The organism is Leeuwenhoekiella sp. W20_SRS_FM14 (assembly GCF_052119605.1).
Taxonomy (GTDB): Bacteria; Bacteroidota; Bacteroidia; order Flavobacteriales; family Flavobacteriaceae; genus Leeuwenhoekiella.
Window position 1 is genome coordinate 807,398 of the sequence record NZ_JBGQOK010000001.1, and the last position, 55,415, is coordinate 862,812.

Below are 55,415 nucleotides of genomic sequence, written 5' to 3' on the forward strand. Positions count from 1 at the left end.
GTGATTTTGTACTACAGCCCACAAAGTGGGTCAACCATAAATTAAAAAACGGTTATAAATCAAAATATCTAATTGCACATATTGCTGTACACCTTGCGGCACTTCTTGTTGTATTACAATTTAACCCTACTTATTTTGCGGGTATTCTAGGCATTATCATAACACATTATGGTATAGACATTCTAAAAATTAAATACACGACAAAAAAGAATGGCAGCAAACTATTTATTGCAGATCAACTCGCTCATCTTATTGTAATCAGTTTTGTAGTGTATTGCTACGCTCCATTTAACATTGACATCGATTTAATTTATCAGCCTAAACTCTTATTACTACTTACACTGGGCTTTTTCGTGACTTTTGTAACGGGTATTTTAATGCGCTTATTTTTACAGCCGTGGCAAGACGCCATAGAGCCGAATGCAAAATCAAAAACCGGCAAAACAAAAAGTACATCTCTTGCAGGAGCCGGTAAAATAATAGGAATGTTAGAACGCTTATTTGTTTTTGGTTTTATACTCCTTAATGCCTGGTCTGCGATAGGCTTTCTAATTGCAGCAAAATCAGTGTTTCGTTTTGGTGATCTCACAGAAGGTAAAAACAGACAGCTCACCGAATATGTTTTAATAGGCACACTCCTGAGCTTTGGTATTGCAATAGGTGCAGGCCTAATTTTTAACTATTTAGAGGCTAATATTATTAAGCCTGCGTAAGAAATTCGATAAAATACCGACAGAATAAACTGTAAAACACATAATCCCTAACGTGAATAAGTACCTTAAAATAATAGAAGATTCTTTTGTAGGTTACTTTGATTATCTCATCCAAGAGATAACAAACCCAGGATGGACCAATTATTTCTATTGGCTAATAGGTTTATCTCTTCTCGTCTTTGCATTAGAGATTAGTATACCCTGGCGTAAAAAGCAACCCATTATTAGAAAAGGATTTTGGCTCGATGCGTTTTATATTCTTTTCAATTTTTTTCTGTTTTCCTTAATAGGCTACAATGCGCTATCTAATGTAGGTGTTGAACTCTTTAATGATTTTCTGGGCATTTTTAATATTGAAAATTTAGTGGCTGTTGAGGTAGATAATCTTCCCGTATGGGCACAATTGCTCATTATGTTTATACTAGCAGATTTTATACAGTGGAATGTGCATCGTATGCTACACCGTGTACCCTGGCTCTGGAAGTTTCATCAAATACATCATAGTGTAAAAGAGATGGGTTTTGCAGCACAGTTTCGCTTTCATTTTATGGAAACATTAGTTTACAAAAGCGTACAATACATTCCGCTGGCGATGATAGGTTTTGGTATTGAACAGTTTTTTATTGTGCACATGTTTTCAGTATTTGTAGGTCACCTCAACCATGCAAATTTAGACTGGAGTTATGGCAAGCTTGGATATATCTTCAATAATCCGCGTATGCACATCTGGCATCACGCAAAACAACTACCACCTCAGCACCGGTACGGGATGAACTTTGGTTTAACACTAAGCATCTGGGATTATCTTTTTGGTACTGCATATGTTCCGCAAAGCGGAAAAAATCTGGAAATAGGTTTTAAAGGAGATGAGCATTTTCCTTCTAACTTTAAAGATCAAACCCTCTATCCTTTTAAGAATTAGCAGGCATCATTCTCAATTATTTACAATAGTTGAATATTACCAATTTTAGATTCTATATTATCATAATTAATAACTTTAACTAGCAAAAAACGTATAATCGTTATGTTTTTAAGAAATTAGTAGTAACTAACTCTATTTCTTATGAAACATATTTTACTTGGAATAGTCTCGCTATTCCTCTTCTCTCCATTGATGGCCCAGACCATTACGGGCACAGTTACAGACAGCTACGGTAATCCTTTTCCCGGAGTTTCTGTACTAATTTCTAATACAAATAAAGGAACTACAACAGACTTTGATGGTAATTATAAAATAGATGCCCCAGCAGGCACGATTTTAAAGTTTACCTACTTAGGTATGCAGACGCAGAATATACCAGTAGCAAGCAATCTGGTTATTAATGTACAAATGCAAGAAGATACAGAACAGCTTAATGAAGTTGTCGTAACTGCATTAGGTATTAAAAAAGAAAAACGTGCAATTGGCTATGCCATGCAAGAATTGAATAATGAAGAACTTACGCGTAACAGCAATAATGACGTATTAGGAAGTATGCAGGGCAAAGTGGCCGGTGTAAACATCTCAAATACCAGTGGCGGAGCCGGTGCAGGATCGAGCATTATTATACGAGGTATCACTTCTTTAAGTCCCAATAGTAATAACCAGCCTCTCTTTATAGTAGATGGTATTCCTATAAGTAATGATGCTCCTACCGGTAACATCTTGCCAAGCACGGGTTCTAATGCACCTGCAAGTTCAGAACAATTTTCATTTACAAACCGGGGCGCAGATTTAAACCCTCAGAATATTGAAAGTGTAAGTATTCTTAAAGGTCCCGCTGCTACAGCATTGTACGGGCTTAGGGGAGCAAATGGTGTCGTTGTAATTACAACTAAACGCGGATCTCAAAACGGACTTAAATTTAGTGCTAAATCTACGGTAGGTTTTAATGAAGTAGGTAAAACCCCTTCTGTGCAAACAAAATACCGTGAAGGTTCAAATCAGATTGCAATTTCTACCGTTAACAATAACGTACCCGGTGGGTTTACGTATGCCGATGGATTTAATAGTGGTTTCCGCACATTTGGTCCTGAGTATGGCCCTGGCGATAAAAACTATGACAATTTTAGAAACCTGTTCAGAAAAGGATTTGTTTCAAACAATACCTTTGGAATTAATGCCGGTGGCAAAAACGCTTCGCTTTACGCTTCAGTAGGCTATTCTAAAGAAACAGGAATTGTACCCAACACAGATTTTGAACGAAAAACAATCAAACTTAATGGAAATATCAACGTAACAGATAAATTTACCATTCAGCCTTCAATCACCTATATAAATTCTGGCGGAAAGCTTGCTAATGGTGGTGATAAGTCTATTATGAGTTCTTTATCTTACTGGTCTCCTACAATAGATGTAAATGATTACCTCAACGCAGATGGCAGTGAACGTGATTTTACAAAAGGAGTTGTTGATAATCCCAGATATTTTGCAGAAACCAGTTTTCTAGACAGTGAAGTAAACAGAATCCTCGCAAACACTAAACTTGCTTATGAATTTGCAGACTGGTTTAATCTTTCCTATCAATTAGGTATAGATAATTATTACGACAAAAGATACCGCTATGTGGCATCAGATTTAGATCCCGGCACTGCTGTTAACGGTTTTATTGTAAAGGAAGGCATCAATTATAATGAGATTACTTCAAATTTATATGCAAATTTTACTAAGCAAATAAGTGAAGACTTTAATACCAGCTTATTAATAGGTAATCAAATTTCAATAATAGAATCTAATCGAAATACGCAACGTGCAGAAGGTCTTTTAAATGGAAAACTCAATGATTTTGATCAAGCAACAAATTACTATAGTGATTTAGGAGGTTCTGAGCGTCGCATTGTGGGCCTTTTTGGAGATTTAAGATTGGATTATAAGAACAGTATATTTTTAAACGTAACTGCTCGTAATGACTGGTCTTCTACCCTACCTAAATCTAACCGAAGCTTTTTCTACCCTTCGGTGAGTCTAAGTTATTTACTATCACAAACACTTAAGGATGCAGATGCTCTACCGGGCTTTTTAAGCTATGCCAAATTTAGAGCTTCGTATGCCGAAGTAGGTAAAGATGCGCCTCCCTATATAGGCGTATATTACGATCAACCTTCAGACTTTCCGTTTGGAACCATAGATGGTTTTTCAAGAGAAACAACCGGAGCCTCAAATAATCTCGAACCTGAACGTACTAAAGGCTTAGAAATAGGTACCGAACTTAAATTCTTTAAGAATAGATTTGGTATAGATCTTACACTTTATAAACAAAATAGTGAAAACCAAATTCTTGCAGTTCCTGTAGCGCAAACATCAGGATTTAGTTCATTTTATCTGAATGCAGGAGAAATAGAAACAAAAGGTATAGAAGCACTTATAACCGCTACAGCCGTAAAGTCAGAAAATTTCAATTGGGATTTTACACTTAACTTTTCAACCGTTGAATCTAAAGTTTTATCACTACCTACAGGTATAGACGAGATTGTATTTGCAGACAGTGGTTTTGCAGGTGTTATTTCAAAATTAGAAGTAGGCGGCGCGGTAGGTGACCTTTACGGCTATGTATGGGAGCGTGATGCAAATGGTAACCGCATAATAGACAGTAGAGGACTTCCTAATATTCTTACAGGACCGTCTGACCGTGTAAAAGTAGGTAATGCAATGCCAGACTGGTTAGCGAGTTTAGGCACAAGTATAACCTATAAAGGCCTTTCCCTGTCTATGCTTGTAGAACGCAAGCAAGGAGGTGATTTATATGACAGCGGTCAGCGTAATGGGCTGCGTAATGGTATTCTTAAAATAACTGAAGAACGCTATGGTGGTCTTGTTTTAGACGGAGTTCTTGCAGATGGTTCACCTAACACTATCCCCATTGCAGATGGTCTTATTGAGAATACCTATTACAGAGGTTCTAATGTATACAACCGTGCTTCAGAAATCCTGGTTGAAGATGGTTCCTGGTGGAGGTTGCGTAACGTGACGTTATCCTACGAATTGGGATCTAAAATTGTAGATCAACTTCCGTTTGACCAGGTAAGCTTTAGCCTAACCGGAACAAACCTTTGGGTAGATACTCCTTTTAGAGGTTATGATCCTGAAGGATCTCAATTTAGCGCAGGAACTAATGCGTATGGGTTTACAGGACTTAATATACCTAACTCCCGCTCTTATTTATTTTCAGTAAATCTAAACTTCTAAAATGATGAAAAATTTAAACCTATATATACTTGCATTAAGCAGCATAACATTATTTAGCTGTGATGATTTTTTAGGAGACAATGTAGATCCTAATAAACAGTTACTAGAAAATTTAGGCCCCGCAGATTTGTTACCTACCTCTATAGAATATACCTCATCTGCTTTTTATGGTATTGCAACAGGTATGTGTCTCTATTCACAACAATTGGCAGCTTACACACCCGTGGGAGCAAATATTCAGCAAGAAATACAGCTAGAAGGTGGCTGGTCTAATATTTATTTACAAGCCTTACCAGATATCGAAACTCTAAATCAGCTTGCTCTAGATGCAAACTCTACCGGTTATCAAGGTATTGCTAAGGTTCTAAAAGCAACAAATCTGGGGCTTGCAACAGACCAATGGGGAGATGTTCCCGGTTCTACAGCTACCCAGGGAGAACAAGACTTTACACCGGCATTTGAAGCACAGGAAGACATTTATATACAAATAAATATTTTACTTGATGATGCAATTGCATTGCTAAGTCAGGCAGATACCACTGTGGGTTCGCAGGATTTGATTTATGGTGGAGACTTGACAAAATGGATAAAAACTGCCTACTTTTTAAAAGCAAAATATGCCATACACACTACCGAAGTTGATCAGGCTGCGGCTGTTGCTGAAGCCTTAAGTAATGTTTCTAATTCGTACACTTCAAATGCAGATGATTATCAATTAATGTACACCACGCGTAATTTTAATCCCTGGAATGCCGGCGTTGTTTTACCTCGTAATACCGGAAATCTTACTCTTTTACTTTCAGATCAATTGGTAAGTTTAATGGATGGGTCGCAACTCCCTTATGATGTAATTACTCAAGATCCAAGATTGCCATTAATTGCAAGTTTAAGTCCAGGCGAAACCGAATATCTGGGAGCTATTAACGGTACTAACGGTCAAAATCAACTTTCACCTTCTATTTCAGCAACAGCAGATTTGGGAGCAGAAAATTTCTATTCGTCACAAACTGCACCCATAGTAATGGGAAGTTATAGTGAATTAATGTTCATACAGGCTGAAGCGTTATTTCTTCAAAATGGAGGTACTGCGACTTCTACAGGAAGCACCGCAGAAGCATATACAGCCTATTTAACGGGTATTGAAGCTAATCTTGACAAAGTGGGCGTATCAACTGCAAATAAAGCGGCATATCTTAGTGATACCTCTATTGCAGTGGGCGCAGCAAACCTTACTTTAGAATTAATTATGCGCGAAAAATTTATAGCCACCTTTTTAAACCCGGAATCCTTTGTTGATTTACGACGCTATAATTTTAATCCCGCTGTTTTCACAGGACTGGCATTACCCGAAAATTTAAATCCAGATCTTAATGGTAAATGGGCCCGTCGTGCACAGTATCCTGCAAGTGAACAAACCCGCAATGGTGCTGAGATTGAAAAAGTTACAAAGTCTATAGATACCGGTGTCTGGTGGGATAAAGATTAAGAACTGTAAAACTGATTTATAGCTTGTGTGAGTTTGTCGATATCTTTTAAAGTATGATGTGCACTTAATACAATACGAGTAAGTCTATTTGCGCCACCACCGGCATATTCAAAATCAGTTACACAAATGTTATATGCTTGCAGATATTTAACCAGTTCAAGATCTGTAAAGTTAAAACCTGCGTGACCTTTATTAAATTGAAAATGGGTAATTGTATCCAATTGATTTAAAAAATAAGAAATAGTAGCCTTTAGCTTATTTTGCTGAAGGCTTACTTGTTTCAAAACACTTCCTAAAGTAGCTAGTGCAGCAGGTGCAGCCGGGCTTGCCCCTGCAAAAAATGAACGAGACCTAATATCGTCTAGCCTGCTTGATTCTCCTAAGATAAAACCTGCCGGTGTTGCTAGTGCTTTTGCTAAAGAGCTACAAACTAATATCTCTTTTGCGCCCAAGGCTTTTAGTGCAGAAAAGGAGCCACTACCACCATTTCCTACCACACCTATGCCGTGAGAATCATCTGCGATCACAATAATCTTAGATAATGGAAAGGTTTTGAGATATTCAAAATCAGGATAATGATCTGTATTAAATGAAATACTATCAAAAAAAACAACTGGTATTACATCTTTACTATTCTTAAGCACATCTAAAATTGCGGATTTAAATTTGTCTTTAGTCGAATATTTTAAATCGGTATGATGTCTTAAGGCTGCATGTGAACCGGGAAAATGAAATAATTGATAACGGCTGTTATCAAAATAATCTCGTAGTACCTGTCCCGCCATAAACCCGGAGGATAGTGTAAGACAAGAAGGCGCTTTAGTAAAATTAGCAAGTTTAGCTTCGGTTTTCTCATAAATACTGAGTTGTATATTACTATTTCGGGAAGCACCATGGCTGCTTCCGTATTGCATAATATGCTCAGCATACACTTTGAGAAATTCAGGATTTGTTTGTAATCCTAAATACGAAGTTCCGCCAAAATAGAGATATTCTGAACCTTTATATAAAAATGACCTTCCGGGATTATGATCTAAAACAAAATTCATAAAAGCTCAATTCCACTACCACCCATTACCGGAAAGATAACCTTTCCTCCTTCTTCGATTTTTACTCCCGTAGCAATGTCTTCTTTAAGTAACATAGCACCATCCATATCTACATAATCTAATTGTGGTAACAATTGTGCAATTGCTGAAATTCCCACAGTAGATTCGGTCATACAGCCTACCATAACTTTTAAATTAAGCTGTTTTGCTTCTTCTATCATACGTAACGCAGGTGTTAGACCACCACATTTAGTAAGCTTTATATTGATTCCGTCAAAATTCCCTGCACATTTTACTACATCACTTTCAACGATACAGCTTTCATCTGCTATAATAGGTAGAACCGCGTGTTGTTTTACATTTTTGAGACCTTCCCAATCATTTGCTTTTAATGGTTGTTCTAAAAATTCTACTCCAAGATCTTTTAATGCAACTGCATTTTTGATAGTGGTTTCTGCATCCCAGGCACAGTTTGCATCTACTCTAAAAATAGCATTGGTATGTTTACGTAATTCTTTAACTATAGCAACATCATCTGCAGTGCCTAATTTAATTTTATAGATAGGCCAGGGCTGCTCCTGCATTTTAGAAACCATCTTATCTATAGTATCCAGACCTATTGTGTAATTACTTATGGGATATTTTTCTACAGTGGTATTCCAGAGTGCAAATAAGGGTTTACCTTTTAATTTCCCGAAAAGATCGTGGGCTGCGAGGTCGAGGGCGCAAATCGCAAAATTACTCAACCCTTCCTCTACTAAAAACTGATGAAAATGAATCGGATTAGTTAATTCAAACGCTTCAATCTTCTCCTGAATTGCTTCAATTTCGGCCTGCATACTTTCAAAGGTAATCTTGTAATATGGGTTTGAAGTAGATTCTCCGTAGCCTGTCTTTCCATTAAGAGTAAGACATGCAATTAAGCTATCTTGAAAGTCGTGCGATTCTCTTGATATGGTGAAAGTATGTTTTAATGGTAAAGTGTATTTTTTTAAAGTAAGTTTCATAATAAATACAGCGGTTGTTTAAAATTTAAAAGTAAGTATTTGTAAACAGCTGCAACCAGATCGAGATATCTTTTAGAAGCTTTTAACGCTATGTATCCTAGGTTACAGCCTCCTAATAACTTCTAAATTATTTTTACCAAAAATTAATGACTCATGACTATTAAACAATTTGAATATAAGCCCCTTTCTCACTTTTCTTATGCGATACTATGCGGTAATAAAATTACCTTAGTTGACCCTGAGCGTGATCCTGCTCAGTATTACAAATTTGCGGAAGAACATAATGCAACTATTGTTGCCGTTTTTGAAACACATCCTCACGCAGATTTTGTGAGTTCACATTTACAAATACATAAAGAAACCGGCGCAATACTTTATGCAAGTAAACTCGTTGGCGCAGATTATACCCATAAAACCTTTGATGACGGCGATGTTGTTAAAATAGGAAACATAACCTTTACAGCCTTGAATACACCGGGTCACTCGCCAGATGGTATTACAATAGTAGCTACGGAAGATGAAAATACCGCACTATTTACAGGTGACACCTTATTTATAGGAGATGTTGGCAGACCCGATTTACGGGAAAAAGCCGGAAACACAAAAGCAAAACGCCTTGATCTTGCAAAATCAATGTTCAAGACTATTACTCACGTATTTAATTCCTTACCTAATGATGCTATCGTGTATCCTGCTCATGGAGCGGGCTCTTTATGCGGAAAAAACATGAGTAGTGAAGGGAGTAGTACCTTAGGAGAACAACGTGAGACGAATTGGGCATTTAATACACATACCGAAAGCGCGTTTGTAGACCACTTACTCGACTCACAGCCATTTATTCCGCATTACTTTGGTTATAATGTAGACATCAATAAAAACGGCGCAGCTAATCTTAAAGGCAGCATCGCTGATATTCCGCTAAAACTTAAGGATGAACATTTAAATGGTGATGATTTAGTAATAGATACACGCGATGAACAGTATTTTAAAAAGGGTCATAAACGCAATAGTTTTAATATCATGGCACTAGAAGAAAACCACAAATTTGAGACGTGGTTGGGCTCTATTGTAAAACCTGAAGAAGAATTTAGTATGGTTGCTAAAGATTACAGTCATGCTGAAGAATTACTAAGTCGGGTTGCTAAAATTGGGTACGAAAGTCAGGTCAAACAAATTTATACACTTGGAGAGCAGAGTTGGATAAAATCTTCAGTATTAGATTTGAAAAAATTCAAAGAAAATTTAGAAGCATATACAATTATTGATATTAGAAATCAAAGCGAAACGGAGGCTGGTAAATTTTTTGATAAAGCACTTACCATACCGCTACACGAGTTAAGAGAGCGTATTGCTGAAATACCTAGAGATAAATCTATTGTAGTACATTGTGCAGGCGGTTATCGCAGCGCTGCCGGTAGTAGTATTGTCGCTCATCATATTAAAGAAGTTCCAGTTTATGATCTGGGTGAAGCGGTTAACGAGTTTAAATAATAACAAATACAGGAAGTGCCAAGTTACCCACGGTTAACGGTTGAATGCCAGAGGAGTTTGTGATTTTTTCCTGTTTGATTTAAAATTTTATTTGCTTTATAATTGTTTTTTTTCAAATAAATTAACCAGTCTAAATGAATATTCATCTAAAATAAAAATGGCACACAGTTAAATCTTCAGTATCTAAACTGAGGATCTCACGGCAACGAAAAAAATTTGAATATTTTTTTTCGTTGCTTTTTTTTTGGATTTAGGAGAATTAAAATAAATAACCATAGCATTTGTATAACTCCATAAATTTTAAAATTTACAGAATTCAGTAATTATTAAATTATAATTAATTCTATTTTCGTAATTATTATTTCTAATAATCAACTGTAAATTAACAGCACATGTCAAAAATTACTTTTCTCGTATTTATTTTAATGACTATGGGAGTCCAATGTTTTGCTCAAACGTCGTTTGAAAAAGGATACTTTATAAATAATTCTGGAAATAGGATTGACTGTTTAATCAAAAACTATGATTGGAATAATAATCCTACCGAAATTGAATATATGCTTACCGATAATGGTGATATTCAAAAGGCTGTAATTGCTAATATCCAAGAATTTTCAGTTATTCATAAATCTAAATATGTCAAAGCCACTGTAGATATTGATAAAACAAGTAATAAAATTAAAGATCTTGATGAAAACCGCGAACCTGAATTTATTAAAGAGACCGTATTATTAAAAATACTGGTTGAAGGTGATGCGAATCTTTACTTATATCATGAGGGTCAACTAACTCGTTATTTTTTCAGTACCAAAAATTCAGAAACTAAGCAGTTAATTTATAAGCAATACCTAACCACAAATAGTAAATTACGATCAAACAACTATTATTTACAACAACTCTTTAACGAGGTAAATTGTGATAACAAAAAAAGTTCAGATTTAGAAAGTATAGAGTACGATAAGCGAGATCTAGTAAATTACTTTGTTGATTACAATAAATGTATAAATCCAGATTTTCAAATTGCGGAACTAGAACCTGAGCGCGATATATTTAATTTAACTATTAGACCGGGATTAAAATCGAGCGCATTTTCTATTGAAAATTCTTCTAGAAATGACAGAGATACCGAGTTTGAAAGTGAACTCTCATTAAGATTAGGTATTGAAGCCGAATTTATTCTTCCATTCAATAATAATAAATGGGCATTAACGCTAGAGCCTACCTATCAATCTTATAAAACTAAATATTTTGATCCCAATGAAGGTTTCAATACAGAGTTAACAAGTACTGTTGATTATCAAAGTATTGAAATACCTTTAGGTTTAAGACATTATTTATTTCTAAATAATAATTCTAAATTATTTGTAAACGTACTGTATCAGTTCAGTATAGATTTTGGTTCTTCAGTAGATTTTGAGCGAAGTGAAGGTAGAAATAAAACGTCGTTAGATATTAGAAGTAATCCCAATTTAGCTTTGGGATTAGGTTATAAATTTAAAGATAGATACAGTATAGAATTAAGACACGATTTAAAACGAAATTTATTAGGTACGTATCCTAATTGGAATTCCAACTTTAAAAGTACTTCTCTAATAGTTGGATATTCTATATTTAATAAATAACATTGATGATTTTTAGACCAAAAAATTAATGCAGATCAGTGTATGCTCAAGCTATCTGTTAAGTAAAATTATCTCATTAAAATTCAGCAATACGCTCAACTTTTACAAGCTGTTCATAGGGAAATACCGATGGTCCAAATTGGTTAAAAACAGCCACATCTGCTGCATCGCGCCCTAAACCCAAAATAACGTAACCTCCTTGTGATCCTAGCTGCGTAGCATCAAAGGTGTACCATCTATTCCCTATATAGGCTTCAAACCATGCGTGCATATCCATAGGTTGTAAATTGTATAAGTATCCTACTACAATACGTGCAGGAATGCTTAAACTGCGACACAATGCAATTCCTAAATGTGCAAAGTCTCTACATACCCCATAGCGTTTATGGTTAACCTGTACCGCAGATAAGGGTTCATTATTACTGCCGGGTAAATAACTTATAGTAGCACGCATCCATTCTGTAATTGCTGACACTTGATTATAACCTGGTAATTGACCCTGAGTAATTGTAACTGCAAGATCATTAAAGCAATCAGACTCGCAATACCTACTGGGTAATAAATAACTCAATATAGAATCTGGTAAATTTTGAATTTCAACAAAATGAGCTCCAAAATTTTGGTCACTATATTCAGTAGTGACTACCTCTGAGGTTGTAGCTATAGAAAACAAACCCTCTTGAGCTGTTATTCGCTGACACAAATTGCCATAATTATCTGTAAACTCGCTTACAGCAGTGCTGGGCGTTAATTCATACTCCTGACGTTCTATCCATTGCTGACTACCGCTGCGTGGTCTGAGCATGAGAATAAATGGGGTAGGCACTACAATTTCAAACTTCAAATTACAGGTAATACGTAGTCGCATAGGTTTAATTATAAATGCATTATTATTAACAACTGTCTACTTAAGTATTTGCTTAGTCCAATTTCGATTAATTTAATAGGTTAATACCTAAAAATCAGATTTGTTTAACACAATTAGCGCATTAGCGATTAAAAGTATTTTAATTGAACTTTTTGCAAAATAGAGTACTATAATTCTTCATTTTAATCAATCTGTGTAACTCAGGTTACGTACATCTCTTGCAAGTTTGTAGTTCTTTGCTCGACTTATAGACAGTTATATAATAAACCCTATTAAACCCTAAATATGAATTGGATTTCTAATCCCTGGCCCTGGTATGTTGCCGGCCCTTTAATTGCCCTTACAATGTTTATACTTCTTTATGCAGGTAAACAATTTGGAATGTCTTCAAATCTTAGAACCTTATGTTCTGCTACAGGTGCAGGTAAAGCATCAGACTTTTTTAAATTTAATTGGAAAAATGAAAAATGGAATCTTACCGTAATGGTAGGTGCTGTTCTAGGAGGCTTTCTTGCTTCACAATTTATGTCTAACAACACGGTTGAACTTGCTCCAGATGTTATCACTAAATTAAAGGGATACGAGATCAACAGCGCAGGGGAAGCCTACCTCCCTACCGAAATTTTTAGTCTAGAAGCATTAAGCAATCCTATGAACTGGTTTATTTTAATTATCGGTGGGTTTCTTGTGGGGTTTGGAGCCCGCTATGCAGGAGGCTGTACCAGTGGTCATGCCATTTCAGGATTGAGTAATTTACAATTACCCTCACTTATTGCAGTTATAGGTTTTTTTACAGGCGGCCTTATCATGATTCATTTTATTTATCCCCTAATTTTTGCGTAATGAAAACAATTGTTTATTTAATAATAGGTACCTTTTTTGGTATCATAATGTATAAATCTGAAGCGGCGTCCTGGTTTCGCATTTTTGAAATGTTTGAATTTGGTTCTTTCCATATGTATGGTATTATAGGATCTGCATTAGTTCTGGGCGTAATAGGAGTACAAATCATAAAACGCTTTGACATAAAAGCAATTAAAGGCCAGGATATGCACCTGAAGCCCAAAAATAAAAGTGTAGCTCGCTATGCTATTGGCGGAATATTATTTGGTTTAGGATGGGCATTGGCAGGTGCCTGTCCCGGACCAATGTATGTACTTGCCGGCGCAGGTTATCTATCGATTTTAATTGTGATTTTAGGAGCCCTTCTGGGCACCTTTATCTACGGAATTGTAAAACATAAACTTCCACATTAATATTTATAATAGATCCTCAAGCGATATTAATCTAAATATAAAGTATTAAGCATCTTCTAATCCCTATTTGAAGGTGCTTTTTTATTTTGTGAATAAGCGGCAAATACTATGATGCACTTAGTGCGTTAAGTTTCCTATTTTTGCGCTAAATTATTTTTTATGCTTATTATAGGAATAGCCGGCGGTACCGGTAGTGGTAAAACAACCGTGGTAAATCAAATTGTTCAGGAACTACCGGAAGGTGAGGTAACCGTAATCTCTCAGGATTCGTATTATAGAGATACGTCTCATTTAAGCTATGATGAGCGTGTAAAAATAAATTTTGACCACCCTAAGTCTATTGATTTTGAATTGCTATGTCAGCATCTTGAACAGTTGAAACAAGGTGAAACAATAGAACAACCTGTTTACTCATTTGTAAAACACAATCGTACCAGTGATAAGGTTATCACACACCCGCGTAAAGTAGTTATCGTAGAAGGTATTCTTATACTTACCCACCCCGAGATACGCGATCTTTTTGATATAAAAATATATGTTCACGCAGACTCAGATGAGCGTTTAATACGTCGTTTAAAGCGAGATATTGCTGAGCGTGGCAGAGATTTAGAAGAAGTGCTTACCCGATATCAGACTACATTAAAACCCATGCATCAGCAGTTTATAGAACCTACTAAAGAGTATGCAGATATTATCATACCTTATAACCGATACAACAACGTGGCGATCGATATCGTTCGCAGTATTATAAATCAACGATTGGTTTAATTAAATTAGCTGTACGTGTCTTTATTAAAAAAACTCCGTCAACAAAAGTGGTTCCGTATTTTGGGAAACAAATACGTGCTTATCTTATTGATTTTTACAATCTGGATGGTGTTTTTTGACACCAATTCATGGTTTATTCATAAAGAATTAAATGATGAGATAGATAAGCTTGAGGGCAACCGTGCCTATTTTAAACAAGAAATAAAAAATGATCGCGAGCAAATTAACAAACTCAAAGACAGCGAAGAACTTGAGCGATTTGCGCGGGAAGAATATTATATGAAAAAAGATAAGGAAGAGATTTTTATCATTGAATATGAAGACAGCCTAAAAACAGAAGAGAACGATGGATAACGCTTTATTTGCAGAATTTAATCCGGTTACGGCTAAAGCCTTTAAACAGAAAATACAATATGATCTGGCAGGTGCAGATTATAATGAAACGCTGTTGTGGTCAAGTCCTGAAGGGATACATATTAAACCCTTTTACCACCGTGAAGATTTGAATTCCTTATCGATTCCCGGTCATCCTACAAGCTGGTCTATTGCAGAAGAAATTTACATTAAGAAGCCAGAAACTGCAGCTCTTAAGGTACTAGAACTGCTTTCAAAAGGAGTTGAAGCGTTTCAGTTTAAGGCAGATGATAAGTTCAACATTGATCAATTACTAGAAAATCTTCCGCGGCAAAATCTGAACCTCTATTTTATTTTTTCTTTTTTAGATGTTGCTTTTTTTACAGCACTTTCAGAAAAAACCCAGGATAAAGGATTTACGTGTTTTCTAAATATTGATATTATAGGAAATCTCGCTGCTAATGGCAATTGGTTTTCAGATTTAAAACAAGATCGCTACCAGCTTAAAGAACTTTTTTTAAACGCAAAAAACGATAACGTTGTAGGTATAGATTCTTCTGTATACCATAACGCCGGGGCTACTATCGTTCAGGAATTGGCTTATATTCTTGCTCAAACAAATGAGTACTTTAATCATTATGGAGATTTATTACAAAGTCAACGCTTCACATTTAGGGTTGCAATAGGTTCTAATTATTTCTTTGAAATTGCAAAAATAAGAGCGCTACGCTTGCTTTATGCAACACTGGCAAACGAGTATGATTTACCCGAAACCTGTCACATTATTGCTAAACCGGCATTACGCAATAAGGTTTTGTATGATTATAATACCAATATGTTACGCACAACCACCGAATGTATGAGTGCCGTTCTAGGCGGTGCAGACAGCATTTGCAATCTCGCTTACGATGCGATTTACCATAAAACTAATGATTTTGGGCAGCGTATTGCACGCAATCAATTGTTGCTCCTAAAGCACGAGAGTTATTTTGACCTGGTCTCAAATCCTGCAGACGGAACTTATTATATAGAAAATCTAACGCAGCAATTTGCCGAACAAGCTTTAAGTCTATTTAAAGATATTGAAGCCGGTGGTGGTTTTGTTACCCAGTTAATAGAAGGAAAAATTCAGAAAAAGATAAAAACTTCTGCAGCTAAAGAGCAAGAAGCTTTTGATAAAAGCGAAAAACGTTTAGTAGGTACAAATACCTACCAAAACCCTGATGATCGCATGAAGCACGATCTTGATCTTTATCCTTTTCTAAAAATGAACCCGCGTAAAACATTAATTGAACCGGTTATTACAAAACGTCTTGCAGAAGAAGTTGAGCAAAAACGATTAAAGGATGAGTAGAAAAAACCTTCAACATCTTAAACTAAAAACAGACCATAAAAATATATCTGTTACTGCAGAATCAAATGTTACTGCAGAAGAAATACACATTAAAAAGCACTATACTTCTAACGACATCAGTGATTTAAAGCATCTTGATTTTGCTGCAGGAATACCTCCTTTTTTACGGGGCCCTTACAGCACCATGTATGTACGCAAACCGTGGACAATTAGACAATATGCAGGATTCTCTACTGCCGAAGAAAGCAATGCCTTTTACAGACGTAATTTAAAAGCCGGTCAAAAAGGACTTTCGGTAGCTTTTGACCTTGCTACACATCGTGGTTATGATAGTGATCACGAGCGTGTAGAAGGTGATGTAGGTAAGGCCGGTGTAGCTATTGATACGGTTGAAGATATGAAGATTCTCTTCGATCAGATTCCGTTAGATAAAATGAGCGTATCGATGACGATGAACGGTGCGGTGCTACCTATAATGGCGTTTTACATTGTTGCCGCAGAAGAGCAGGGCGTTAAACCAGAACAACTGCAAGGCACCATACAAAATGATATTTTAAAGGAGTTTATGGTTAGAAATACCTACATCTACCCACCTACTCCTTCGATGCGTATCATTTCAGATATTTTTGAATATGCTTCGGCAAAAATGCCCAAATTTAATACGATTTCTATTTCGGGTTACCACATGCAGGAAGCCGGTGCTACCGCAGATATTGAACTGGCCTATACGCTTGCAGACGGTCTCGAATATTTAAAAACTGGCTTAGCTGCGGGAATGACTATAGACAGTTTTGCACCTCGCTTATCCTTCTTTTGGGGTATTGGGATGAATCACTTTATGGAAATTGCAAAAATGCGTGCTGCCCGAATGCTTTGGGCAAAAATCGTGAAGCAATTCAATCCTAAAAATGAAAAATCTCTTTCGCTACGTACCCACTGCCAAACCAGTGGATGGAGTTTAACAGAACAGGACCCATTTAATAATGTTGCGCGCACGACTATTGAAGCTGCTGCCGCTGTTTTTGGCGGTACTCAAAGCTTACATACAAATGCACTAGATGAGGCGATCGCATTACCTACAGATTTTTCTGCACGTATTGCACGTAATACACAAATCTATCTACAAAAAGAAACCGAAATCACCCGCACCGTAGACCCTTGGGCCGGAAGTTATTATGTAGAATCGCTAACACATGAAATAGCAGAAAAAGCCTGGAAACTTATTGAAGAGGTTGAAGCACTGGGCGGAATGACTAAAGCAATAGAAAAAGGAATACCAAAATTACGGATTGAAGAAGCTGCAGCACGCAAACAGGCTCGAATTGATAGTGGTCGTGACGTGATTGTGGGGGTCAACAAATACAAACTAGAGACTGAAGATGATATTGTCACCCTTGAGGTAGATAACGACGCCGTGCGTAAATCACAACTAGACCGCCTGGCTCAGGTAAAAGAAAATCGAGATACACAATTAGTTACTCAGGCTTTAGCAGCTTTAACTGAATCTGCAGAAAAAGGAAGCGGTAATTTATTAAATTTAGCAGTAGAGGCTGCTCGTAACAGAGCGACTTTAGGTGAAATTTCGACAGCCTTAGAATTAGTTTTTGGGAGGTATAAAGCAGAAATAAAATCATTTACAGGCGTGTATAGTAAAGAAGTTAAAAAGGACCCTGCTTTTGCAAAAGCCCGTGAACTCGCAGATCGTTTTGCCGAATTAGAGGGAAGACGCCCGCGTATTATGATTGCAAAAATGGGTCAGGATGGTCACGATCGTGGTGCTAAAGTGGTTGCAACCGGTTATGCAGATGTAGGTTTTGACGTAGATATAGGTCCCTTATTCCAAACACCAAAAGAAGCAGCAAAACAAGCTGTAGAAAATGATGTACATATTTTAGGCATAAGTTCGCTCGCGGCAGGTCATAAAACATTAGTGCCGCAAGTAATTCAGGAATTAAAGCGATTAGATCGTGAAGATATTATGGTCATTGTAGGTGGTGTTATTCCGCGGAAAGATTATCAATTCTTATTTGATGCCGGTGCTGTTGCTATTTTTGGTCCCGGCTCAAAAATAAGTGAAGCCGCCATTTCTATCTTAGAAGTTTTGATGCAAAGTTTTGAAGACTAAGTTATAGATATAGGGTTTCTGTGCGAGAACTAAAATTAATTGAACGTAACTTTTCAATCTAAGCCTTTTTAAATAGGCATAAAGAATTAAATACTTTAAAATGAGCTATACCGATAAAATGTTGCGCGACGATGCGCTAAAAGGAAAAACAATTGTAGTCACCGGAGGCGGTAGCGGTTTGGGTAAATCGATGACTAAATACTTTTTGGAATTAGGCGCCAATGTAGCTATTAGTTCGCGTGACCTTGATAAATTAAAAACTACAGCTTCAGCACTAGAACAAGAAACCGGCGGAAACTGCTTTGCAGTGCAATGTGATGTACGTGATTATGAGCAGGTAGAAGCAATGCGCGATGCTGTTGTTGAGAAATTTGGTAGTGTAGATGTTTTACTCAATAATGCTGCAGGAAATTTTATATCCCCTACAGAGCGGCTTTCGGCAAATGCTTTTGATGTTGTAATTGATATTGTTTTAAAAGGAAGTAAAAACTGCACGCTTGCCTTCGGAAAACATTGGATTGATGCTGGCGAAAAAAACAAAACTATTTTAAACATAGTAACAACCTACGCTTGGACGGGTTCTGCATACGTTGTACCCAGTGCAACAGCAAAAGCGGGAGTTCTGGCAATGACGCGATCTCTGGCTGTAGAATGGGCTAAATACGGCATACGTTCTAATGCCATTGCACCGGGACCATTTCCTACTAAAGGTGCCTGGGAACGTTTATTGCCCGGTGATCTAGCCGAAAAATTTGATCTTTCTAAAAAAGTACCCTTGCGCCGCGTAGGTGATCATCAGGAATTGGCAAATCTGGCAGCTTACTTAGTTTCAGACTTTTCTGCTTATGTAAATGGTGAAGTAGTAACTATTGATGGTGGTGAGTGGCTTGAAGGCGCAGGACAATTCAATTTATTACAAGACATTCCTGAAGAACTTTGGGACCAACTTGAAGCTGCTGTAAGAGCTAAGCGCAAGTCTTAATTACTTTTAATAGAAACTAAAAAATCCCTTTAAGACTGCTTAAAGGGATTTTTTAATTAATTAAGTTTCGGTTTAAAAATAGCTGTATATCCTCGTTTTAAATAATTGAACAGAATAACATAAAATAGAATCACGATGATAAATTCCGCTTCAAAATCTGGGATTTGTAATTGTAGTATTTGTTTGAGCATATCCCATAGGTGTAAGGGAAAATGAATAATCTCTTCCCAATTATAAAACAATTGATATCCTACAAAATAGATTACTATAAGGGTATTAAAACTTCCGTAAAGAATAAGACCTGTATTTTTTAAACGTTCTTGTTTTACAAATAAGGTTTGTGGCTTTGTAAATAAATCTTTAATTGCCTGAGAAGATTTGCTGAGTAAATTAGGTGTGTCTGTAAGATCTGATAGTAACCAATACCCATCAGAACGAATAAAAGGAACCAATTGAATTAGGCTATAAATACCCACCATAAAAGCGATTTCTGCAAATATTCCCTGATCTGGAAACAGAGAAAATAGCACTAAGCTTATGAGTAAACACCACAATTGCATATATACCCCGGCAAGATTACCTATTACACGCTCGCCTTTAGTAGCATGCCACATCGAAGAGATACTAGAGTATAATACCGGGAAAATAACGTAAAACCCGCCTCCTATTTCACCGTTACGTCCCGTAAATCTTGAGCAGGCAGCGATGTGCCCTAACTCGTGAAAAATTATGGTCACAAAATATAGTACAGCTACTGCCAGAGCAGAAACTTCTGTTTCTTCAAAACTCCTAAAAAACACGGTATATAATGCCAGTACGAATAATGAGGTAAATGCTATCCAAAAAAATACAGGTTGAAATAAAGGTTTTAAAGGTGTCGCCAGCTTCTTTGCTGTCGCTTCTTTAAAAATGGTAAATTCAAGTTTTATAAAACTCTTTTCTTTTTTATTTTCTTCCTGTCCCACATCACCTAAGAGACCTGTTGAAGCGAGCTGGGAATTAATAAAAGCATCAAAATTTTCTTTAGTGAGCTCTATATCAAATTCTGATATAAACCTGTTGTGCGCATCTTCAAAAGACTGGGAGCGCGATAAAAGATCTATTAATTGTTTAGACTGTTGATTTATATTAAAATGTCCTTCAGGAGTTTCCAGAACCCAGGTATTAGCATTATAACTCGAGAGTTCATATGGTTTTACAATAACAGCCATTTTATTTTGTAAGCTCGTTTATAATATTTCTGTTGTGCTCAAGCATTTGAAGCATAGTATCAATCCAAATTACAAGTTCGTTTAAATTAAGTTTCCGTGCAGTATCCTGAGCTATTTTAAATTGACGTGTCGCATAAGTATTGCATTTTTCAGCTAGACCAGAAACGTAGAAAACTCGTTCTTTAAAACGATCTAAACCAGGCATTTCTTCAATTTTATGTTCTAATATAAATTCATTAACAGCACTTATACAGTAAGTATGTTGATTTTTAAGAACATCTTCATTAAAATCTTCAATATCGTCTAGCATTTGCATACCATAAAATAATTGATTGAACAGTTCTATCACTTTTTTAGAATCTACATCACTTTTAAAAAGAATAAAAAGACCTTCAACCGGTATAAAAGCAGGTGCATGCTTGCTAAAACTATAAGCTTCAAAAGATTCTATAGTATGGTTAATTTGCAGGGCAGAATTTTTCTTTTCGAGCACCAGGCCTTCATAATAGCTATTCATATAACTATTAAAGTGCTTCCAGAAATTATTCTCAGTTTCAAAGAGCTGTCCCAGACCTAAAATAGCAGTTGTGCTATAGTCTTGTGCACGTTTCAGTGTTTCTGTCGCTGTGTCAAAATCTTCAACCCAATTAATTTCTTGATCTATAATACGATCTAATGTAAAGACATAATAGATGTATTTATTCACATATTTTTGAAAAGAACTAAATTTTTCCTCATTATCAATGCTAAAAAGCGGACTTAAATAAGGTACTAATTGCTCAAAGAATAGAGCAGATACAGAAGGTTTTGACATACTTTAAAAATAAAAAAAAGCTCAAACCATAAAATTTGAGCTTTTTTATTATTAAAAACTTAGAAAATTCTAAGTTAAAAAATTAAACTGGAGTACCTCCTGTGTTAGGACAAGATTTTGGTGCACAAGGGTCACATGGGTTACAGCTGTGTGTGTTATGACCACAACCTTTGTAATGACTGTGGAAATAAAATGTAAACTCTTTACGCTCCTCTAATTTTTCAAAAGAGAAAGCTTCTAATTGATTGGTAAAATTCTTCATAACTAATAAAATTAAGTTTGTTTAATTATCTTTCGAACTTACAGTTTCATTAGCTACCATAAAATAATTTTCGGTCAAAGTATGGTATTCATAGATTAAAATTATCTCTCTCCATTAATACTTATTACGCTTTACAATATATTTTATCAATTGCCTATTTATTGTGTATGATTGGGATAGAGCAATTGTCGAGAATGATTAAAAGCTGTTAACAAAAAGCATTTTAATTGCGGGTTATAAATCGTACTTTCGCACTTCAATTTTTAAGATTTCTATGGGTAAAATAATAGCTGTTGCTAATCAAAAAGGAGGTGTAGGAAAAACAACTACATCGGTAAACCTTGCCGCATCCCTGGGTGTTTTAGATAAGAAAGTACTTCTAATTGATGCAGATCCTCAGGCAAATGCTACTTCGGGATTAGGGCTTGATGTAGAAAGTATAGAACTAGGTACTTATCAATTATTAGAGCATTCGAGCCCTGCTGAAGATGCTATAATGAAGACAGAATCTCCCAATCTCGACATCATACCAGCTCATATAGATTTGGTCGCTATAGAAATAGAACTGGTAGATATGGAAGAACGCGAGTATATGATGCGCAAAGCCATACGTCATCTTAAAGACAGTTATGATTATGTTATAATAGACTGTGCTCCTTCTCTAGGGTTATTAACTTTAAATGCACTTACCGCAGCAGATTCTGTCATAATACCTATACAGTGTGAATATTTTGCGCTAGAAGGTTTAGGAAAACTATTAAACACGATAAAAAGTGTTCAAAAAATACATAATTCGGCTTTAGATATTGAAGGTCTTTTATTGACGATGTTTGATTCTCGACTGCGACTATCTAATCAAGTTGTTGAGGAGGTTCAGAAGCATTTTGACGAGATGGTTTTTGACACCATTATACAACGTAATGTGCGATTAAGTGAAGCTCCTAGTTATGGCGAAAGCATTATTAATTATGATGCAGGCAGTAAAGGTGCGGCAAATTACTTAAGTTTAGCCCAGGAGATAATCACAAAAAATGACGTATAACAATGGCTAAAGCAGTAAAAAAACAAGCATTAGGTCGCGGTCTTTCTGCATTGCTTAAAGATCCTGATAATGATATAAAGACTGCCGGAGATAAAGGAGCAGATAAAGTTGTAGGGAATATTGTAGAATTAGAACTGGAGCAAATTGAGGTTAACCCCTTTCAGCCCAGAAGTAGTTTTAATGAAGATGCATTAAAAGAGTTAGCCTCTTCTATACGTGAGCTAGGCGTAATACAACCCATAACTGTACGTAAAATAAGTTTTGGTCAATATCAACTGGTTTCTGGTGAACGTCGATTTAGAGCTTCAAAATTAGTAGGCTTAGAGACCATTCCTGCATATATACGTATTGCAAATGATCAGGAATCTTTAGAGATGGCTCTTGTTGAAAATATTCAGCGAGAAGATCTTGACCCTATCGAAATTGCACTATCCTATCAGCGTTTAATTGAAGAGATTAACCTTACGCAAGAGCAAATGAGCGATCGCGTAGGCAAAAACAGATCTACCATTGCCAATTATCTGCGTCTATTAAAATTAGATCCTATTATTCAAACAGGAATGCGCGATGGGTTTCTCTCTATGGGCCACGGAAGAGCATTAATAAATATTGAAAGTACCTCAGATCAACTTGATATTTACGAGAAGATTATAGAAAATGCACTGTCTGTACGTGCTACTGAAAGTTTAGTAAAAAACTATAAGGAGGGTAAAGGAAAAGCAACACCTGTAAAAACTAGCGTTCCAGAATTTATTAAAGAAGGAAAAGAGCAGTTTGCATCCTATTTTGGCGCTAAAGTAGATGTAAAAGTTGCACAAAAGGGCAATGGAAAACTTATTATTCCGTTTTCATCACAAGAAGACTTTGAGCGATTAAAAAAACTAATTTCCGGTGCACAATAAATCTGTATTAATTTTACTTTTATTCCTCTATAGCTTTGGCTTTGCTCAAACTGTAGAAGAACAAGATGAACCCGAAATTACTGCCCAGGAAATAGATCCTGTATTTGAAGAATATGACCCCTTAAGACCAGCTAAAGCAGCTTTTTACTCAGGTATTTTACCGGGTTTGGGTCAGGCGTACAACGGTGATTACTGGAAAATACCACTAGTTTATGGCGCTGTAGGTACCGGTGTAGGTATTGCAATTTACAATCACGATCTTTTTCAGCAATACAGAACGGCTTACAAAGATCGAATCGCAGGACGCATTGATGAGTTTACGGTTATTGATGAAAATGGTAATGCCACACAAATTTTTACCGAAGATCAACTTATAAGTGCTCAGGATTTCTACAGAAGAAATAAAGAGCTTTCTATACTAATTACTGCGGGTATTTATGTTCTGCAGATTATTGAAGCAAACGTAGATGCGCATCTTTCTCAATATGAGGTTGAAGACCGTCTCAGTTTTACCCCATTTTTACAGCGCAGTGATTTTGACTTTTCAAATACCGTAGGTATGCGCATAACTTATACATTTTAAATTATGAAAATTGCCCTTCTTGGTTACGGCCGCATGGGAAAAACCATAGAAAAACTAGCCATTGAACGCGGTCATACGATTGTTGCTAAAATAGACCAGAATGACAGCTATGATTTTAATGCTGCAGATGTTGCTATAGATTTTAGTGTTCCTGACGCTGCTGTAGCAAACATAAGTTCTGCAATTAAATCTGGTGTTCCCGTTGTTTCAGGTACTACCGGCTGGTTAGATAATTATTCTGAAATGGTTGCACTTTGCGAAAAAGAAAACGGAGCTTTTATCTATGCTTCTAATTTTAGTGTAGGGGTGAACATCTTTTTTGAGCTGAATAAAAAATTAGCCAAAATGATGAAAACACTTAAAGATTACCAGGTAAGTATGACTGAAGTGCATCATATACATAAATTAGACGCACCCAGCGGTACCGCTATCACACTTGCCGAGGGTATTATCGAGGAAACAGATAATACTGACTGGATTCTAGATGCCGAAGAAGAACATAAAATAACCATTAAAGCCTTACGTGAAGGAGAAGTACCTGGCACGCACACGATTACCTACAAAAGCCAGGTAGATGAACTTGTGATAGAACACAAAGCACATAACCGTCATGGTTTTGCTTTAGGAGCAATCATAGCAGCAGAATGGTTAAAAGATAAAAAAGGTGTACATACCATGAAAGATGTTTTAAATCTTTCTGAATAAACGTATCTAAAAATTTTAAAACGAGAAACCTATGACTATGATGCAGTGGTTTATATTTTTTCTGGCTGTTCAGGTAATTCATTTTTTGGGCACCTGGAAACTTTACAAAAAGGCAGGACGCCAACCCTGGGAAGCAATCGTTCCGGTTTATAACGCGGTAATTTTGATGAAAATAATTGGTCGCCCCTGGTGGTGGACGATTTTACTTTTTATACCCATTGTAAACCTGATAATGTTTCCGGTTATTTGGGTAGAAACCGCACGTAGTTTTGGCAAAAATACGACTACAGATACCGCTCTGGTTATCGTAACCTTAGGGTTTTACCTGTATTATCTGAATTATGTTGCGCCGGTAACTTACAAGACTGAGCGATCGCTAGTACCTAAAAGTGCTTCTGGTGAGTGGACGAGTTCTATACTTTTTGCTGTTGTTGCTGCAACCATAGTTCATACGTATGTAATGCAACCATTTACGATACCTACAGGATCGCTAGAACGCACTCTTCTCATAGGTGACTTTTTGTTTGTTAGCAAATTTCATTATGGTGCCAGAACTCCTATGACTACTGTGAGTTTTCCTATGGTACACGATACGATTCCCGGTCTTGGTATAAAATCCTATTTAGATAAACCACAACTCCCCTATTTTAGATTGCCCGGTTTTCAGAAAATAGAGCGTAGTGATATTGTTGTTTTTAGTTGGCCTGTAGATACAGTAAACCGTTTTTATGGCTTAGATGATGGTAAATACTATCAAAAACCGATAGATAAAAAATCTAACTACGTTAAACGTGCGGTGGGTATTCCCGGCGATAGCCTAAAAGTTGTAGATGGAAAGGTTTACGTAAACAATAAACCTCTCGAATTACCAGATCGTGCCCAACTGCAATACAGTTATCAAGGTCTATCAAAAGGCAGTGGTTTTAACGCTAAAAATCTGTATGATAGTTATAAGATAACAAACCTTCAGTTTTTTAATAGTACACAATTTGCTACACAATCTATAACCGATGAAAATGCAGAACGCTTTAGAAATCATCCCAATGTAGCTTCTTTAGAAAAGATCATCGCTCCGGCAGATCAAAAAGATCCTTCTATTTTTCCTAAAGGAACTGCAAGTTTAGGCAACCGCGACCAAATTTCTACGCTATATATTCCGAAGAAAGGAACATCGACTCCTATTACCACAGAGAACATTCCACTCTACAAACGCTTAATCGAAGTGTATGAAGGCACTGAAATGGGTCACCCTCAGACCATAACCATTTCAGGAAATCAGGTACTATTAGACAATCAACCTTTAACGGAGTATACGTTTAAACAAGATTATTACTGGATGATGGGAGATAATCGTCACAATAGTGAAGACAGCAGGTTCTGGGGTTTTGTACCTGAAAACCACGTTGTAGGAAAGCCGGTATTCATTTGGTTTAGTTGGGATAGTAATGGTAACGGTATAATGGAAAAAATACGTTTTGACCGCCTATTTACTACTGTAGGAGGTAATGGTAAACCGGTATCTTATTTCCTATATTTTGTTATCGCTCTAGTGGCGTACATCGTAATTTCAAAAATTGTAAAGAATAGAAGATTAAAATCATAATCTTCATCTATTTAGGGTATTAAAGCATCAATCTCTCGGGATCTGATGCTTTTTGTTTTTAATACGGTAAAAATTAAGATTTTAACATTATTTCTTCGGTATTGCTTGTTGTGTTTTTTAGCTTGTCACCTATGGAAACAACGGATAGAAATACACAACGTAAAGTAAAAAATAACGATACTGTAGCTGTACATTATACGGGTAAACTGGCTAACGGTCAGATATTTGACAGCTCTGTAGATAAAGAACCTTTAGAATTTCAAATGGGTCAGGGTCAGATAATTCCAGGTTTTGAAAAGGGATTAATTGATATGACTGTAAATGAGAAGAAAAGTGTAACAATACCCGAAGCTGAGGCTTACGGTGAAGTACGCAAAGACTTATTTCAGGAAGTACCTAAGACAGATTTACCACCAGAAATTGATCCTCAGGTAGGTATGGGATTAGTTGCAAAGAACCCTGATGGTACTGAGCGCCAATTGCGTGTAGCAGAAGTACGCAATGAGAGCATTGTAATAGATGCAAATCACCCACTTGCAGGTCAGGATTTGACTTTTGACTTAGAATTAGTAGAGATTAAGTAATTATTTTATAAAATTTCAAAAAGCCCGTAAGCCTTGTGTTTACGGGCTTTTATCATTTTAGAAGAAATCTCATTAATTGTTTTTAACACAATTATAAGATTCCAAAAAAAATAAATTGAACTATCGGTGGTTATGTCTGTCTAACTAAATTAATAACTATGAGAATATTTAATACCGTCGCTCTTGTGGGAGCTACACTGCTAACCGTATCGTGTGTATCAAAAAAGAAATACACAGAATTACAAGGACAATACGATAATACCGTATCTACATTAACTAAAACTCAGGTCGAAAAAGAAGAACTTGAGGCTAAGTATAGCGCAATAGAAAATCGTGTGGCAGATTACAACGCCAAGATTAATTCACTTAGAGATGAGAATTACAATAAGCTTGATCTTGTAGAGAATATCGCGGCTATATCAGAAAGCACAAAAAACAAAATGCGTGCAACACTTAAGAATGCTAATCAACAAGAATTATCAGGAGCTAAAACTCTTGAAGATTCTATGAACCTTGCAATCTCTTATAATCTAAAGAAAAACCTGGATATGACGGTATCATCAGACGATGACATTCAGGTAGATATTGATGAGACTGTGGTTATGATTAATGTATCTGACAAATTATTGTTTAACAGCGGAAGCTACCGCGTAAGTAATAAAGCAGATAATTTACTAAAACGTCTAGCCGATGTAATTAATTCAGAACCAGCTATTGAAGTTATGGTTGAAGGTCACACAGATGATCAAACTGTAAAACCGGGTGCATATATTAAAGATAACTGGGAATTAAGTGTAGAACGTTCTACTGCAATCATCAGAGAATTACAGGATAATTATGGTGTAGATCCTAAAAAATTAATCGCCGCAGGTCGCAGTAGTTACCTTCCCCTTGTGGATAACGCTTCAAAAGAAGACCGCGCAAAAAACAGACGTACGCGTATTGTAATACTTCCCAATCTTGATAAATTTTTATCACTTGTAGGTAGTAACGACTAAGATTTTATAATATACAAGTCAAAACCCACCCTAGCGGTGGGTTTTTTGTTTAAGTAAAACGAATAACCAAACTTAAAAAGTAGCAAACGAATTCTAATTATGTATATTTAAGTATATCCAAAGTTCAAATAAACCACTCCCCTAATTATGAAAATCAAGGATACCCATTTAATGAAGTATGTAATCGAGGAACATAGTTTCAGTTTTGGAAAGCTATATTTTTTAGAGAACATTATTATTTCAGAAATTAATGAAGGTGTTCTTTTCAACTGGGATATGGTAGCTACGATGATTACTTGTAAAGAACACTTTTATGGTAAATCAAATGAAAATCTATACTTTATTTCAAATAGAGTCAATAATTATGCACTTATGCCACAAGACTGGATACGATTTCAACAAACTTATCAATGTTTTAAAGCATATATAATCGTTACCTATAGAGAAACAGCAACTACAAATGTTGAAATTGAACAATTCTTTTATAAAAATTCTATTAAATGTTATGAGAGTTTAACCGAGGCATTTACGTATTTAAATCTCCAGGAAAATTTAAATTTTGCTATTGAAAACCGACAAATGGGTTAAGATTTATATTTATCAATACCTTTAATAAAGTAATTAATTAGAAATTCTAGAAAATTTCAAATCAAAAAAAAACAGAGCCTTGCTAATGCAAGGCTCTGTTTTATATATACTTATATTGGTTTTTATTACAACTCCTGATTAGTAGGGCGTATTAAAATTTCATTTACACTACTGTGACCTGGTTGTGTCAAGGCATAGTAAATAGAATCTGCAATATCCTGTGATTGTAACATTGTTAAATCTTCATATTGAGACATCATATCTTTAACATCATCATCAGTAATTGTATTGGTTAATTCGGTAGCCACAAAGCCTGGTTCAATTGAAGTTACTTTAGTATTGTACTTAGGTCCCATTTCTAAACGTATTCCTTCACTTAAGGCACGTACGGCATATTTAGTTGCACAATACACTGCTCCCGCTGGCATAATTTTTCTACCTGCTACAGAAGAAATATTAATGATATGTCCAGATTTACTTTCTTTCATATCGGGTACAACACTGGCAACACCATTAAGAACTCCCTTAATGTTTACATCAACCATTTTATCCCATTCATCTACTTTTAAATTTTCAATAAAGGATAATGGCATAAGACCGGCGTTATTTACAAGAATATCAACCTTACCATAAATTTTATGGGTTTCTTCAATAACTCTTTTCCAATCGTCTTTGCTGGTTACATCTGCCGTAATAACGTGTGCTTTCCCACCCTCTTTTTCAATAGTCTCTTTTAAATCCTTTAAGCGATCTGTACGTCTTGCAGACAGTACTACGTTTGCGCCTGCTTTTGCTAATGTTTTTGCTGTAGCCTCACCTATTCCACTTGAAGCACCTGTAACTATAACTGTTTTATTTTGTAAACTCATAATTTGTATATTTTGAGTTACAAAGGTATTGCGGTAACTAACGAATCTAATTGAGGTATGTTAGTGCTTAATGTTAAGTTGCGCAAAATACTGTTAAGCCTTGTTAAATAGCTATTGCAAACTATTTAATGTAATCTCTTTGCGAATACGACTAAGCGATTCTGGCTTTATACCCAGATAGCTTGCTATCTCATAATTAGGAACGCGCTGCTCAATATTAGGATACGATTTACAAAAATCAATATACAAATCACTACTTTCCTTTTCTAATGCATTCTGAATGCGACCAGTTAAACTTATAAAGGCTCGGGTCGTTTTTATTCTAAAAAAACGTTCAAACTTAGGAATGCGTATATACAGTTCTTCTAAGGCCGCTTTTTTTAAACCTAATACAACAGAATCTTCAATACACTCTACAGTTAATTTTGCCGTAGTCTCATTAAAAAAAGCCTTAAAGTCACTAATCCACCAGTCTTCAATAGCAAATTGAACTATAGATCTATCACCGCTCTCAGAAGTATGATAGGCTTTTAAACAACCTTTAACGACATAAAATTCAGTATCTACCCGATTTCCCGGAATTATAAGTGTTTCCTTCTTTCGCAGTTTATGAATACTGAGTATGCTCTTAAACTCTTCAAATTCGAGAGCTGTAAGTGGGACTATTTTTTCGATATGTTCTCTGATAGCAGTATACATTTGAAGAAAAATTTACTAAAATGTTAGTTGAATAATTAGCTAACGATATATTTATTATTAAGTAATATTTATGAACTACGTAAGAAGTTTCAATATAAATTTAAACTTTTTAAGAGCTCAATTTATGGATATAGCAATATTAGAAGTTTTTATCATACTTGGTTTAACCATCTTCTTTTTTGTCACAGAATTATTTCCAGTAGATAAGATTGCTATTTTTATTATTGTCTCACTAGTCTTACTAGGACTGGTGACGCCAGAAGAGGCCATAAGCGGTTTTTCTAACTCGGCAACTATTACCGTACTCTCCTTAATGATTATAGCCATTGCGCTAGAAGATAATGGAGTAATTGCCTGGTTTGCTCAGGGTCTGCAACGTCTCAGTATCTTACCGTTACTGATATTGATACCTACATTTATGTTTATTACCGCAGGTATTTCTGCATTTATAAGTACAACTGCAGTTGTAATTGTTTTCATTAAAATTATTTTTCAACTTTCTGAACGTTTTGGTATTCCTGCCGGAAAGTTACTCTTACCGGTTTCTTTTGCCGGTATTTTAGGCGGAAGCTGTACACTTATGGGAACCTCTACAAACCTAATCGTAAATTCAATTGCTCAGAATCGGGGCGTTGATAAACTAGGTTTCTTCGAATTTGCCTGGATGGGTGGTATCTTTCTGGTTGCAGGTATTATCATAGTGACTATAGCTTCACGTTTCTTACCTAAAAAAGATCCTTCTGAAAGTTTAGAGTTGGCTTATGAAATTGACGAACTCATAACTACTATAACCATAAAGCCCTCTTCACCATTAGTAGGCAAAACCATAAATGATACTTTTTTAAAAGAAGCCAGTGATGTAACCTTACTAAAATTAGTACGTAATGGTGTAACAACAAACGCCCCGGGAAAATACATTACTCTACAATCTGGAGACGAACTTGTTGTTATGGCAGATATTGATAATCTAGAGCGAATAATGACTGATGGAGCGCATAAAGAAGAGAAACCTGCAGAAACATCAGATCAACTTGTAGATATACCTAAAGATATCAAGTTAGAATCTGAAAAAGCTAAAAAAGAACCCATTGCCATTCAGCTTTTAGAGATTCTAATTTTGCCAGGGTCGGTGTTTTTAGGCAGTACACTTAGTGATCTTAAAAGATTTAATCTACAGGGTATTTTGCCCATTGCGATTAAAAAAAGAAAAAATCTTAGAAATACTAAAGAACGTCTCATACGTAAAAATCTTGATCAAATACGCATAAAACCGGGAGATCGTATACTTTTAGAAACTGATAAATCGAGTGTTAATGAACTCAATAATCTTGAAGGAGTTGTAATTCTAAAAACACACGAACCTTTTCAGCCAAAAAATAAAACTAAAAAATATATTGCAACTGCAGTCTTACTCGCTGTTATAGGATTAGCCGCTAGTGGCGTATTAAGTATTTTAGCCAGTTCACTTACGGGTATGGCACTATTACTTGCTACAAACTGCTTAGAAATGAATAAAATTTACACAAAAGTAGATTGGCAGATATTCTTCTTACTTGCAGGTATGATTCCGTTAGGAGTTGCCATGACAAATAGCGGTGCAGATATATGGTTATCAGACCAATTACTTATTTTATTTGAAGGAAAAGATAAACTTTTTATTTTAGGAGCTATTTTTTTAATAACCATGATAATGAGTGGTAGTGTTTCTAATAACGCCACGGCTGTTATTATGGCGCCTATTGCAATTTCTGTTGCAGCCGGCTTAGAGTTACCTGCAAAACCATTTTTACTTGCAGTAATGTTTGCTGCAAATTTCAGCTTTTTTACTCCTGTAGGTTATCAAACCAATACCCTTATTTATAATTTAGGCATTTACAGATTCAAGCATTTTCTCTTTATAGGAGGTATTTTATCTATAGTTCTTTGCGTGTTGGGAACTCTTTTACTTTCCACACTCTTTTAACTTAATAATTATTAAAATTTATGCTGAAAATTGCGCCTAAATATCACATTTACGTTTTACCATTAAGGTCTCACTTGCATTAAATTGAAGCTACACAATCAAAGAGCTTGTAAATTAAATTTCGAATTATTATTACTGCTTTTATATTGACGTCTGTTTTTCAGCATCTTATAAATGCAACAGTCTAGATTTTACTCTTATAGATGAGAAAATTTTAGTAGCTTAAATAATTTAAAATTGTTGTTAAACAAATGTAAAGCTATTAGCCTGTAAGAAAATAATACATGTACCTTTGCGGTCTGTATGAAGACCCCGCTACTAAATAGGTTAAATAACAATTTTAAAGAACTTGTTTTAAAATTGTATGAAAAGAAATCGGTAAAAAAGGCATTAGTTTTTTCCCGGTTCTTATCTATAAAGTTTAATTCGTTAATGAAGATTAAATGGGTGCGTTACCCTGCAATCGCTATTAGTGGTTTATTCCTTATATTCTCACTATTTTTCTTTAGTATTTATCTAGGTGCCTGGGGCTCTCTTCCTTCAAGGTATGAGTTAACTCACTTAGAGCAATCATTAGCTACTCAGCTAGTTGATCGTAATGGCGAAGAAATAGGAAAGTATTACATCTTTGATAGAAGACCTATTGCTTTTAATGAAATTCCTAAACATCTTAAAGACGCTCTTGTCGCTACAGAAGATGTGCGTTTTTACAAGCACGACGGTATAGATAAGCGGAGCTTATTTAGAGTTTTTTTTAAAACCCTATTGATGCAGGATGATTCTGCAGGTGGCGGTAGTACCTTAACACAACAGCTGGTTAAGAATATTTATGATCGCCGCGAAGGTGGTGCTTTGAGCCTTGTAGTTTCTAAGTTTAAAGAATTTATATTAGCGCAGCGTCTCGAAGACGTTTATAGTAAGAATGAAATTCTAAATCTATATCTCAATACTGTACCCTTTCCTGATAATACCTTCGGAATAGAAAGCGCCAGTCAGAAATTTTTTAATAAAAGTACCGAAGAATTGACTTTAAGCGAATCTGCAATTCTCGTGGGTACGCTAAAGGCAAATAACAGCTACAATCCAAGACTGTATCCAGAAAATGCAAAACGTAGAAGAGATGTAGTTTTAAAACAAATGTTACGTTATGACTACCTAAAACCTCAGGATACTATGGGAATGGAACGTGACACCATTCGACTTAATTATCAAAAACATTCAGATTTAGGAATAGCCCCCTACTTTAGAGAACTTATACGTAAAGAAGCTCGTGAAATTCTTAAGAATTATAAGAAAGAAGATGGTTCTCCATATGATTTGTATCAGGATGGTCTTACAATACATACTACCTTAGATAAAAATTTACAGGTATATGCAGAAGAAGCTATGAAAGAGCATATGGCCGAGCTGCAGGCACAATACGAGAAAGCTTATGGTAATTATGCTCCCTGGAAAAAAGATGCCATTCTAGAGCCTAATTTAAAGAAATTAGACATTTATAAGCGTCTTGAAAAAGCCGGACTTACTGAAGAGCAAATTAATGATTCTCTAAGTGTTAAGTCAGAACGCACTGTTTTTGACTGGGATCCTAAGAAAACTACTCAAAATATATCTACAAGAGACAGTATTGCTCATTATTTATCACTTTTAAATTGTGGTTTTCTGGCATTAGAACCAGAAACCGGTGGTGTATTAGCTTACATAGGTGGTATAGATTTTAATAATTTTAAATACGATCACGTAAGTCAAAGTGAACGTATGGTGGGGTCTACTTTTAAACCCTTTGTTTATGCAACTGCATTAGAAAAAGATATCGCTCCCTGCACATATTATAGTGCAGATCAGGAAGTGTATTATTTTAATAATAAAAGTTGGTCTCCTGCAAACTCAGGAGGATCTGATAGTACGAGTGTGTCCTATTCTTTAAAAGGAGCTTTGAGTAACTCTGTAAATACGGTTGCTGTAAAAGTTTTATTAGATGTTGGTATAGACAATGTAATTGCACAGGCAAAAAGAATGGGTATTACCTCAAAACTACCTCGCGTACCTTCGTTAGCTTTAGGTACTGCGCAGATAAAAATACGAGATCTAGCTTCGGCGTATACATCCTTTTTAAATAAAGGAAAACCCATGAAAACTTATTATATCACTAAAATTACAGATAAAGCCGGTAAGACTATTGCTGATTTTAAACCCGTTACTCCAGAAAAGTCGGTTATGCGCAACTTTACCAGAGAAGCTATGGTACAAATGATGCGCGGTACTGTAAGTGAAGGGACTGCATCCCGACTAAGGTATAAGTATAAGTTAAAAAATGACATTGCAGGTAAGACAGGAACAACTCAAGATAATAAGGACGGGTGGTTTGTAGGACTTACACCCTATATGGTTGCAGTAACCTGGGTAGGTAACGATGATTATAGAATAGGTTTTAGCAGCACGGGAATAGGTGCAGGAGCAAATTCCGCATTACCCATTTATGCGAAGTTTATGCAGCGTATGAACGCAGACACCACCTATACTAAACTTACAAAGCAACGTTTTGCGGCTCCTTCAGGTTCGGTTTCTGAAGCTTTAAGTTGCCCGCCTATTGTTAGAGACAGTACTTCTCAGGTTCAATCTTTTCTTGCAAACATTTTTGGCGGCGGAAAGGAAGAAGTAAATACTAAGAAACAGGTTTACCTAGATGATAATGGTACCATAATTAGAACTGAAAATGAATCTGTAAACCCAGATGAAGATCTAGAATTTACAGATGATAATAATAAACCGGAATCAGGAAAGGATGACACTAAAAAAGGATTCTTTTCGTTTTTAAAAAGAAAAAACAAGAATGAGGATAATTAGGATGATTCTCATTGTAAGTGATAAGAAGAAAATCAAACAATTATGCCAATTGCATCATAAAATTGCATTATAATTTTGATTTGACAATAATCCATGTTATACTACATCCTATTTACATTTAAAAACTAAATTTTTAATATGAGACAACTCAAAATCACCAAGCAGGTAACCAATCGGGAATCAAAATCTTTAAATACCTATTTACAAGATGTAAGTAAGCTCGATATGATTACGGCTGATGAGGAGGTCGAGTTGGCACAACGCATTCGGGAAGGCGATCAGATAGCTTTAGAACGATTGACGAAGGCTAATTTGCGTTTTGTGGTATCTGTTGCTAAACAATACCAAAACCAGGGTTTAAAATTACCAGATTTAATTAACGAAGGTAATGTAGGACTTGTAAAGGCAGCTAAACGATTTGACGAAACCCGTGGATTTAAATTTATCTCCTACGCGGTTTGGTGGATTCGCCAGTCTATTTTACAGGCCATTTCAGAACATTCAAGAACTGTGCGTTTACCTCTTAACAAGATTGGTACGATAAGCAAGATTAACAAAGCGTTTTCTTACTTAGAGCAAAGTTTAGAGCGCCCACCATCTGCAGATGAGATTGCTAAAGAACTTGATATGACTGTAGCTAAAGTAAAATTAGCTATGAAGAACTCAGGTCGTAATCTTTCAATGGATGCACCTTTTAAAGAAGGTGAGAACGACTCAAACCTATATGATGTATTGAAATCTGGCGAATCACCTAATCCTGATGCAGACTTAATGCAGGAATCATTAGGAACAGAAATCGAACGTGCTTTAGAAACACTTTCTCCTCGTGAGTCTGATGTTATTAAATTAAATTATGGTTTAGGTGGCGAGCAACCACATACGCTTCAGGAAATTGGAGAAATGTTTGATTTAAGCCGTGAACGCGTACGTCAAATCCGTGAAAAAGGAATTCGCAGATTACGCCATACTTCAAGAAGTAAAGTGCTAAAAACCTATTTAGGTTAAGCGACAACTTATTATTTAAATAAAAAACGGGCTTCGATTATATCGAAGCCCGTTTTTTGTTAACCTTACTTTGTAACTATTCAATACTTAAATTGAAGGTTTGCTCAACATCTGTTTCTCCGGCTGCATTTGTTATATCACCATTCACCACACCAGCTGCATCTTTTGCAGGTTCGTGAATTAAAGTAATAGTTAATCCTCCCGAAGAAGCTGCATTTGCTTGTAAAGAAAATTGAAGTCCTACAGGGTTAGTACTATTGTTAGATAAATAATCATTTTCAGAATCAGTATAGGTAACGGTAGCATCAAGACCACCAGTTATACGGTAAAAAAACTGATGCTCATCTGCTTCCTCTTCTATTTCTTCATTAATTACTTTTACTGGAGATACGGTTTCATTTTTAAGCGTAACAACACCATTATAAAGCATTCCTACCTGCAATGGTCCTGATACAGATAATACTGGAGCATTAGGCCCATCACCATCAAGGTCAATTGATTTTAGTGTAACAGCATCACCTGTAGTAGGAGTTAAAACAACTTCTACAGTAGTAATAACTTCTTCCTCGTTAATAATTTCGGGAGTTGAATCATCATCAGAGGAGCAAGAGTTTAAGTTGATTAAAGCGACTAAAGCTAAGATTGAATATTTAATAGTTTTCATAAAATGTTTGTTTTAAAATTTAATAGTTAAGTTTTAATTGTATTCTAAAATTTCTACCAAGATCATCAGCAAAATAACGCTGACGATTCAGGTAATCTCGGTACGCAGTATTTAAAACATTATCCACGTATAAACCTAAGGTCAATTGGGATTGTTTAAACACATTTAAATCTACTGAAGATGCAAAATGAAATAAACTATAACCGGCGGGAGGTTTACTTACTGCAACCGTTTCAGTTGTTTGTTGGCCTCCATCATTTATATAGGTCACCTCAAAATCATTATCAGGAAAGCGCGTTTGTTTAAACACACCTTGATTTCTTATAGATAGATTTAAATTATTCCATTCAGGTTTTGTAAAAGAAAGCGTTGTATTCAAATTCGGAGCAGGCATATCTATTAATGCACGATTTCGCTTTAAATCCTGACCATTTACGTATGCAAATGCCGAGGTTAAATTAAAATTTGTATTTAAAGCATAGCCAGCTTGAATGTCAATACCATAAAGACGCGCGTCTACCTGAGCATATTGATAAACAGGAAAAGCACCACGATTTGTAAACTGAAGTCCGTTTGGCTCCAAAATTATAAAATCATTGATACGGTTGTAAAACGGATTTATTCCGAAGGAAAACCCACCTGTTTGACCATTAAGCTCTAAACTCGCCTTATACGACTGCTCTTTCTCTAATCTTAGATCTCCCAATTCGATAATTGCCGCAGAATGATGTAACCCATCACTGAATAGTTCTGCAGGATTAGGAGCTCTAGAAGCTGTGCTTAGATTAAGTTTAAGATCCCAATTTGTAGCTAGATTATACCGTGCTCCCAGGGTTCCTGAAAAGTTATGATAATCAAAAACTGGGTTAACAAGTAACTGGTTTTCGAGGCGATTAACTACAAGATTTCCAAAATCTGCTTCATAGCCGCGCTCTTCCCAGCGACTATTTTGATAGAATTTCTGGGCATCTACATTACTGTAATCATAACGCACACCGCCATCAATGCGCAACTGGTCTGTTACATCAAAATCTGCAGTAATATATGCCCCAAAGGTATACATCTCATAATCTGGAATTAACCTACGTATTCCGGTATTAGGATTGGGAAAATTCTCCTGATACGAACCCTCCGCCCCTAGATTAGCTTTAAAGCCGGTTGTAGCATCATATAGAAAATTTGTCGCAAGCGTATGTGTAGTTAGCTGCAAATCTAAAGATGGCTTATCGCTATCATCTCCTCGTCGAATATCAAATTCCTTTCTGTTATTCTGTTGAAAAGAATAATCTAAACTCAATTTCCCTGCATTTTCAAATCGCTTAAAGAAACTAAATTTAGCCAGGTGATGCTGCACATCTTGCTTAGGAGCATTTATACCATAGGTGAAATCTGAAACTAAATTAGGTACACCACTATTTATAGCCCGAATCAGATCACTTACATTTCCTATATGACTGGCTCGTAAAATTCCAACTTCAGAATTATAAAAGCTATAGTAAGCATCAAAACCGTAGGTAAACTTATTAAGCCCAAAACCAATCGAAAAGTCATGTTCCTGCAAACCGGTATTAGACAAAACATAATCAGGACTTTCTAAATCCCCGGCAAATTTTGTAGTCCCCTGACCCAAAATATAAAAGCCAGATTTAAAAGCTTTTAATAAGCTTGTAGTAACCCCTAAGCTCCGACCATTAGTAGCCCCACTAAGAATAGTTTTTCCAAAAAGCGTGTCTTTAACAGGAGCTTTAGGAACATCAGTAACAATTACACCACCTACAGCATCACCACCATACCGCAGTGCACCTGCACCTTTAACCACCGTAATCGATGATGCAGTATTTAAATCAAGATTAGGTGCGTGTTCTACGCCCCACTCCTGATCTTCCATACGGGTACCGTTATTTATAATAAGCACACGACTACTGTGTAAACCTTGTATTACAGGCTTTACCACAGTACTACCCGTATTGAGTGAGGATACACCTGGAATTTCGCGCAGCGCATCTCCTAAACTGGCATTACTGTAATTCTCGAGTGTTTCAGTATGTAAAACAGCTTCTGTTGCAGACGCAGACCCTTTATTTATATTCTCGCCTCTTACCGTAACTGCATTGAGCTCTTCGGTATGATGCTCTAGTTTAAAGTCGCGTTTTACATCACCCGAAAGCCGAACTGTAAATTCTGCAACTTCACACTCAGGATGTGTAATGGTAATCGTGTAGGATCCTGCACAAAGACCATTTAATTTATAATTACCATCAAAATCAGAAACCGAATAAATATCATAACCATTTACACTAAGCGTAGCGTTTACTAATACATTACCATCGTGAAAATCACGTACGGCTCCGCTAATGCTATAGTTGCATTTTTGAGCTTGCAGATTTAATGTACAAATCAGCAATAACCCAAGACAGAATAATTTCATATTTTGGAATTGAATAACCTTATTAAAGGATTGTTGTCAGTTTAAGTTAGCTACCATAAACCAGAGTTTACGAAGCTTTTACTTGATTTTAATTCCTGGTTTAAATAGGCTGAATAATTCAGTATATTCTTAAAATCAAATAAATAGTAGGCAATTAGATTGTAAACATTAAAGTCTAATCTAATACCTCAAATGAAGTCAGAAACTTCTAAAAATCCCGAGAAGGGATTAAACTGATAAAATGGGTGGTGCTTTGTTGAGTGATCTTCCGAACGGAAATCGGGTAACTTTAATAAATTCAGTATAAAAAACGGAATCTTTATATATTAAAATAGGCTCCAGAACATTAAACTCAAATACAGCCGGTAAATCTAAATCTAAGCTTTTTTTAGAATGCTGCGTGAGTAAACAAAGTTCACAGTGGCTACCTTTAGCTGAATCATTTGTATGAGAATACTTATGAAGATCAAGAATCTTAAATGAAAAGAACGCCAAAACCAGCATTAATCTGATGCCCGATTTTAATATGTTACTTTTCTTAATCACGTTTCAAATTTACTTATAAATGAACAGGACTAGTTGTTAAAAAAATTAAAAATTATGGAATAAACTCATAATTAACTGACCCTTAGTAGCTGTATTAATAACTTCACGCATATAAGCGAGCTCTAAACGTAAAGGCTTATTTATTTCATACCCTAAACCGCTAAACAACCAGGTTCGGTCATATAGATTTACAGTGCCAGAACCCGTCTGCTTTTGACCATTTATAAAAACCTCTCCAGCAGCCCACAAATAGAGCGCATTAGGCACAAGCTCCTTATTATTTAAGGGTGCTCTTACATTCAAAGCGTAACGATAGCGCGTTCTAAAATCTTGATTTTGAATAAAGCGCTCTTCAAACCGAATGCGGTGATTAAAGGAAATACGGCTTCCTATTTTTTGGCTCCATATTAGGTCTTGATAATATCTATTTTCTATTGTTTGAGAATTATCTTCACCCGGGGTTCCAGAATTAAAATATGAGTAACCGGCAACAAGTTTTAAAGGTGTTTCTTTGATCTTATAAGTAAGTCCCGCTCTTAATATTAATTGCTGAAAGTCACTAGTCACCTTATAATTTCGATGCTGTACATCACCCATCACTCCAAAACCACTTTCACCAAGGCCAGTACTAAAAAAATAACTATACCAGGCTCCAAGTTCACTATTACCAACCTGGGCATATAATGTAGCACTGTTTGAAAATGAATAAAACAGAATTGCTAATAAGGCGATTTTAAATTTGCTCATAAAAGTTAGTTAGTAGCTGTAACACTGGCATACATTTGACTTAATTTCAAACGTAACTTACGGTTGTAATCTTCTTCTAACCAATTTTTATAGTTTTTTGTATTCTTCATAATACAGTAAGAATACAGACGAATTCTATATTGAATTTCGTCTTTAAGTTCACGAGCCAGAATACGAGCATCAAAAATGTCTTCAGAATTCTCAAAAACAATTTTTGCATGTTGATCTATAGAACGTTCTAAAGCTTCCTTAGATTTTAAGCCTTTTGCAAAAACATCTTCGTATTCTTTCTTGATATCAAAAGAAATATCAGCACTTTTACTGAATTCTGCACGTAACTCAGGAGGCATCACATATTCAAAATTGCGCTCTATTTCTTCGTCACTTACTAAATTTTCTAAATAAAAATCTGGATATAAGAAAATATCATTCCAGTCCATAGGTGCATCCCAAAGACCAAAACGCGCCATATTATTTCCTAAATCAATAACTTCAAACTTCTTTTTATCGGGTAGAACACGTGAACCCCTACCTATCATTTGAAAATATAGGGTAAGCGATCGTGTTGCTCTGTTTAAGATAATCGTTTCTACAGATGGCTCATCAAAGCCGGTCGTTAATATACTTACAGAAGTTAATATAGCATCTGGTGTATGCTTAAACCACTTTAAGATTTGTTTTCGCTCTTTATTAGTATGCGTATTGTCAAGATGCCTCACATCATACCCTGCTTCCTTAAACGTCTCATATACATAGCGTGAGGTATTAATACCGTTATTAAAGATTAGGGTTTTAGTACCTTTTGCCTGTTCTTCATAAGCTGCAAGTAATTTTTCCTGCATGCTTTGATTGGTATATAAAATTTCAGAAGATTTTACGGTATAATCTCCATTTATACCTACCTGTAGTGTTTTAAGTCCTACATCATAGGTATGCATGTTAGCTTTCGCTAAAAAACCTTTTTCTATTAAAGATCCTATGCTTTCTCCTATTATGAGTTTGCGATAGTTATCTTTCATGGGCAACTTCACATTAGAACTTAAAGGCGTTGCCGTAACGCCTAAAATAAATGCATCTTTAAAATAACTAAAAAGTTTTCTAAATGAATTGTAATGTGCTTCATCAATAATGACAAGACCTATATCTTTTATGTCTATTTGTTCATCTTGCAAACGGTTATTTAACGTCTCAACCATCGCAACGTAACACATATAATCTTCATTACCTTCTAAGGTTTTAACTTTACTATTAATGACCATATTAGGTACATTAAATGTTTTAAGCATCTTAGAAGTTTGCGCAGAAAGTTCTATTCGGTGTGTTAAAATAACCACCTTTTTCTGTTTTTCCCTAATGTATCTACGTACTATTTCCGAAAAAATAACAGTTTTACCTCCACCCGTAGGAAGTTGATATAAAAGATTAAAATCATCTGGAGATTCTTCTATACAAGTAAAAATTCGATCAAGATCATTTTCTTGATAACTGTATAGTTCTTTGCCGCTGTCTGTGTCCTGTCCTATTGCCTTATCGCTCAAAAGTAGCTTTGTTTTGTAGTGAATCTTGCAAAAATAAGGCATTTAAAGGGCTTCTCACAAGTTTAAATAAGGAATTAAATTATTTATAAGGGTTAAATAATTTTCTAAAATAAAAAAAATAGAATTGCTGTATTTTCAAGCGGTTACCACTAAAAAAAATATTGTTCATTAAAACATAAAAAAAGTAGCTCTCGAGATAACAAAAAAATACCTAATCTGTTACCTTTGTAACAACATTAAAAAATTCATTTTGAAGAATCAAAAAGCGATAAAACTATTAAACAAGCTCATTTCAGATGTTGAGCAAAATGGTATCATTACCAATACTGTTGTTGAAGATTTACAAAATCTAAGACCGTATGCTGTTGAAGAAGAACGCCCATTATTAGCTAAAACTATACGATTAGTTTTTGAACATATTGAGGCTTACCAGACTTTTGATATTCCTATTCCTGAAGAAGAGCCTATTGAAGGTTATGAAGAGTTATTAGATGAGCAGGATAATAGTTCAGAACCTGCTGAAAGTCTTTTATACCTTTTAAACCTATTAGCTGAACCTGAAAATAAAACAAACCGACTAGATTTAAGAGCTTACGTTGAAGCGATGCAGATCTACGCTGAAGAGAACTAAAAGTTCTTCTAAAATATTACATAAAAAAACACCCATTTTACTGGGTGTTTTTTTTATGCTTAAAGCTAAAATCTCTAACTTTTAGGTGGTTTAGATGGTCGTACTTCAATTTTACTTGGTAATGTACGCGGATTCATCTTTATCAAATCAACTACAAGCTCCCCTATATCTTCACTCTGAATTTTCCAGCTATCTTTTTCAGAAGGCTCGTGATCATTAAAATGAGTGGCTACCGAACCCGGCATAATCGTGGAGACTTTTATATCATCGTCCCTAAGATCTAACATCATCGCCTGTGTAAAACCGGTTAAACCAAATTTGCTGGCGTTATAAGCAGTACCACCTGCAAAGAAATTAGTTCCTGCAAGGCTCGATATGGTAAATATATATCCTTTAGCCTGTTTTAAATGTGCTAACGAAGCTTTAACACTATAGAAAACACCTGTTAAATTAGTATCTATAGTCTCTTGCCATTCCTCAACAGTTAAGTCTTTAATATTACCAAAATGACCTAAACCGGCGTTAGCAACCAGAACATCTAGCTTACCAAATTCTGCAATTAAATTGTCAACGGCCTGCACCTGACTTTCAAAATTTCGTACATCGGCTTTCAATCCTAATGCTCTGCCTTTACCTTTAAACTTTTCGTTTAAATCTGCAGCAACTTCTTCAGCACTACTAAGTGTTCTACTCGTAATCGCTACATTCATTCCCAGTTCAAGAAGTGCTTCAGCAACTCCTCTACCTATTCCTTTTGTACCTCCTGTAATTAGAGCTACTTTGTCTTTAAATTTATCCATAGGCTAAAATTAACTTTAAATATACGCAGAAGAAAAACTGATATTTTAAAGTTTTCCCAAAACTGTATTAAGAAGATAATATAAAGGCAAACAACGTTGTTATCCTGTATTTCAAGAAGTATCTTTGCAAAAAATTAATTGGATGACTTCAGAACGTAAAAAAGAGAAAAAGTCCAGACTTCAATTGTTACACCAGTATTACAAGTATACGGGGTTCTATTCATTTGTGGGCAGTAGTCTCAAAAAAGCACTTACCCCACTTTTAGTATTTGTAATAGCGCTCGTATGTATTCATTATTTTGTAATTGATATAAATGAATTGTTAATTAAAATGACAGACACGTTCCCACCATTTTGGGTGCTGTTTGTCTTCTTTCTTTCGGAAAGTATATTGGGACTCATACCACCTGAAATTTTCATTGCGTGGAGTGATAAAATGCCAGATCCAATTTTATACCTGTCACTTATAGCAATTTTATCTTACGCCGGCGGAATTATTAGTTATTTCACAGGGCGCGCATCTACACGTATTCATGCAGTACATGAATATCTGGAGGTGAAAATGGCTAAACATTTAAAAAATGCCCGTAAATGGGGTGGTTTTTTAATCGTTGTAGGTGCAATTTTACCGGTTCCTTTTGCAGTAAGTAGTTTGGCAGCAGGAATGATTAAATATCCATTTGTAAACTACCTCCTTTTTGGTTTATTACGCTTTGTGCGTTTTGCAATTTATGGTGCAGCAATTTTTAATTTAGTTTCATGATTAAAGCTTTTCAGATTATAAGCATACTTGAAGGAATATCGCTATTGCTTATTTTATTTGTAACCATGCCTCTTAAGTATATTTTTGAAATGGGTATGCCTAATCAAATTATAGGAATGGCTCATGGTGTTTTATTTTTAGTTTACGTGGTTATGGCTATAGTTGTGAAAACCGAATTAAACTGGAATTTTAAAACATTACTAATAGTTTTGGCGTGTTCAATTATCCCATTTGGGACTTTCTGGATGGATAGAAAATATCTGGCAGGCAAGGCATAACCGGTTTATTTTTATCTTTAAATTTCAGTTTTTTGAAGCTGAAGCAATTCAATTTTAATAAATGAAATTCTACTTCCTCTGCTTTAGCTTATTTATTTTCAGCTTTACAAAAGCACAAGAGACTAAAACCAACCTAATTCTTTTAGATACGCTAAAAGACGGTTTCACTTATGATATACGCTACGCTAGTAGTAATAATTTTTTAAAAGAAGCTTTCTATGAATGTGCAGCTTGTTATCTACGTCCCGAGGTTGCAGAAGCTTTAAAAGCTGCTAATCATTACTTTTGTGAGAAGGGTTATCGAATTGTACTCTTTGATTGCTACAGACCCGTAAGTGCTCAGAAAAAAATGTGGGCTGCTTTTCCCAATGCGCAGTATGTTGCTAATCCCTACAAAAGTGGTTCTGTACATAATAGAGGTGCCGCAGTAGATATAAGTCTTGAAAAATTAGATGGTACGCCGGTAAATATGGGAACAGATCACGATTTTTTTGGAAGAGAAGCTCATATTGATAACAAAAACTTGCCAAACGAAGTTCTTGAAAACAGACAGATTCTACAAGAGGGTATGATGCTTTTTGGTTTTGAAACCATACGTACAGAATGGTGGCATTTTAATTACAAGAAAAATTATTCTTATAAAATAATCGATTTCAATTTTGAATGTAATTAATTACTAAAAATAATATTTTTTTCTTTGCAGAAGTTACTTAAGTAAATTTTCACTCTCCTTTATTATCAATATTACCTCTTTAAGCTTTTTTTTATTGAAAAATTGTCCATTATTAGTACTCAGTTCACACTTTTAACAAAATGATTTGTAAATATTTTAAGACATTATTCATAAAAATTTTTGATAATTATTGTTAAAGAAATACGTATTCTATACTGTAAATCTTAAACATTTGTTAAACCGAATTCTATCAAAACCCTAGCTTCATTTTCCTCGTAAGTTTCCATAAGTATTAATAACCAAAGAAATTCAAACGTTATGAAAATGAAAAAATCGATTGAGGTAAAAACTCAAACTGTAGGTAGAAACCGCAGAAACTTTTTAAAAGTGAGCGGCCTAGCTGTTGTAGGTTCTGGACTATTACTCGCATCTTGTAGTGATGATGATGATAATGGCAATATGATGGGAAATGATGTCTTCGATCTTGGTTCAGGCAATCTTGCAATTTTAAATTATGCATATGCTCTTGAGCAACTAGAGGCGGCATTTTATGCTAAAGTTGTTGCAGGTGGATATTATCAAGGAGCTTCAGCTACAGTTCAACAGTTACTTACTGATGTTTATAATCATGAAGTTATACACCGTGAATTTTTTAGAACAGCAATTAGTTCAGCTGTATCTGCTGATATGGTTTTACCAGATTTAGAAATAGATTTTGGAGCAGATTCTCAGTTTGATAGTGAAGATTTTGTTATAAATACAGCAATCGCTTTAGAAGATACGGGTGTAGCAGCATATAATGGTGCAGGTAAATTAATTACAGTTGACGATGCAGCTGGTCAAATTTATTTAGGCCTTGCTGGTAAAATTGTTTCAGTAGAAGCGCGTCACGCATCTGCGTTTAGAGACTTAAAAAATCCAGGTTCTATGGATTTTGCAGGAAATGATATTCTAATAGGTCTTGCAGGTACGGCTCCTGCCTTTGACAAAGCAACACCTCCTGCAGATATTCTTGCAGCAGTATCTAGTTTAGGTTTTATAAAAACCAATTTCACTGCTAAGGCATTTGTATAATTAATTAATCACAAAAAACTATTATTATGAATTTCATAAAACTTCTAGAAACTCTATCTAATAAAGAAATCCTTAATGCTAAGGGTTCACGTAGAGAATCTTTCGATCATATTAAATCATTCGGTAAAGGTGTAGCACTAGCTTCAATCCCATTCGGATTAGCCGCGACCAGTTCAAAATCAAAAGCTGCTACGATGTCAATGGCATCAGCTGCATTTCAGGCCTCAAATCTTGATGTATTAAACTTTGCACTTACATTAGAATATTTAGAGCAAGAATTTTACGCTATGGGCTTAGACAGTGGCGTAATTGACAGTGATGATATGGCCGTTTTTCAAACAATTTCTACTCACGAAGACGAGCACGTAAAATTTCTTTTAGGCGCACTGGGTGATAATGCTGTTTCTAAACCCACATTTGACTTTACCGGTGGTGATTTAAATTTAGATCCTTTTAACGATTATCCTACGTTTATGGCATTAGCACAAGGATTTGAAGATACAGGTGTAAGGGCATATAAAGGTCAGGCGGGAGCTCTTGCTAATGACGGCACTTTACTGGAATATGCATTACAAATACATTCGGTTGAAGCTCGTCACGCATCTCAAGTACGCAGAATGCGCGGTGAAAAAGGATGGATTACAAATTCTGAAAACACACTTCCCTCTCAATTTGCAGGAATATACGGTGGTGCAACTCCAGAATCTAATACAGTTCAAGGTGGTGTTGATTTAGCTGGTATGTTTAGTGATTTTGGCGGAAACGGTGCGGTAACGGCTGCTTTTGACGAACCTTTAACCATGTCTGAAGTGAATACAATAGCGAGTATATTTATCGTACAATAATATTGAAAATAATTAATGGTTCTAAAATTTTAAGTATTCAGAGCTATTGTTTATTTGAATAAAATAAAAAATCCCGATGCAAATGCATCGGGATTTTTTTTTATGAAGAAGTTTGTAAAATTACTTTTTCTTAACAACTGCGGCTTTAGCAGGCTCATTAAGCTTCCTAGTTAATTCTAATGAGAGTGCAGAACGTTCAAAAATCATTTTGCCGGCTCCGCTCTCCAGTACTACTGTACTTTCATTAAGTTCTAAGATCTTTCCGTGAAGACCACTTTTTGTAATTACCCGGTCTCCTCTTTTTAAAGCTTCGCCAAATTTCTTTTCATCTTTTTGGCGTTTCATTTGCGGGCGTATCATAAAAAGATACACGACAGCAATCATTAGGAGTATGGGTAAAAAACTTGTTATTTGTTCCATTTAGTGGTGCTTATCCGTTATTTGTAGGTCCTTGTTCAGACTTCACAAATGCGGTAATTTTTACTGTTTCAGTTCCTTTTTGAGTATTAGATTTTACAGTTACAATTTTAGTTACTGCGTTCATACCACTTCCATTATACTTAACTAGAAGTTCTCCTGTGTCACCAGGAGCGATAGGCTCTTCAGGAAAACTAGGAACAGTACACCCACAAGTACTTGTTGCGTCAACTATTACTAAAGGTGCATCACCTGTGTTTTTAAATTTAAAAACATGTTCTACACCCGTACCACGTTCTATATTACCAAAATCATACTCACTCTCTTCAAATTCCATTTTTGGAAATGCAGTTGCGTTAGCATCACGATTAGCTGCCATTTCTACGTTTTCGCCTTTAACTTTTTCAGATGCGTTGTCTTTACAACCTGTAAATGCTAATGCAGCTATTAAACCAGCTGCCAGAAATACTTTTTTCATATTGATATCATTTTTTAAAAGGGTCTCAAAAATACGATTTTATTTATTACTCAATTAGCCCGCGGCCGGCTTTGTTAAGCCTTCCTTCTAATTTGTATTTTTTTACAAGACGATCTAAAACACCGTTAATAAAAATACTACTCTTAGGGGTTGAATATTCTTTAGAAAGCTCTAAATATTCATTAATTGTAACCTTTACCGGTATTGAGGCAAATTTTAAAAATTCACACAATGCCATTTTGATTAAAATCTTATCTAGTGTTGCGATACGATCCTGATCCCAGTTAGGGGTGTTTCCTAAAATTTCTGCTTCAAACTCCGCATCATTACGAGAGGTACGCAGCAACAAATCTTTTGCGTACTGGCGATCTTCTTCATCTTTGTACAATTTAGGTAAGATAGTAGACTCAGGAGAATTTGGTTTTAATTTTGAAAGTCGCTTAATGATCGTTGTATTTACCACCGGTAAATCATCTATCCATGTGATTCTGTAATCTTCAAGATACTCGTATAACTTATCGTTAGGCGCTACCAGTTCTGTAAAAAATTGAATGACAAAATTCTTGTCCTCCTTAAAGTCGGTTTCAGGCTTCAGCATATATTCTTCAAAGAACTCACTTTCTATAAGACTCTCATAAATAAGAACTACATACTCGCTATCTAAACGCCAGTTGTTAAGTTTTGCTTTTTTAAGTTCTTTTTGAAGAAGTTCATTTTCGGCAAGGCTTACGAGTACCTTATTGTTTACAAACTTTAGATTGGGATTTTTGTCAGACTCTGTCGCTAACATTTTTTGTTGAGATTTCTCTAAAAAATCTTTCGCGTGAGCGTGAATTTCTACCAGTAAATCTACCATTACAAGATACAAGTCGTACATCTGTGCCGTACTCGCATTCATAAATTTTTCTTCTTTAATCAAATCCTGGTTTTCAGATTGACTTAAGGCGTAAAGCGCTTGCATTACCTTTATGCGAATGTGCCGTCTATTGAGCATAGCTTTAAAGAACTTTTGATGTTTGATATATCAATTTTTTGAAGATGAGCATCAATAGGATGGTTCTCTTCAAAAACGCTGCAAAAATACATGATATCTAAGAGTTCTTAGCAAGGTATTTTGTTTTTTATCTCAAAAAACTCAAGCCCTCAAATACAGTCTAATCGTTTATCTTTGCGCCACTGTTGATTGCACCTTATTTTTTACATTAAAAAATAGATTGTACGCAGCAGATTAAAATACGCTATGAAAGAACTGCAACACCTTAATAAATATTTTAATAAGTATAAATGGAAGCTCATATTAGGCTTTTTCATTGTTGTTATAGCCCGCATTTTTGCCATACTTACGCCTAAATTTTCTGGCGATATGGTAAAATATGTCGAGAATTATATGACTAACGGAGGCCAACTCAGCGAATTAAAACATCAATTATTGATGACTTTGCTGATGTTGCTGGGAGCGGCACTACTTTCTGCATTTTTCACTTTTTTAATGCGACAGATGTTTATTGTGGTTTCCAGATACATGGAAGCCGATTTAAAAAATGAGGTGTATAACCAATACCAGAATTTATCTTTAAATTTTTATAAGAAAAACCGAACCGGCGATCTTATGAACCGTATAAGTGAGGATGTAAGCAAAGTACGTATGTACTTAGGCCCCGCGATTATGTACGGTGTTACCACCGTTATTTTATTTGCTACGGTAATCCCCTATATGTACTACACCGCTCCTACCCTAACGCTTTATGTAATTATTCCGTTACCTATATTATCTGTGGCGATTTATCAATTGAGTAAATTAATTCACGCACGCAGTATTGTGGTTCAGCAATATTTATCCCATTTGAGCACGTTTACTCAGGAATCTTTTAGTGGAATAGGTGTAATTAAAGCCTATGGACTCGAATCTCAAACTTTTGAAAATTTTACAGAGTTGTCTGAAACCAGCAAACAGAAAAACCTGGATCTTGTAAAAGTACAGGCGTTTTTCTTCCCGTTAATGATTGCTCTTATAGGCGCAAGTAATTTACTGGTGCTTTATATAGGTGGAAAACAATATATAGACGGAACAATACCAGATCTGGGTGTAATTGTAGAGTTTTTAATTTACGTAAATATGCTAACCTGGCCTGTGGCATCTGTAGGGTGGATCACTTCTCTGGTGCAACAAGCGGAAGCTTCTCAAAAACGGATTAACGAGTTTTTAAAAGAACAGCCCGAAATTGTAAATAATACAACAGAACATACGCCCGTTACCGGAAGAATTACATTTGATAATGTAACGTTCACTTATGATGACACTAATATTACGGCTTTAAAAAATGTATCTTTTGAAGTAGAAGAAGGTGAAACAATTGCAATAATAGGTAAAACAGGCTCTGGTAAATCTACCATTCTTGAGCTTATAGCCCGTTTATACGATACTAATGGCGGTGTTATTTTAATAGATCAAAAACCTATAGAATCATTTAATCTAAAAGACCTGCGCACCAGTATAGGCTATGTGCCGCAGGAAGCCTTTTTATTTAGTGATAGTATCAAAGAAAATATAAAATTTGGTAACAGTAAAGCGACCGATGCCGAGGTAGTTGAAGCCGCAAAAAATGCCGTGGTAGATAAAAATATTGTAGAATTTTCTAAGGGCTATGATACTATTTTAGGCGAACGTGGAATTACCTTAAGTGGTGGTCAAAAACAACGTGTATCTATTGCCCGGGCGATTATAAAAGATCCACAAATATTATTGTTTGATGATAGTTTATCTGCTGTAGATACAGAAACCGAAGAAGAAATTTTAGCAAACCTAAAACGCATCTCTTCTCAAAAGACCACTATTTTAGTTAGCCACAGAATCTCTTCTGCAAAAAATGCAGACAAAATAATTATTCTTGAAGAAGGTGAAATCATACAACGAGGGACTCATAATGACCTTGTAAAACAACCGGGATATTATCAAGAACTTTACCGAAAACAACTTGACGAAAAAGAAATGGAATAAAAATTTTGTACACCATTTAATTTTTTTCCATTTTTGAGTGCATAAAGCGTATCAATTAAACCAAGATTATGAGCAATAATGAAATGAAGGGGAATGATGAGATATTCTCGAAAGTATTAAGAGCAGGAAGACGCACGTACTTTTTTGACGTGCGATCTACACGTGCAGGAGATTATTACCTGACCATTACCGAAAGTAAAAAGTTTACCAATGACGATGGCTCTTTTCACTACAAAAAACATAAAATCTACTTATACAAAGAAGATTTTGAAGGGTTTTCAGAAATTTTAAATGAGATGACCGGTTACATTCTTAATGAAAAAGGAGAAGAAGTAATAAGTGAGCGTCACCAAAGCGATTACACTAAAGATGAAGATTTAGAAATTCTTGTAGAAGCACAGTCAGCCAAAGCTTTTACAGATGTAAGTTTTGATGATATTTAAAGCATAGCCTAATCTAAAACAGTTTAAAGCCGCATTATTTGCGGCTTTTTTTATGTCATAATCCTAAACTAATTCTTTAATCCCAATTACTTATTTATGCGCATTTAATAAACTAAAATCAATGCTTCCGTTATCACAATTTAGATTTTATTCCTAACAACTCCATTTGAACCCAAGCATTACAAGCTACTCACGATGTAATTGTATTTTAATTAATATATTTAAACACGACGTTTAATCTTAAAATTTTCCGCGGAAGCGTTATTAAAAAACTTTCTCTTTATGCAGCAATATGTACTCAGATTAGTGCTCCTTTTAGTTATTATCCCTTTTTGCAGCGCTCAGGTAACTTCGCCTACGCTCGACTATTATCTTCCTAATGATGTTACTTACGATGCAGCGATACCTAAACCTCAGGATATTTTAGGTTATGTACCGGGTACATGGCACGTGAGTCATGACTTACTTGTAAATTATATGGAGAAAATGGCAGCTGCCTCTCCCCGCATCACATTAGCGCGTCGCGGTGTAACTTTTGAAGGCAGACCGCTACTACTTTTGACCATCACTTCGCCAGAAAATCACGCCAATATAGAAAGCATAAAACAACAACATCTTGCACTTACAGAAGCCGATGCAAAAAATTTAGATACTGAGAAGATGCCCATTGTGACCTATCAAGGTATGAGCATACACGGTAACGAGGCCAGTGGTTCTAATGCGGGATTACTTGCTGTGTATTATTTAGCGGCTGCACAAGGCCCTAAAATAGATGCGCTTTTAAAAAATACCGTTATTTTATTTGATCCTTCTTTTAATCCAGACGGGTTGCAGCGCTTCTCATACTGGGCAAATACTAATAAAAATGTAACGCTTACCGCAGACCCTCAAGACCGTGAATATGACGAAGTATGGCCGGGTGGGCGTTCTAATCATTATTGGTTTGACCTTAACCGCGACTGGTTACCGGCACAATTACCCGAATCTCAGGCCCGTATTCAAACCTTTCACGACTGGCATCCTAATATCTTAACAGATCATCACGAGATGGGTAGCAATTCTTCGTTTTTCTTTCAACCGGGAATACCCAGTAGAACACACCCGCTAACTCCAAAATTGAATCAGGAATTAACTGCAGAAATAGGAACCTACCACGCAAAAGCCTTTGATAAAATAGGATCGCTTTATTATACTGAAGAAGACTATGACGACTTTTACTACGGAAAAGGTTCTACCTTCCCAGATATAAATGGAAGCATAGGTATTTTATTTGAACAGGCCAGTTCTCGGGGTCATTTACAGGAAACTGAAAATGGAATATTAACGTTTCCGTTTACAGTACGTAACCAGTTTACAGCATTTTTATCTACGCTAGAGGCAGCACAGGCAATGCGTACAAAACTGCTAGATTATCAACGCGATTTTTATGCTAAGTCTAGAGCTGAAGTAGCAGGAGATGCCTATATATTTGGCAGTAAAACAGACCCTGCGCGTGCAACACTACTTGCTCAATTATTAGAACGTCATCACATCGCTATATATAAGGCAAAAGAAAATTACACCACAAAAGACCTTTCTTTTACTACCGAAACCAGCTATGTAGTTCCTAAAAATCAAAAACATAGCCGGTTGTTGAATGCGATGTTTGAAAAGCGTACCACTTTTGAAGACAGCTTGTTTTATGATATTTCTGCGTGGAGTTTACCCCTTGCTTTTAATCTTGATTTTAGTGAGACCGCACCGGCAGCACTTGCCAGTTCTAAAATAGATTCGGTACAATTTGAAGCTGCTCTTACACTGGCAAACAGTGACTACGCCTATTTATTACCCTGGTCAAATTATTATGCCCCTAAGGCACTTAATAGTATTTTAAATAAAGGAATACGCGCTAAAGTGGCAATGCAACCATTTACTTTAAACGGTAAACGCTATGACTATGGTACCATTTTAATACCGGTACAAAATCAAGAGTTGACAAATGAAGAGTTGAATGCTTTTTTAGATGGAATTGCTAAAGCATCTCATTTACATATAGTTCCTGTAAAGACTGGCTCTACACAAGGTATAGATTTAGGAAGCCGCCAGTTTGAAGCGTTAAAACCTTTAAAGATTGCTTTGCTGGTAGGCGAAGGAATAAGTTCACTTGATGCCGGTGAAATCTGGCACGTATTAGATACTCGTTTTGCTATTTCTATAACAAAAATAGATACTCGTAATCTGGGCAGCACAGATTTAAGTGATTACACCACGCTCATTATGCCCAGCTCGTGGGGATCGTCTATAGGCGATGAACAATCTGAAAAAATCGCTACCTGGGTTCGTAATGGTGGTACATTAGTCGGTTTTAAAAATTCTGCAAAATGGATTAAAAGACAAGGACTTATTGATTTTAGCACTAAAGAGACCGAAAATCCTGCTGAGGGTATATCTTTTGAACAGCGTAGCGATTTTAATGGTGCACAGGTAATAGGTGGTGCTATTTTTAAAGCTAAGTTAGATCGCTCTCACCCTATTGCCTTTGGTTATGAGTCTGATTATATTAATCTATTTAGAGATACTACATTATTTATTGAAGCTGATGAAACCAGTTACAAAAACCCAATACAATATACTGACGCCCCATTAGTAAGTGGCTATATAAGTTCTATAAATCTAGATGCTCTTAAAGAAACCCGCCCATTTGTACACCAGTCTGCAGGTCGTGGTGATGTTCTGATATTTACAGATAATACCAATTTTAGAGCCTTCTGGTATGGTACTAATAAACTGATGATGAACGCATTATTTTTCAGTAAGGCTATGTAGATTTAGTTCAAAAAAAACATATATATCGTTGAATATTATTAATTTATGGCTTTACTTACCTGTAAAGCCATTTTTTATGAATACTGTTGTTCTAGAACCCCTCATACATAGAAACGAGGCTGCCTATAGTATAAAATTTGAAAATAACGATTCAAATCGCAATAAGATAAAACGTATAGCCCACGTTTCTTATAGTAAAACTCACAGTTGTTTTTACATATTTGAGCGCTTTACCACGTTACATACCTTGTATAAAAATTTGCGTGACTTTGACTTTTTTGTAGATTATTCCGCATTTAATATATCGAAGCCCGTACCAAAAGATATTGTAAAAACAGAACGCCAGAATTTAAGCAAAGATCTCGTAGATCCTATTAATATTCCTATTCTTAAAAAATATGTGACCTACTTACGAGGAAAGCGTTTTAGTGAAAGTACATTACGTACGTATTATAGTTTTGTTTTAGGCTTTGCCATTTACTTATCTAAGAAATCACTAGCAGATGCACAGCTAGACGATCTAAGTTTATATATACGAAGCTGTGTAAAAAACCATAACTATGCTATAAGTACGCACCGTCAAATGATAAGTGCGATTAAACACCTCATACATTTTACGCCAAAGCTAAGCATTGAAGACTTAGCATTACAACAACCTAAGAAGTCAAAAAAGCTTCCTGAAGTTTTAAGTGCGCAAGAAATACTTGATCTATTGAGAGCCACACGCAATCTGAAACATCGCGCACTTCTGGCACTCATATACTCCTGTGGCTTACGTATAGGAGAGCTTTTAAATCTTGAATTGCGTGATCTAGACATAGACCGAAACCAACTTCATATACGCCAGGGAAAAGGTCGTAAAGACCGGTATGTGGGAATGGCAGAAAGTTTTAAGCCCCTTCTTTATAATTATCTTTCAACATACACTCCCAAACGATACTTTGTGGAAGGAATACACGGCGAAAAATATAGTCCAGAAAGCATTCGGGCATTTTTAAAGCGTTCTTGTAAGCTAGCCAAAATAACAAAACACGTCACGCCACATACTTTAAGACACAGTTACGCCACTCATTTACTAGAAAACGGAGTAGACATACGTTATATACAAGAACTTCTGGGGCATAGTAGAACGGAAACCACTATGATATATACTCACGTAGGTAAAAAAGATTTACAGGCAATTGCGAGCCCTCTTGACCTTGTAGTTAAGCGATTATTTGAAACTGCTAAAGACAATAAAAATATACTGTTATCACGCAACTTACACTGATATAGTGTATATTTAGTCTTGATATAACACGTTGTAAAATATAAAATTTGTTCAGATCTATAATGAACGAAATATATTGAGTTTCATACCTCACTTTCTTTT

The 55,415-nt window shown here is 35.6% G+C and carries 51 protein-coding genes (1 of these 51 cut by a window edge); 34 read left to right on the forward strand and 17 right to left on the reverse strand.

Annotated elements, in window-relative coordinates; genetic code table 11:
• From ACEN25_RS03405 to ACEN25_RS03420, 4 genes are all read left to right on the forward strand, one after another.
• A protein-coding gene (locus ACEN25_RS03405; RefSeq protein ID WP_441801658.1) for a DUF3307 domain-containing protein crosses the window boundary here: on the forward strand, positions 1-713 show its 3' portion. The gene continues 43 nt to the left of window position 1, outside the view; the window shows 713 of its 756 coding nt (coding positions 44-756); its start codon lies beyond the left edge, outside the window; the stop codon is at positions 711-713.
• Positions 714-765: 52 nt separating this feature from the next.
• A complete protein-coding gene (locus tag ACEN25_RS03410; RefSeq protein WP_441801659.1) occupies positions 766-1,635 on the forward strand; it encodes a sterol desaturase family protein in 870 nt (289 codons plus the stop codon).
• Positions 1,636-1,776: 141 nt separating this feature from the next.
• A complete protein-coding gene (locus ACEN25_RS03415; protein ID WP_441801660.1) occupies positions 1,777-4,878 on the forward strand; it encodes a SusC/RagA family TonB-linked outer membrane protein in 3,102 nt (1,033 codons plus the stop codon).
• Between the two features lies 1 nt (position 4,879).
• A complete protein-coding gene (locus ACEN25_RS03420; protein WP_441801661.1) occupies positions 4,880-6,364 on the forward strand; it encodes a SusD/RagB family nutrient-binding outer membrane lipoprotein in 1,485 nt (494 codons plus the stop codon).
• On the opposite strand, the gene ACEN25_RS03425 is transcribed toward ACEN25_RS03420, so the two are convergent.
• Both ACEN25_RS03425 and ACEN25_RS03430 read right to left on the reverse strand, forming a co-directional pair.
• Entirely contained in the window at positions 6,361-7,413 is a 1,053-nt protein-coding gene (locus ACEN25_RS03425) for a pyridoxal phosphate-dependent aminotransferase family protein (protein ID WP_441801662.1), read from the reverse strand. The genes ACEN25_RS03420 and ACEN25_RS03425 overlap by 4 nt on opposite strands.
• Positions 7,410-8,420, reverse strand: a complete 1,011-nt coding sequence (locus ACEN25_RS03430; protein WP_441801663.1) for a dipeptide epimerase — start codon at positions 8,418-8,420, stop codon at positions 7,410-7,412. Before ACEN25_RS03430 ends, ACEN25_RS03425 begins: the two co-directional genes overlap by 4 nt.
• 153 nt (positions 8,421-8,573) lie before the next feature.
• Between ACEN25_RS03430 and ACEN25_RS03435 the strand changes: the two genes are divergently transcribed.
• Entirely contained in the window at positions 8,574-9,911 is a 1,338-nt protein-coding gene (locus ACEN25_RS03435; protein ID WP_441801664.1) for an MBL fold metallo-hydrolase, read from the forward strand.
• 392 nt (positions 9,912-10,303) lie between these two features.
• Positions 10,304-11,533 (forward strand): outer membrane beta-barrel protein, encoded by a 1,230-nt coding sequence (locus tag ACEN25_RS03440; protein WP_441801665.1) that lies wholly within the window; start codon positions 10,304-10,306, stop codon positions 11,531-11,533.
• A 76-nt stretch (positions 11,534-11,609) separates the two neighbouring features.
• Here the strand turns inward: ACEN25_RS03440 and ACEN25_RS03445 are convergent, their stop codons facing one another.
• On the reverse strand, positions 11,610-12,401 hold the full coding sequence (locus ACEN25_RS03445) for a transglutaminase-like domain-containing protein (RefSeq protein ID WP_441801666.1): 792 nt from the start codon (positions 12,399-12,401) through the stop codon (positions 11,610-11,612).
• A gap of 285 nt (positions 12,402-12,686) precedes the next feature.
• Here ACEN25_RS03445 and ACEN25_RS03450 point away from each other — a divergent pair, with 285 nt between their 5' ends.
• The 7 genes from ACEN25_RS03450 to ACEN25_RS03480 all read left to right on the forward strand — a co-directional run bounded on the left by ACEN25_RS03450 (position 12,687) and on the right by ACEN25_RS03480 (position 19,240).
• Positions 12,687-13,244, forward strand: a complete 558-nt coding sequence (locus tag ACEN25_RS03450; protein ID WP_441801667.1) for a YeeE/YedE family protein — start codon at positions 12,687-12,689, stop codon at positions 13,242-13,244.
• On the forward strand, positions 13,244-13,657 hold the full coding sequence (locus ACEN25_RS03455) for a DUF6691 family protein (protein WP_441801668.1): 414 nt from the start codon (positions 13,244-13,246) through the stop codon (positions 13,655-13,657). Before ACEN25_RS03450 ends, ACEN25_RS03455 begins: the two co-directional genes overlap by 1 nt.
• A gap of 159 nt (positions 13,658-13,816) precedes the next feature.
• The gene (gene udk, locus ACEN25_RS03460) at positions 13,817-14,425 is read left to right on the forward strand and encodes a uridine kinase (RefSeq protein ID WP_028375135.1); all 609 of its coding nucleotides are present in this window, start codon (positions 13,817-13,819) and stop codon (positions 14,423-14,425) included.
• Positions 14,426-14,485: 60 nt separating this feature from the next.
• Entirely contained in the window at positions 14,486-14,779 is a 294-nt protein-coding gene (locus ACEN25_RS03465; RefSeq protein WP_051621281.1) for an FtsB family cell division protein, read from the forward strand.
• Positions 14,772-16,133, forward strand: a complete 1,362-nt coding sequence (locus ACEN25_RS03470; protein ID WP_441801669.1) for a methylmalonyl-CoA mutase subunit beta — start codon at positions 14,772-14,774, stop codon at positions 16,131-16,133. The genes ACEN25_RS03465 and ACEN25_RS03470 overlap by 8 nt, the downstream gene beginning before the upstream one ends.
• Positions 16,126-18,258 carry a methylmalonyl-CoA mutase gene (gene scpA / locus ACEN25_RS03475; RefSeq protein ID WP_441801670.1) on the forward strand — a complete coding sequence of 711 codons (2,133 nt, stop codon included), beginning with the start codon at positions 16,126-16,128 and terminating at the stop codon, positions 18,256-18,258. The genes ACEN25_RS03470 and scpA overlap by 8 nt, the downstream gene beginning before the upstream one ends.
• 100 nt (positions 18,259-18,358) lie before the next feature.
• Positions 18,359-19,240, forward strand: coding sequence for an SDR family oxidoreductase (locus ACEN25_RS03480; protein WP_441801671.1), 882 nt, complete (start codon positions 18,359-18,361; stop codon positions 19,238-19,240).
• A 56-nt stretch (positions 19,241-19,296) separates the two neighbouring features.
• Here ACEN25_RS03480 and ACEN25_RS03485 read toward each other — a convergent pair whose 3' ends face one another.
• From ACEN25_RS03485 to ACEN25_RS03495, 3 genes are all read right to left on the reverse strand, one after another.
• Entirely contained in the window at positions 19,297-20,451 is a 1,155-nt protein-coding gene (locus tag ACEN25_RS03485; RefSeq protein WP_441801672.1) for a hypothetical protein, read from the reverse strand.
• A gap of 1 nt (position 20,452) precedes the next feature.
• Positions 20,453-21,265 (reverse strand): hypothetical protein, encoded by an 813-nt coding sequence (locus ACEN25_RS03490; RefSeq protein WP_441801673.1) that lies wholly within the window; start codon positions 21,263-21,265, stop codon positions 20,453-20,455.
• A gap of 82 nt (positions 21,266-21,347) precedes the next feature.
• A complete protein-coding gene (locus ACEN25_RS03495; RefSeq protein WP_441801674.1) occupies positions 21,348-21,527 on the reverse strand; it encodes a hypothetical protein in 180 nt (59 codons plus the stop codon).
• Between the two features lie 274 nt (positions 21,528-21,801).
• Here ACEN25_RS03495 and ACEN25_RS03500 point away from each other — a divergent pair, with 274 nt between their 5' ends.
• The 8 genes from ACEN25_RS03500 (at position 21,802) to ACEN25_RS03535 (ending at position 28,532) form a co-directional block, all read left to right on the forward strand.
• Positions 21,802-22,569, forward strand: coding sequence for a ParA family protein (locus ACEN25_RS03500; protein ID WP_441801675.1), 768 nt, complete (start codon positions 21,802-21,804; stop codon positions 22,567-22,569).
• A 2-nt stretch (positions 22,570-22,571) separates the two neighbouring features.
• Positions 22,572-23,471: a ParB/RepB/Spo0J family partition protein gene (locus tag ACEN25_RS03505; protein ID WP_028375127.1), complete on the forward strand. Its 900-nt coding sequence runs from the start codon at positions 22,572-22,574 to the stop codon at positions 23,469-23,471.
• Complete coding sequence (locus tag ACEN25_RS03510) at positions 23,461-24,054, forward strand: DUF5683 domain-containing protein (RefSeq protein ID WP_441801676.1); 594 nt, start codon at positions 23,461-23,463, stop codon at positions 24,052-24,054. The genes ACEN25_RS03505 and ACEN25_RS03510 overlap by 11 nt, the downstream gene beginning before the upstream one ends.
• A 3-nt stretch (positions 24,055-24,057) precedes the next feature.
• Positions 24,058-24,759, forward strand: coding sequence for a 4-hydroxy-tetrahydrodipicolinate reductase (dapB, locus tag ACEN25_RS03515; protein WP_441801677.1), 702 nt, complete (start codon positions 24,058-24,060; stop codon positions 24,757-24,759).
• A 31-nt stretch (positions 24,760-24,790) separates the two neighbouring features.
• Positions 24,791-26,362 carry a signal peptidase I gene (gene lepB, locus ACEN25_RS03520; protein ID WP_441801678.1) on the forward strand — a complete coding sequence of 524 codons (1,572 nt, stop codon included), beginning with the start codon at positions 24,791-24,793 and terminating at the stop codon, positions 26,360-26,362.
• A 131-nt stretch (positions 26,363-26,493) separates the two neighbouring features.
• A complete protein-coding gene (locus tag ACEN25_RS03525) occupies positions 26,494-26,946 on the forward strand; it encodes an FKBP-type peptidyl-prolyl cis-trans isomerase (RefSeq protein WP_441801679.1) in 453 nt (150 codons plus the stop codon).
• Positions 26,947-27,104: 158 nt separating this feature from the next.
• Positions 27,105-27,944 (forward strand): OmpA/MotB family protein, encoded by an 840-nt coding sequence (locus ACEN25_RS03530; RefSeq protein WP_441801680.1) that lies wholly within the window; start codon positions 27,105-27,107, stop codon positions 27,942-27,944.
• A gap of 147 nt (positions 27,945-28,091) precedes the next feature.
• Positions 28,092-28,532, forward strand: a complete 441-nt coding sequence (locus ACEN25_RS03535; protein ID WP_441801681.1) for a hypothetical protein — start codon at positions 28,092-28,094, stop codon at positions 28,530-28,532.
• A 125-nt stretch (positions 28,533-28,657) separates the two neighbouring features.
• On the opposite strand, the gene ACEN25_RS03540 is transcribed toward ACEN25_RS03535, so the two are convergent.
• Both ACEN25_RS03540 and ACEN25_RS03545 read right to left on the reverse strand, forming a co-directional pair.
• Entirely contained in the window at positions 28,658-29,401 is a 744-nt protein-coding gene (locus ACEN25_RS03540; RefSeq protein WP_441801682.1) for an SDR family oxidoreductase, read from the reverse strand.
• A gap of 111 nt (positions 29,402-29,512) precedes the next feature.
• Complete coding sequence (locus ACEN25_RS03545; protein ID WP_441801683.1) at positions 29,513-30,100, reverse strand: Crp/Fnr family transcriptional regulator; 588 nt, start codon at positions 30,098-30,100, stop codon at positions 29,513-29,515.
• A 124-nt stretch (positions 30,101-30,224) separates the two neighbouring features.
• On the opposite strand from ACEN25_RS03545, the gene ACEN25_RS03550 reads away from it, so the two are divergent.
• The 3 genes from ACEN25_RS03550 (at position 30,225) to ACEN25_RS03560 (ending at position 35,915) form a co-directional block, all read left to right on the forward strand.
• Positions 30,225-32,063, forward strand: a complete 1,839-nt coding sequence (locus ACEN25_RS03550) for an SLC13 family permease (protein ID WP_441801709.1) — start codon at positions 30,225-30,227, stop codon at positions 32,061-32,063.
• 432 nt (positions 32,064-32,495) lie between these two features.
• Complete coding sequence (locus tag ACEN25_RS03555) at positions 32,496-34,910, forward strand: transglycosylase domain-containing protein (protein ID WP_441801684.1); 2,415 nt, start codon at positions 32,496-32,498, stop codon at positions 34,908-34,910.
• Positions 34,911-35,048: 138 nt separating this feature from the next.
• Positions 35,049-35,915: a sigma-70 family RNA polymerase sigma factor gene (locus tag ACEN25_RS03560; RefSeq protein ID WP_028375116.1), complete on the forward strand. Its 867-nt coding sequence runs from the start codon at positions 35,049-35,051 to the stop codon at positions 35,913-35,915.
• Positions 35,916-35,991: 76 nt separating this feature from the next.
• On the opposite strand, the gene ACEN25_RS03565 is transcribed toward ACEN25_RS03560, so the two are convergent.
• The 5 genes from ACEN25_RS03565 to ACEN25_RS03585 form a co-directional block, all read right to left on the reverse strand.
• Positions 35,992-36,579, reverse strand: a complete 588-nt coding sequence (locus ACEN25_RS03565; protein ID WP_441801685.1) for a type 1 periplasmic binding fold superfamily protein — start codon at positions 36,577-36,579, stop codon at positions 35,992-35,994.
• 19 nt (positions 36,580-36,598) lie between these two features.
• A complete protein-coding gene (locus ACEN25_RS03570; RefSeq protein ID WP_441801686.1) occupies positions 36,599-39,007 on the reverse strand; it encodes a TonB-dependent receptor in 2,409 nt (802 codons plus the stop codon).
• A gap of 228 nt (positions 39,008-39,235) precedes the next feature.
• On the reverse strand, positions 39,236-39,553 hold the full coding sequence (locus ACEN25_RS03575; RefSeq protein WP_441801687.1) for a hypothetical protein: 318 nt from the start codon (positions 39,551-39,553) through the stop codon (positions 39,236-39,238).
• A gap of 45 nt (positions 39,554-39,598) precedes the next feature.
• Positions 39,599-40,300, reverse strand: a complete 702-nt coding sequence (locus ACEN25_RS03580; RefSeq protein WP_441801688.1) for a DUF2490 domain-containing protein — start codon at positions 40,298-40,300, stop codon at positions 39,599-39,601.
• Between the two features lie 5 nt (positions 40,301-40,305).
• A complete protein-coding gene (locus tag ACEN25_RS03585) occupies positions 40,306-41,838 on the reverse strand; it encodes a DEAD/DEAH box helicase (RefSeq protein WP_028375111.1) in 1,533 nt (510 codons plus the stop codon).
• Between the two features lie 250 nt (positions 41,839-42,088).
• Between ACEN25_RS03585 and ACEN25_RS03590 the strand changes: the two genes are divergently transcribed.
• Positions 42,089-42,469: a hypothetical protein gene (locus tag ACEN25_RS03590; protein WP_441801689.1), complete on the forward strand. Its 381-nt coding sequence runs from the start codon at positions 42,089-42,091 to the stop codon at positions 42,467-42,469.
• A 74-nt stretch (positions 42,470-42,543) separates the two neighbouring features.
• On the opposite strand, the gene ACEN25_RS03595 is transcribed toward ACEN25_RS03590, so the two are convergent.
• Positions 42,544-43,269, reverse strand: a complete 726-nt coding sequence (locus ACEN25_RS03595; protein ID WP_441801690.1) for an SDR family oxidoreductase — start codon at positions 43,267-43,269, stop codon at positions 42,544-42,546.
• A 142-nt stretch (positions 43,270-43,411) separates the two neighbouring features.
• On the opposite strand from ACEN25_RS03595, the gene ACEN25_RS03600 reads away from it, so the two are divergent.
• From ACEN25_RS03600 to ACEN25_RS03620, 5 genes are all read left to right on the forward strand, one after another.
• Complete coding sequence (locus tag ACEN25_RS03600; RefSeq protein WP_441801710.1) at positions 43,412-44,032, forward strand: YqaA family protein; 621 nt, start codon at positions 43,412-43,414, stop codon at positions 44,030-44,032.
• A complete protein-coding gene (locus tag ACEN25_RS03605; protein WP_441801691.1) occupies positions 44,029-44,310 on the forward strand; it encodes a DUF3817 domain-containing protein in 282 nt (93 codons plus the stop codon). The genes ACEN25_RS03600 and ACEN25_RS03605 overlap by 4 nt, the downstream gene beginning before the upstream one ends.
• Before the next feature lie 61 nt (positions 44,311-44,371).
• A complete protein-coding gene (locus ACEN25_RS03610; protein WP_441801692.1) occupies positions 44,372-44,983 on the forward strand; it encodes a M15 family metallopeptidase in 612 nt (203 codons plus the stop codon).
• A gap of 324 nt (positions 44,984-45,307) precedes the next feature.
• Positions 45,308-46,057 (forward strand): ferritin-like domain-containing protein, encoded by a 750-nt coding sequence (locus tag ACEN25_RS03615; protein WP_441801693.1) that lies wholly within the window; start codon positions 45,308-45,310, stop codon positions 46,055-46,057.
• Between the two features lie 26 nt (positions 46,058-46,083).
• Positions 46,084-46,902, forward strand: coding sequence for a ferritin-like domain-containing protein (locus ACEN25_RS03620; protein WP_441801694.1), 819 nt, complete (start codon positions 46,084-46,086; stop codon positions 46,900-46,902).
• Between the two features lie 120 nt (positions 46,903-47,022).
• On the opposite strand, the gene yajC is transcribed toward ACEN25_RS03620, so the two are convergent.
• From yajC to nusB, 3 genes are read right to left on the reverse strand one after another with little or no spacing between them, the layout of a single operon-like run.
• Positions 47,023-47,322, reverse strand: coding sequence for a preprotein translocase subunit YajC (yajC, locus tag ACEN25_RS03625; RefSeq protein WP_441801695.1), 300 nt, complete (start codon positions 47,320-47,322; stop codon positions 47,023-47,025).
• Between the two features lie 10 nt (positions 47,323-47,332).
• Complete coding sequence (locus ACEN25_RS03630) at positions 47,333-47,797, reverse strand: DUF1573 domain-containing protein (RefSeq protein WP_441801696.1); 465 nt, start codon at positions 47,795-47,797, stop codon at positions 47,333-47,335.
• A 46-nt stretch (positions 47,798-47,843) separates the two neighbouring features.
• Positions 47,844-48,791, reverse strand: a complete 948-nt coding sequence (gene nusB, locus ACEN25_RS03635; RefSeq protein WP_441801697.1) for a transcription antitermination factor NusB — start codon at positions 48,789-48,791, stop codon at positions 47,844-47,846.
• 246 nt (positions 48,792-49,037) lie between these two features.
• Here nusB and ACEN25_RS03640 point away from each other — a divergent pair, with 246 nt between their 5' ends.
• The 4 genes from ACEN25_RS03640 (at position 49,038) to ACEN25_RS03655 (ending at position 55,313) form a co-directional block, all read left to right on the forward strand.
• Entirely contained in the window at positions 49,038-50,795 is a 1,758-nt protein-coding gene (locus ACEN25_RS03640; protein WP_441801698.1) for an ABC transporter ATP-binding protein, read from the forward strand.
• Positions 50,796-50,863: 68 nt separating this feature from the next.
• Positions 50,864-51,238, forward strand: a complete 375-nt coding sequence (locus ACEN25_RS03645; protein ID WP_028375099.1) for a PUR family DNA/RNA-binding protein — start codon at positions 50,864-50,866, stop codon at positions 51,236-51,238.
• A gap of 282 nt (positions 51,239-51,520) precedes the next feature.
• A complete protein-coding gene (locus ACEN25_RS03650) occupies positions 51,521-54,043 on the forward strand; it encodes a M14 family metallopeptidase (protein ID WP_441801699.1) in 2,523 nt (840 codons plus the stop codon).
• Positions 54,044-54,119: 76 nt separating this feature from the next.
• Positions 54,120-55,313 (forward strand): tyrosine-type recombinase/integrase, encoded by a 1,194-nt coding sequence (locus tag ACEN25_RS03655; RefSeq protein ID WP_441801700.1) that lies wholly within the window; start codon positions 54,120-54,122, stop codon positions 55,311-55,313.
• The last annotated feature ends 102 nt before the right edge of the window (positions 55,314-55,415 follow it).

Excerpts from the sequence above, each read along its gene's own strand:
- ACEN25_RS03415 (WP_441801660.1), top strand. The coding sequence starts at position 1,777 with ATGAAACATATTTTACTTGGAATAGTCTCGCTATTCCTCTTCTCTCCA.
- ACEN25_RS03420 (WP_441801661.1), top strand. The coding sequence starts at position 4,880 with ATGATGAAAAATTTAAACCTATATATACTTGCATTAAGCAGCATAACA.
- ACEN25_RS03425 (WP_441801662.1), bottom strand. The coding sequence starts at position 7,413 with ATGAATTTTGTTTTAGATCATAATCCCGGAAGGTCATTTTTATATAAA.
- ACEN25_RS03430 (WP_441801663.1), bottom strand. The coding sequence starts at position 8,420 with ATGAAACTTACTTTAAAAAAATACACTTTACCATTAAAACATACTTTC.
- ACEN25_RS03435 (WP_441801664.1), top strand. The coding sequence starts at position 8,574 with ATGACTATTAAACAATTTGAATATAAGCCCCTTTCTCACTTTTCTTAT.
- ACEN25_RS03440 (WP_441801665.1), top strand. The coding sequence starts at position 10,304 with ATGTCAAAAATTACTTTTCTCGTATTTATTTTAATGACTATGGGAGTC.
- ACEN25_RS03445 (WP_441801666.1), bottom strand. The coding sequence starts at position 12,401 with ATGCGACTACGTATTACCTGTAATTTGAAGTTTGAAATTGTAGTGCCT.
- ACEN25_RS03450 (WP_441801667.1), top strand. The coding sequence starts at position 12,687 with ATGAATTGGATTTCTAATCCCTGGCCCTGGTATGTTGCCGGCCCTTTA.
- ACEN25_RS03455 (WP_441801668.1), top strand. The coding sequence starts at position 13,244 with ATGAAAACAATTGTTTATTTAATAATAGGTACCTTTTTTGGTATCATA.
- udk (WP_028375135.1), top strand. The coding sequence starts at position 13,817 with ATGCTTATTATAGGAATAGCCGGCGGTACCGGTAGTGGTAAAACAACC.
- ACEN25_RS03470 (WP_441801669.1), top strand. The coding sequence starts at position 14,772 with ATGGATAACGCTTTATTTGCAGAATTTAATCCGGTTACGGCTAAAGCC.
- scpA (WP_441801670.1), top strand. The coding sequence starts at position 16,126 with ATGAGTAGAAAAAACCTTCAACATCTTAAACTAAAAACAGACCATAAA.
- ACEN25_RS03480 (WP_441801671.1), top strand. The coding sequence starts at position 18,359 with ATGAGCTATACCGATAAAATGTTGCGCGACGATGCGCTAAAAGGAAAA.
- ACEN25_RS03485 (WP_441801672.1), bottom strand. The coding sequence starts at position 20,451 with ATGGCTGTTATTGTAAAACCATATGAACTCTCGAGTTATAATGCTAAT.
- ACEN25_RS03490 (WP_441801673.1), bottom strand. The coding sequence starts at position 21,265 with ATGTCAAAACCTTCTGTATCTGCTCTATTCTTTGAGCAATTAGTACCT.
- ACEN25_RS03495 (WP_441801674.1), bottom strand. The coding sequence starts at position 21,527 with ATGAAGAATTTTACCAATCAATTAGAAGCTTTCTCTTTTGAAAAATTA.
- ACEN25_RS03500 (WP_441801675.1), top strand. The coding sequence starts at position 21,802 with ATGGGTAAAATAATAGCTGTTGCTAATCAAAAAGGAGGTGTAGGAAAA.
- ACEN25_RS03505 (WP_028375127.1), top strand. The coding sequence starts at position 22,572 with ATGGCTAAAGCAGTAAAAAAACAAGCATTAGGTCGCGGTCTTTCTGCA.
- dapB (WP_441801677.1), top strand. The coding sequence starts at position 24,058 with ATGAAAATTGCCCTTCTTGGTTACGGCCGCATGGGAAAAACCATAGAA.
- lepB (WP_441801678.1), top strand. The coding sequence starts at position 24,791 with ATGACTATGATGCAGTGGTTTATATTTTTTCTGGCTGTTCAGGTAATT.
- ACEN25_RS03525 (WP_441801679.1), top strand. The coding sequence starts at position 26,494 with ATGGAAACAACGGATAGAAATACACAACGTAAAGTAAAAAATAACGAT.
- ACEN25_RS03530 (WP_441801680.1), top strand. The coding sequence starts at position 27,105 with ATGAGAATATTTAATACCGTCGCTCTTGTGGGAGCTACACTGCTAACC.
- ACEN25_RS03535 (WP_441801681.1), top strand. The coding sequence starts at position 28,092 with ATGAAAATCAAGGATACCCATTTAATGAAGTATGTAATCGAGGAACAT.
- ACEN25_RS03540 (WP_441801682.1), bottom strand. The coding sequence starts at position 29,401 with ATGAGTTTACAAAATAAAACAGTTATAGTTACAGGTGCTTCAAGTGGA.
- ACEN25_RS03545 (WP_441801683.1), bottom strand. The coding sequence starts at position 30,100 with ATGTATACTGCTATCAGAGAACATATCGAAAAAATAGTCCCACTTACA.
- ACEN25_RS03550 (WP_441801709.1), top strand. The coding sequence starts at position 30,225 with ATGGATATAGCAATATTAGAAGTTTTTATCATACTTGGTTTAACCATC.
- ACEN25_RS03555 (WP_441801684.1), top strand. The coding sequence starts at position 32,496 with ATGAAGATTAAATGGGTGCGTTACCCTGCAATCGCTATTAGTGGTTTA.
- ACEN25_RS03560 (WP_028375116.1), top strand. The coding sequence starts at position 35,049 with ATGAGACAACTCAAAATCACCAAGCAGGTAACCAATCGGGAATCAAAA.
- ACEN25_RS03565 (WP_441801685.1), bottom strand. The coding sequence starts at position 36,579 with ATGAAAACTATTAAATATTCAATCTTAGCTTTAGTCGCTTTAATCAAC.
- ACEN25_RS03570 (WP_441801686.1), bottom strand. The coding sequence starts at position 39,007 with ATGAAATTATTCTGTCTTGGGTTATTGCTGATTTGTACATTAAATCTG.
- ACEN25_RS03580 (WP_441801688.1), bottom strand. The coding sequence starts at position 40,300 with ATGAGCAAATTTAAAATCGCCTTATTAGCAATTCTGTTTTATTCATTT.
- ACEN25_RS03595 (WP_441801690.1), bottom strand. The coding sequence starts at position 43,269 with ATGGATAAATTTAAAGACAAAGTAGCTCTAATTACAGGAGGTACAAAA.
- ACEN25_RS03600 (WP_441801710.1), top strand. The coding sequence starts at position 43,412 with ATGACTTCAGAACGTAAAAAAGAGAAAAAGTCCAGACTTCAATTGTTA.
- ACEN25_RS03605 (WP_441801691.1), top strand. The coding sequence starts at position 44,029 with ATGATTAAAGCTTTTCAGATTATAAGCATACTTGAAGGAATATCGCTA.
- ACEN25_RS03610 (WP_441801692.1), top strand. The coding sequence starts at position 44,372 with ATGAAATTCTACTTCCTCTGCTTTAGCTTATTTATTTTCAGCTTTACA.
- ACEN25_RS03615 (WP_441801693.1), top strand. The coding sequence starts at position 45,308 with ATGAAAAAATCGATTGAGGTAAAAACTCAAACTGTAGGTAGAAACCGC.
- ACEN25_RS03620 (WP_441801694.1), top strand. The coding sequence starts at position 46,084 with ATGAATTTCATAAAACTTCTAGAAACTCTATCTAATAAAGAAATCCTT.
- yajC (WP_441801695.1), bottom strand. The coding sequence starts at position 47,322 with ATGGAACAAATAACAAGTTTTTTACCCATACTCCTAATGATTGCTGTC.
- ACEN25_RS03630 (WP_441801696.1), bottom strand. The coding sequence starts at position 47,797 with ATGAAAAAAGTATTTCTGGCAGCTGGTTTAATAGCTGCATTAGCATTT.
- nusB (WP_441801697.1), bottom strand. The coding sequence starts at position 48,791 with ATGCTCAATAGACGGCACATTCGCATAAAGGTAATGCAAGCGCTTTAC.
- ACEN25_RS03640 (WP_441801698.1), top strand. The coding sequence starts at position 49,038 with ATGAAAGAACTGCAACACCTTAATAAATATTTTAATAAGTATAAATGG.
- ACEN25_RS03645 (WP_028375099.1), top strand. The coding sequence starts at position 50,864 with ATGAGCAATAATGAAATGAAGGGGAATGATGAGATATTCTCGAAAGTA.
- ACEN25_RS03650 (WP_441801699.1), top strand. The coding sequence starts at position 51,521 with ATGCAGCAATATGTACTCAGATTAGTGCTCCTTTTAGTTATTATCCCT.
- ACEN25_RS03655 (WP_441801700.1), top strand. The coding sequence starts at position 54,120 with ATGAATACTGTTGTTCTAGAACCCCTCATACATAGAAACGAGGCTGCC.